Annotated in this window: 40 protein-coding genes, 1 tRNA gene and 2 pseudogenes; 9 read left to right on the top strand and 34 right to left on the bottom strand. The window is 71.5% G+C overall.

Annotated elements, in window-relative coordinates:
• From VFF97_RS03080 to VFF97_RS03115, 8 genes and pseudogenes are all read right to left on the bottom strand, one after another.
• Window positions 1-357: pseudogene (locus tag VFF97_RS03080) on the bottom strand (flavodoxin reductase); the annotation flags it as partial.
• A 62-nt stretch (window positions 358-419) separates the two neighbouring features.
• Complete coding sequence (locus VFF97_RS03085) at window positions 420-974, bottom strand: MOSC domain-containing protein (protein WP_325032028.1); 555 nt, start codon at window positions 972-974, stop codon at window positions 420-422.
• Complete coding sequence (locus tag VFF97_RS03090) at window positions 971-1,846, bottom strand: FAD:protein FMN transferase (RefSeq protein ID WP_325032029.1); 876 nt, start codon at window positions 1,844-1,846, stop codon at window positions 971-973. Before VFF97_RS03090 ends, VFF97_RS03085 begins: the two co-directional genes overlap by 4 nt.
• 11 nt (window positions 1,847-1,857) lie before the next feature.
• Window positions 1,858-2,283, bottom strand: coding sequence for an FMN-binding protein (locus VFF97_RS03095; RefSeq protein WP_325032030.1), 426 nt, complete (start codon window positions 2,281-2,283; stop codon window positions 1,858-1,860).
• Window positions 2,284-2,347: 64 nt separating this feature from the next.
• Complete coding sequence (locus VFF97_RS03100; protein WP_325032031.1) at window positions 2,348-5,110, bottom strand: HAD-IC family P-type ATPase; 2,763 nt, start codon at window positions 5,108-5,110, stop codon at window positions 2,348-2,350.
• Between the two features lie 31 nt (window positions 5,111-5,141).
• Window positions 5,142-6,176, bottom strand: a complete 1,035-nt coding sequence (locus tag VFF97_RS03105; protein WP_325032032.1) for a ribose-phosphate diphosphokinase — start codon at window positions 6,174-6,176, stop codon at window positions 5,142-5,144.
• Window positions 6,151-7,617 (bottom strand): bifunctional UDP-N-acetylglucosamine diphosphorylase/glucosamine-1-phosphate N-acetyltransferase GlmU, encoded by a 1,467-nt coding sequence (glmU, locus tag VFF97_RS03110; protein WP_325032033.1) that lies wholly within the window; start codon window positions 7,615-7,617, stop codon window positions 6,151-6,153. Before glmU ends, VFF97_RS03105 begins: the two co-directional genes overlap by 26 nt.
• Window position 7,618: 1 nt before the next feature.
• Window positions 7,619-7,690: transfer RNA gene (locus tag VFF97_RS03115), tRNA-Gln, on the bottom strand.
• Between the two features lie 172 nt (window positions 7,691-7,862).
• On the opposite strand from VFF97_RS03115, the gene VFF97_RS03120 reads away from it, so the two are divergent.
• Window positions 7,863-8,366: a MarR family winged helix-turn-helix transcriptional regulator gene (locus VFF97_RS03120; protein WP_325032034.1), complete on the top strand. Its 504-nt coding sequence runs from the start codon at window positions 7,863-7,865 to the stop codon at window positions 8,364-8,366.
• A gap of 21 nt (window positions 8,367-8,387) precedes the next feature.
• Here VFF97_RS03120 and VFF97_RS03125 read toward each other — a convergent pair whose 3' ends face one another.
• The 9 genes from VFF97_RS03125 to VFF97_RS03165 form a co-directional block, all read right to left on the bottom strand.
• Window positions 8,388-10,199, bottom strand: a complete 1,812-nt coding sequence (locus VFF97_RS03125) for an ABC-F family ATP-binding cassette domain-containing protein (protein ID WP_325032035.1) — start codon at window positions 10,197-10,199, stop codon at window positions 8,388-8,390.
• Between the two features lie 44 nt (window positions 10,200-10,243).
• Window positions 10,244-11,593 (bottom strand): GNAT family N-acetyltransferase, encoded by a 1,350-nt coding sequence (locus VFF97_RS03130; protein ID WP_325032036.1) that lies wholly within the window; start codon window positions 11,591-11,593, stop codon window positions 10,244-10,246.
• A 110-nt stretch (window positions 11,594-11,703) separates the two neighbouring features.
• Complete coding sequence (locus VFF97_RS03135) at window positions 11,704-12,795, bottom strand: aminotransferase class V-fold PLP-dependent enzyme (protein ID WP_325032037.1); 1,092 nt, start codon at window positions 12,793-12,795, stop codon at window positions 11,704-11,706.
• 1 nt (window position 12,796) lies between these two features.
• Entirely contained in the window at window positions 12,797-13,930 is a 1,134-nt protein-coding gene (locus tag VFF97_RS03140; protein ID WP_325032038.1) for an aminotransferase class V-fold PLP-dependent enzyme, read from the bottom strand.
• Window positions 13,931-13,937: 7 nt separating this feature from the next.
• The gene (locus VFF97_RS03145) at window positions 13,938-14,345 is read right to left on the bottom strand and encodes a RidA family protein (protein WP_325032039.1); all 408 of its coding nucleotides are present in this window, start codon (window positions 14,343-14,345) and stop codon (window positions 13,938-13,940) included.
• A gap of 190 nt (window positions 14,346-14,535) precedes the next feature.
• Window positions 14,536-15,456, bottom strand: a complete 921-nt coding sequence (locus tag VFF97_RS03150) for an ABC transporter substrate-binding protein (protein WP_325032040.1) — start codon at window positions 15,454-15,456, stop codon at window positions 14,536-14,538.
• 35 nt (window positions 15,457-15,491) lie between these two features.
• The gene (locus VFF97_RS03155; protein WP_325032041.1) at window positions 15,492-16,265 is read right to left on the bottom strand and encodes an ABC transporter permease; all 774 of its coding nucleotides are present in this window, start codon (window positions 16,263-16,265) and stop codon (window positions 15,492-15,494) included.
• Window positions 16,262-16,948 carry an ABC transporter permease gene (locus tag VFF97_RS03160; protein ID WP_325032042.1) on the bottom strand — a complete coding sequence of 229 codons (687 nt, stop codon included), beginning with the start codon at window positions 16,946-16,948 and terminating at the stop codon, window positions 16,262-16,264. The genes VFF97_RS03155 and VFF97_RS03160 overlap by 4 nt, the downstream gene beginning before the upstream one ends.
• A complete protein-coding gene (locus VFF97_RS03165; RefSeq protein ID WP_325032043.1) occupies window positions 16,945-17,772 on the bottom strand; it encodes an ABC transporter ATP-binding protein in 828 nt (275 codons plus the stop codon). The genes VFF97_RS03160 and VFF97_RS03165 overlap by 4 nt, the downstream gene beginning before the upstream one ends.
• Window positions 17,773-17,955: 183 nt before the next feature.
• Here VFF97_RS03165 and VFF97_RS03170 point away from each other — a divergent pair, with 183 nt between their 5' ends.
• The 3 genes from VFF97_RS03170 to VFF97_RS03180 are packed head-to-tail and all read left to right on the top strand — an operon-like array spanning window position 17,956 to window position 20,131.
• Window positions 17,956-19,641 carry an FAD-dependent oxidoreductase gene (locus VFF97_RS03170; protein ID WP_325032044.1) on the top strand — a complete coding sequence of 562 codons (1,686 nt, stop codon included), beginning with the start codon at window positions 17,956-17,958 and terminating at the stop codon, window positions 19,639-19,641.
• A complete protein-coding gene (locus VFF97_RS03175) occupies window positions 19,638-19,928 on the top strand; it encodes a metal-sensitive transcriptional regulator (RefSeq protein WP_325032045.1) in 291 nt (96 codons plus the stop codon). Before VFF97_RS03170 ends, VFF97_RS03175 begins: the two co-directional genes overlap by 4 nt.
• A 38-nt stretch (window positions 19,929-19,966) precedes the next feature.
• The gene (locus tag VFF97_RS03180; RefSeq protein ID WP_325032046.1) at window positions 19,967-20,131 is read left to right on the top strand and encodes a hypothetical protein; all 165 of its coding nucleotides are present in this window, start codon (window positions 19,967-19,969) and stop codon (window positions 20,129-20,131) included.
• Between the two features lie 50 nt (window positions 20,132-20,181).
• Here the strand turns inward: VFF97_RS03180 and VFF97_RS03185 are convergent, their stop codons facing one another.
• Both VFF97_RS03185 and VFF97_RS03190 read right to left on the bottom strand, forming a co-directional pair.
• Window positions 20,182-21,108 (bottom strand): 4-(cytidine 5'-diphospho)-2-C-methyl-D-erythritol kinase, encoded by a 927-nt coding sequence (locus VFF97_RS03185; protein WP_325032047.1) that lies wholly within the window; start codon window positions 21,106-21,108, stop codon window positions 20,182-20,184.
• On the bottom strand, window positions 21,105-22,172 hold the full coding sequence (locus tag VFF97_RS03190; protein ID WP_325032048.1) for an aldo/keto reductase: 1,068 nt from the start codon (window positions 22,170-22,172) through the stop codon (window positions 21,105-21,107). The genes VFF97_RS03185 and VFF97_RS03190 overlap by 4 nt, the downstream gene beginning before the upstream one ends.
• Window positions 22,173-22,348: 176 nt before the next feature.
• Between VFF97_RS03190 and VFF97_RS03195 the strand changes: the two genes are divergently transcribed.
• Window positions 22,349-23,935, top strand: coding sequence for a stealth conserved region 3 domain-containing protein (locus VFF97_RS03195; RefSeq protein WP_325032049.1), 1,587 nt, complete (start codon window positions 22,349-22,351; stop codon window positions 23,933-23,935).
• Here VFF97_RS03195 and VFF97_RS03200 read toward each other — a convergent pair.
• Complete coding sequence (locus VFF97_RS03200; protein ID WP_325032050.1) at window positions 23,883-24,812, bottom strand: phosphodiesterase; 930 nt, start codon at window positions 24,810-24,812, stop codon at window positions 23,883-23,885. The genes VFF97_RS03195 and VFF97_RS03200 overlap by 53 nt on opposite strands.
• Window positions 24,813-24,915: 103 nt before the next feature.
• Window positions 24,916-25,770 (bottom strand): 16S rRNA (adenine(1518)-N(6)/adenine(1519)-N(6))-dimethyltransferase RsmA, encoded by an 855-nt coding sequence (rsmA, locus tag VFF97_RS03205; protein WP_325032051.1) that lies wholly within the window; start codon window positions 25,768-25,770, stop codon window positions 24,916-24,918.
• Between the two features lie 81 nt (window positions 25,771-25,851).
• Here rsmA and VFF97_RS03210 point away from each other — a divergent pair, with 81 nt between their 5' ends.
• A complete protein-coding gene (locus VFF97_RS03210) occupies window positions 25,852-27,309 on the top strand; it encodes a sugar porter family MFS transporter (RefSeq protein ID WP_325032052.1) in 1,458 nt (485 codons plus the stop codon).
• 12 nt (window positions 27,310-27,321) lie between these two features.
• Here the strand turns inward: VFF97_RS03210 and VFF97_RS03215 are convergent, their stop codons facing one another.
• On the bottom strand, window positions 27,322-27,696 hold the full coding sequence (locus VFF97_RS03215; RefSeq protein ID WP_325032053.1) for a YciI family protein: 375 nt from the start codon (window positions 27,694-27,696) through the stop codon (window positions 27,322-27,324).
• Window positions 27,697-27,724: 28 nt separating this feature from the next.
• Window positions 27,725-28,969 carry an RNA polymerase sigma factor gene (locus VFF97_RS03220; RefSeq protein WP_325032054.1) on the bottom strand — a complete coding sequence of 415 codons (1,245 nt, stop codon included), beginning with the start codon at window positions 28,967-28,969 and terminating at the stop codon, window positions 27,725-27,727.
• Between the two features lie 191 nt (window positions 28,970-29,160).
• Here VFF97_RS03220 and VFF97_RS03225 point away from each other — a divergent pair, with 191 nt between their 5' ends.
• Window positions 29,161-29,322 (top strand): hypothetical protein, encoded by a 162-nt coding sequence (locus tag VFF97_RS03225; RefSeq protein WP_325032055.1) that lies wholly within the window; start codon window positions 29,161-29,163, stop codon window positions 29,320-29,322.
• 2 nt (window positions 29,323-29,324) lie between these two features.
• Here VFF97_RS03225 and VFF97_RS03230 read toward each other — a convergent pair whose 3' ends face one another.
• The 3 genes from VFF97_RS03230 to rsmI all read right to left on the bottom strand — a co-directional run bounded on the left by VFF97_RS03230 (window position 29,325) and on the right by rsmI (window position 32,711).
• Entirely contained in the window at window positions 29,325-30,227 is a 903-nt protein-coding gene (locus tag VFF97_RS03230; RefSeq protein ID WP_414684216.1) for a TatD family hydrolase, read from the bottom strand.
• A complete protein-coding gene (metG, locus tag VFF97_RS03235; protein ID WP_325032056.1) occupies window positions 30,224-31,795 on the bottom strand; it encodes a methionine--tRNA ligase in 1,572 nt (523 codons plus the stop codon). Before metG ends, VFF97_RS03230 begins: the two co-directional genes overlap by 4 nt.
• 97 nt (window positions 31,796-31,892) lie before the next feature.
• Window positions 31,893-32,711 carry a 16S rRNA (cytidine(1402)-2'-O)-methyltransferase gene (gene rsmI, locus VFF97_RS03240; RefSeq protein ID WP_325032057.1) on the bottom strand — a complete coding sequence of 273 codons (819 nt, stop codon included), beginning with the start codon at window positions 32,709-32,711 and terminating at the stop codon, window positions 31,893-31,895.
• Between the two features lie 65 nt (window positions 32,712-32,776).
• Here rsmI and VFF97_RS03245 point away from each other — a divergent pair, with 65 nt between their 5' ends.
• The gene (locus tag VFF97_RS03245; RefSeq protein WP_325032058.1) at window positions 32,777-34,414 is read left to right on the top strand and encodes a dolichyl-phosphate-mannose--protein mannosyltransferase; all 1,638 of its coding nucleotides are present in this window, start codon (window positions 32,777-32,779) and stop codon (window positions 34,412-34,414) included.
• 192 nt (window positions 34,415-34,606) lie between these two features.
• Here the strand turns inward: VFF97_RS03245 and VFF97_RS03250 are convergent, their stop codons facing one another.
• The 7 genes from VFF97_RS03250 to VFF97_RS03280 all read right to left on the bottom strand — a co-directional run bounded on the left by VFF97_RS03250 (window position 34,607) and on the right by VFF97_RS03280 (window position 41,599).
• Window positions 34,607-35,962, bottom strand: coding sequence for a glutamate-1-semialdehyde 2,1-aminomutase (locus VFF97_RS03250; protein WP_325032059.1), 1,356 nt, complete (start codon window positions 35,960-35,962; stop codon window positions 34,607-34,609).
• Between the two features lie 17 nt (window positions 35,963-35,979).
• Entirely contained in the window at window positions 35,980-36,969 is a 990-nt protein-coding gene (hemB, locus tag VFF97_RS03255; protein ID WP_325032060.1) for a porphobilinogen synthase, read from the bottom strand.
• A 25-nt stretch (window positions 36,970-36,994) separates the two neighbouring features.
• Window positions 36,995-37,903, bottom strand: coding sequence for a hydroxymethylbilane synthase (gene hemC, locus VFF97_RS03260; RefSeq protein ID WP_325032061.1), 909 nt, complete (start codon window positions 37,901-37,903; stop codon window positions 36,995-36,997).
• 100 nt (window positions 37,904-38,003) lie between these two features.
• Window positions 38,004-38,675 carry a hydrogen peroxide-dependent heme synthase gene (gene hemQ, locus VFF97_RS03265; RefSeq protein ID WP_325032062.1) on the bottom strand — a complete coding sequence of 224 codons (672 nt, stop codon included), beginning with the start codon at window positions 38,673-38,675 and terminating at the stop codon, window positions 38,004-38,006.
• A complete protein-coding gene (locus VFF97_RS03270; RefSeq protein WP_325032063.1) occupies window positions 38,672-39,946 on the bottom strand; it encodes a protoporphyrinogen/coproporphyrinogen oxidase in 1,275 nt (424 codons plus the stop codon). Before VFF97_RS03270 ends, hemQ begins: the two co-directional genes overlap by 4 nt.
• A complete protein-coding gene (gene hemE, locus VFF97_RS03275; RefSeq protein WP_325032064.1) occupies window positions 39,939-41,006 on the bottom strand; it encodes a uroporphyrinogen decarboxylase in 1,068 nt (355 codons plus the stop codon). The genes VFF97_RS03270 and hemE overlap by 8 nt, the downstream gene beginning before the upstream one ends.
• Before the next feature lie 44 nt (window positions 41,007-41,050).
• Complete coding sequence (locus VFF97_RS03280) at window positions 41,051-41,599, bottom strand: VOC family protein (RefSeq protein ID WP_325032065.1); 549 nt, start codon at window positions 41,597-41,599, stop codon at window positions 41,051-41,053.
• A 140-nt stretch (window positions 41,600-41,739) separates the two neighbouring features.
• Here VFF97_RS03280 and VFF97_RS03285 point away from each other — a divergent pair, with 140 nt between their 5' ends.
• Window positions 41,740-42,972, top strand: coding sequence for a glutamyl-tRNA reductase (locus VFF97_RS03285; protein ID WP_325032066.1), 1,233 nt, complete (start codon window positions 41,740-41,742; stop codon window positions 42,970-42,972).
• A gap of 76 nt (window positions 42,973-43,048) precedes the next feature.
• On the opposite strand, the pseudogene VFF97_RS03290 reads toward VFF97_RS03285, so the two are convergent.
• Window positions 43,049-43,496 (bottom strand): annotated as a pseudogene (locus VFF97_RS03290) (thioredoxin domain-containing protein); the annotation flags it as partial.

The following is a 43,496-nucleotide window of genomic DNA, read 5'->3' on the forward strand; positions in this document are numbered from 1 at the left end:
CGTGACCACCGTGGCGCCGACCGCCGCGGGGTTGAAGATGTGGCGCCCGCGCCACGCGAGCACGTACTTCGACAGCGACGCGGCGGCGCCGGCGATCGCGATGCCGGCGAGCCCCGCGATCTCGAGCGTCGGCCGCAGCACGAACAGCAGGATCTGGGCGGTCACGAGCGACGACTCGAGGCGCCACGGCAGGCGCAGCACGGCGTGGGCCGCGGCATCCGTCGCCCCGCACACCACGACGAGCACCGCGAGCGTCGCGACCAGCTCACCGGGCCCCGGGCCCACGAGACCGAAGAACGACAGCACGAACGCGATCGCGGCGAGCGCGGCGAGCGCGAGCAGCACGAGCCGGTACATCGACACGCGGCCGAGGAGCGCGAAGACGCGGTTCCACGCCGCGGTGAGCCACGCCGGCACCGTCACACCACCGGGAGCGGCTCGTGCGGCGCGTCGGGAAGGGTGACGCGGATGCCGTCGCCGGGCCGCACCACGCCGCCGCGGATGACGACCGACATGACGCCGGCGAGGCGAACGGTCTCGCCGTCGTCGTCGACGTAGACGAGCTGCTTCATGAGCCCGGCGGAGAGGCCGTTGATCTGCGTGCACGGATTGCGCAGCCCCGTGACCTCGATGACGGCGTCGGCGCCGAGCGTCAGCCGCGTGCCGCGTGGCAGCGACAGCAGATCGATGCCCGCTGTCGTGACGTTCTCGCCCAGTTCGCCCTGTGCTACCTCGTGCCCGCGCTGGGCGACGAAGTCGAAGAGCTCCGAGTGCATCAGGTGCACCTGGCGCAGGTTCGGCGCTTCCGGGTCGCGGCGCACGCGCGAGCGGTGCTTCACGGTCGCGCCGGCGTGGGCGTCTCCTTCGACCCCGATCCCCTCGATGAGGGTGATGCTGTCGCGGGTGGGCTTGCTGAATCGATGGCCGTCATCGCGCGCCACCGCGACGACGGTCCCTGTGAGGCTGTCGGTCACGGTTCAACGCTAGCGGTCGCGCCGAACACCTCGGCTCCGCAGCCCGGCGACCACTCGACGCGCCCGTCGGTGAGCATGCGCACCCACTGCACGCCCCACTCGTGCGCGAGGCGCGCTCCCCCGTCGAAGAAGAGCGCCGTCGCGATCGCATCCGCCCGCATCGCCGTCGGCGCGACCGCCCACGTCGCGGCGACCGCGCGCACCGGCCCGCCCGTGCGCGCATCGAGCACGTGGTGCAGACCGTCGCCCCACGAGCGGCGGTTCGTGGCGGACGCGCACAGCGCGGCATCCGCCACGGTCCACACCCCGATCGCGCGGGTCGGATCGAACGGATGCTCCAGCCCGACCCGCACGGGGCGCCCGCGCACCGCGAGGTCGCCGCTCGCATCGACGACGAGGTCGCCGTCGACGTGCGTTGCCACGAGCGCAGCGACGCGGTCCACAAGCCGCCCCTTGCCGATCGCGCCGACGTCGATGAGCGCGGGTTCGGCGACGGTGAGGTGCCCGTCGTCGAGTCGCACGCGCTCGCGCCAGTCCGCCGGTGCGGGGACGGGAACGGATGCCGCGAACGAGTACGCCGTGTCGTAGCCGAGCCGCTCGAGCGACGCCCCCACGAGCGGGTTCACCGCGCCGTCCGTCGCGTCGGACAGGGCGGCGTACGTCTCGAGGAGGTCGGCGGCGTCACGCGGCGCCGGGACACTGCCCGCGCCTCGGGCGAGCGCCGCCACGAGGGAGTCGTCGCGGAAGCGCGACCATGCGGCGTCGAACGCCGCGAGGAGCTCCTCGACCGCGCTGCGCGCCACCGCGGGCAACGGTGCGGAGGTCTCGATCTCCCACGACGTGCCGATCGCCTCGAAGCGCCACACCGACACGGGATCTCCGTTCAGCCGGCGGCCTCGGACGCCTCGACGCGGATGCGCTCGATCGCCTGGTTGAAGCCGCCGCTCGTGAGCGACGAGCCCGCAACACGGCTCACCACGAGGTCATCGATCGGTCTGCCCACCACCTCGTCGGCGATGCCGCCGATGAACTCGCCCTGGAACTGCTCCGACTCCGGCCGCTGCGGGGATCCTTCGACATCGACGTCGGTGATGAGGCCGTCCGCGAGCGTCACCGTCACGAGGATCGTCTCCACCGTCTCGGGCGTCGAGTACGACCCCTCCGCCGAGTACGTGCCGTCGGCGAACTCCTCGCTGCCACCCGCCGCGCCCGCCGACGACTCGGGCGTGCAGGCGGTGAGGCCGAGGGCTCCCGCGACACCCATGAGGGCGCCGAGGCGGATGACGGAGCGGTGCGGGGCGCGTGTCATGCGACTCCTCGAGGGGACGACTTCGGGCACGGGAACGATCTTGGCGATCGAGGCTATGAGGAGCCTATGAGCGGACGCCGCGGCGCCGGCGTACGAGCTTCAGGAGCTCGATCGCGAGGAACAGGACGGTCGATAGTCCGAGAGGCAGCAGCCACGACCGGAGGGCGAGCGGGCGCGAGTCGAACAGGTCGTTCATGAACGGGGCGTACGTGTAGACGAGCTGCAGCACGATGAGCGCGAGGGCGGACCACCACACGACGCGGTTGCCGCGGAAGACGTCGAACGTGAGACTCGAACGCGTCAGGAATCGGCAGTTGAACAGGTACGCGAGCTGCCCGAGCGCGAGCATCGCGACCGCCTCGGTGCGCGCGTACGGGATGTCTGCGCCGGCGGCGACGACGCTGTAGAACACTCCGAGCGTCGCGCCGCCGATGAGCAGCGACACGACGAGCACGAACCCGAGTTCGCGCAGGTTGATGATCGAGCCGCCGGGCGGACGCGGCGGGCGCCGCATGATTCCCTTCTCGGCCGGCTCGTACGCGAGTGCGAGCGACAGCGTGATCGCGGTGACCATGTTGACCCACAGCACCTGCACGGGCGTGAGCGGCAGCGCGATGCCGAGGACGACGGCGACGAGGATCACGAGCGACTGCGCGCCGTTGGTCGGGAGCAGGAAGACGATCGACTTGCGCAGGTTGTCGTAGATCCGCCGACCCTCGCGGATCGCGCTGCGGATCGTCGCGAAGTTGTCGTCGGCGAGGACGATCTCGGCGGCCTCCTTCGTGGCCTCGGTGCCCTTGATGCCCATCGCGATGCCCACGTTCGCGCGCGTGAGCGCGGGCGCGTCGTTGACGCCGTCGCCGGTCATCGCGACGACCTCCTCGTGCGACTGCAGCGCGCGCACGATGCGGATCTTGTGCTCGGGACTCGTGCGCGCGTAGACGTCGACCTCGCGCACGACCTCCTTGAGCTGCTCCTGCGACAGTGCCTCCAGCTCGGTACCGGTGATCACGTGCACGTCTTCGCCGTCGGGCACGAGCCCCATCTCGCGACTGATCGCGAGCGCCGTTCCGGCGTGGTCGCCCGTGATCATCTTGACCCGGATGCCGGCGGTGTGGCAGTCCGCGATCGCGTCGATCGCCTCGGGCCGCGGCGGATCGAGGATGCCCCACACCCCGAGGAATTCGAGGTCGTGCAGGTCGTCCAGGCTCACGTGGTCGAACATCGGAGCGACGGGACGACGGGCCGCCGCGAGCACGCGCAGCCCTTGTGCGCTGAGCTCGTCGATCACGCTCCCCCACAGCGCCAGATCGAGGGGCTCCGTGCCGGTGCCGCCGCGCTGGCTCGACGACCGCTCGAGCAGGCGGTCGGGCGCCCCCTTGACGAGGATCGCGCGCGAGTGGTCCGCGGACTCGTTGACCGTCGCCATGAGCTTGTTCGCGGAGTCGAACGGCAGCACGCCCACGCGGCGCGTGCCCTCGCTCGTGACGCCGCCCTTCATCGCGACGACCTTGAGCGCCCCTTCGGTCGGCTCGCCCACGAGCGACCAGCGCCCCGCGGACGTGTCGGCGACCTCCTCCGCCGCGGCCGGCGCATCGCGCACGATGTGGGCGTCGTTGCACAGGGTCGCGACGGCGAGAATCGCTGCGAGGTCGGGCGCGGGGCGGGCCGGGGCATCCGTCTCATCGCGTCCGTCGGGTGTGATCGCTCCCCGTGGGTCGTAGCCGAGCCCCGACACGCCGTACGCCTGCACGCGCGTGACGATGCGCCGCACCGTCATCTCGTTCCTCGTGAGGGTGCCCGTCTTGTCGGAGCACACCGTCGTGACCGATCCCAGCGCCTCGACGGCCGGCAGCTTGCGGGTGATCGCGTGGCGCTTCGCCATCTGCTGCACGCCGATCGCGAGCGTGATCGTCACGAGGGCGGGAAGCCCCTCCGGGATCGCCGCGACCGCGAAGCCGACCGTCGCCGAGATCAGGTCGCCGAAGGGCATGCCGTGCAGGAACCGCCCGATCGCGAGCATGACGACCGCCATGCCGAGGATCACGAGCGTCAGCACGCGCCCGAAGTCGGCGAGCTGCTTCGTGAGGGGCGTGTCGAGGGAGCCCGCCTCTCCGACGAGGCTCTGGATCTTGCCGATCTCGGTCGCGGCCCCCGTGCCGGTCACGATGCCGCGGCCTTGCCCTGCCGCGACGATCGTGCCGGAGAACGCCATCGACGCGCGGTCGCCGACCCCGGCATCCGTCGCGACCGGATCGACCGACTTCGACGCGGGCACCGACTCGCCCGTGAGGGCCGCCTCGTCGATGCGCAGCTGGAACGACTGGAACAGCCGGAGGTCGGCGGGCACCTTGTCGCCCGGGGCGAGACGCACGACGTCGCCGGGCACGAGGTCAGCCGCGGCCACGGTGACCCAGCGTCCGTCGCGCCGCGCGCTCGCGTCGGACGAGAGCATGCCGCGGATGCCGGCGAGCGCCTTCTCGGCGCGCCCCTCCTGCACGTAGCCGATGACCGCGTTGATGATCGCGACCGACATGATGACCCAGAAGTCCAGCCAGTCCTGCATGATCGCCTTCACCGCGGCGGCGCCCAGCAGGATGTAGATCAGCGTGTCGTTGAAGTGCGCGAGGAACCGGAGGATCGCGGGCTTGCGCTTCGGCTCGGGGAGCACGTTCGGCCCGTGCGCCTCGAGACGGTCCGCGGCGGCCGCGGACGACAGGCCCTCGAGCCCGGTCCCGAGTGCGTGGGCGACCTCGTCGATCCGCTGCGCGTACGGTCGCTCGGGCGCGATGTCGAGCGTTCCCACGGTGTTGCTCTGCTCTGCCATGGAGGCTCCTCGCGCGAGCGGAACGATGGGGTCAGGCGGCTCCGTCGAACATGCGGGTCACCGAGCCGTCTTCGAAGACCTCCTTGATCGCGCGAGCCAGCAGCGGCGCGATGGGCAGGATCGTAAGGCTCGGGAAGCGCTTGTCGAGCGGGACGGGGATCGTGTCGGTCACGACGACCTCGTCGATCGAGTCGCTCTGCAGACGCTCGGCGGCGGGATCGCTGAAGACCGGATGCGTCGCCGCCACGATCACGCGCTCGGCGCCGTTCGCCTTGAGGGCCTCGGCCGCCTTCACGATCGTGCCGCCCGTGTCGATCATGTCGTCGACGAGGAGGCACACACGCCCCTTCACCCGGCCGACGATCTCGTTGACGGTGACCTGGTTGGCGACGTTCGGGTCACGGCGCTTGTGGATGATCGCGAGGGGTGCGCCCAGGCTGTCGGACCACGTGTCGGCGACGCGCACGCGCCCCGTGTCGGGCGAGACGACCGTGAGCTTCGCGCGGTCGTCCTCGCTCAGGGTGCTGCGGAAGTACTCGAGCAGCACGGGCTTCGCGAACAGGTGGTCGACCGGCCCGTCGAAGAAGCCCTGGATCTGCGCCGCGTGCAGATCGACGCTCATGACGCGGTCGGCGCCCGCGGTCTTCAGCAGATCGGCGATGAGCCGCGCGCTGATGGGCTCGCGGCCGCGGCCCTTCTTGTCCTGCCGGGAGTAGGGGAAGTACGGCGCGACGACGGTGATGCGCTTGGCGGATGCCCGCTTCGCCGCGTCGAGCATGATGAGCAGCTCCATCATCCACTCGTTGACCGGGTGGCCGAACGACTGGACGAGGAACACGTCGCATCCGCGGATCGAGACCTCGAACCTCGTCAGGATCTCACCCGACGCGAACGTGCGGTACTCCGTCGGGACGAGCTCCGTGCCGAGCGCCTTCGCGACCTGGCTCGCCAACTCGGGATGGGAGCGACCGGATGCGACGACGAGACGCTTCTTGGTCTTCGCGACGAGCCCTGGGGCGATGTCGTGCTCTCGATCGAGGTCAACCGTCTTGTTCTTGCGCCCCATCGTCCGCCTTCTGTGCGGTCCGGGCCTTCGCCGCCAGTTCGGCCGCCGCGGTTCCCGGTCTGTTCTTCTCGACCCAGCCCTCGATGTTGCGCTGGGGTGAAACGCTCAAGGCCAGGGCGCCAGCGGGGACATCCTTGCGGATCACGGCCCCCGCCCCGGTCTTCGCGCCGTCTCCGATCCTAACGGGCGCGACGAACACGTTGTGCGACCCGGTGTGCACCTCGTCGCCGATCTCGGTGCGGTGCTTGGTGATGTCGTCGTAGTTCGCGGTGATCGCACCGGCGCCGAGGTTGACTCCCGCGCCGATCGTCGTGTCGCCGATGTACGACAGGTGCGGCACCTTGCTGCGCTCGCCGATCGTCGAGTTCTTCGTCTCGACGAACGTGCCGATCTTGCCCTTGTCGCCGAGGTACGTGCCCGGACGCAGGTACGCGAAGGGCCCGACGTTCGCGCCGGCGCCGATCACGGCGAGCGTCGCGTCCGTGCGGCGCACCGTCGCGTTCTCGCCGACCTCGCAGTCGACGAGCGTCGTGTCGGGGCCGATGACCGCGCCCGTCGCGACGGTCGTCGACCGCAGGATGTGCGTGTTCGGCAGGATCACGGCGTCGGGTGCGAGGGTCGCGGTGACGTCGATCCACGTCGTGGCGGGGTCCTGGATGGTCACGCCTTCGAGCTGCCAGCGCCGGACGATCCGCTGGTTGAGGATGCGTGCGGCCTCGGAGAGCTGGGCGCGGTCGTTCACGCCGAGCGCCGCCGCGGCATCCGGCGCCTGCTGCACCGAGACGACCTCGCCCTCGCCGCGCGCGAGACCCACGACGTCGGTGAGGTAGCGCTCGCCCTGCGCGTTCGCGGAGTCGAGACGCGGCAGGTGCGTGCGCAGCGTGTCGGCGCGGAAGACGTAGACCCCCGCGTTGATCTCGTTGACGGCGATCTCGTCGTCGCTCGCGTCCTTCTGCTCGACGATGCGGCGGACGTCGCCGGAGTCGTCGCGGATGACACGGCCGTAGCCCGTCGGATCGCCGACGACGGCGCTCAGCAGCGTCACCGCGGCGTGGCGCGCTCGGTGCGTGGCGATGAGGTCGGCGAGCGTCGCGGGCTCGAGGAGCGGCACGTCACCGCTCAGCACGAGCACATCGCCGCCGAACCCGTCGAGCACGGGAAGCGCCACCTCGACCGCCCGCCCGGTGCCGGGGATCTCGTCCTGGTCGACGACCACCGCGGCCGGGTCAAGCTCGGCGATCGCGGACGCGACGGCCTCGCGCTCGTGGCGCACCACGACGATGAGGCGCTCGGGCGAGAGCGTGTGCGCCGCGTCGAGCACGTGCGCCACGAGGGGCCGGCCGCCGATGCCGTGCAGCACCTTCGGCGTGCGGGACTTCATACGGGTGCCCTGGCCCGCGGCGAGCACGATCACGGCGAGCGAGGATGCGGTGTTCTCCATGCTCCGCCGCCAGGACTCGAACCTGGACCTCACAGCTCCAAAGGCTGTCGTGCTGCCATTACACCACGGCGGATCGCGGTCATCCGATGCCGGACGAGCGCCCCGACAAGTCTGCCAGACCCCGCCTGCGCGACCCTCCGCGGTCGGGGTCGGCGAGGCGGGTTCGGGGCGGATTCCGTGGGTTGAGGCGCGTTTCTTGCGCCCCAACGTCGGAATTCCGCCCCGAACCCCGGAACAATGGGGGGATGCCGAAGGAGACGGACGAGGTCGACCGGATCGTCAGCGCGTGGACACGCCAGCGTCCCGACCTCGACTTCTCACCGCTCGAGGTGCTCTCGCGCGTCGACCGCCTGTCGCGCCACCTCGACCGCGCGCGGCGCGACGCGTTCCGCCGCAGCGAGCTCGAGCCGTGGGAGTGGGACGTGCTGTCGGCGCTGCGCCGCGCGGGCGAGCCCTTCCAGCTCAGTCCGAAGCAGCTCCTGCAGCAGACGCTCGTCTCGAGCGGCACGATGACGAACCGCATCGACCGGCTCGTGGGCCGTCGGCTCGTACGGCGCGAAGCCGATCCGGACGACGGGCGCAGCATCCTCGTGATCCTCACCGAGGACGGCCGCACGCGGGTCGACGCCGCCATCACGCGCCTCGTCGACGCCGAGGCGCTCCTGCTCGACGCCCTGTCGCGCGCCGACCGCGAGCGCCTCGCGTCGCTTTTGCGCAAGCTCAGCCTGAGCTTCGACACCGCCGACTGAGTCCTCGCTGCGGGTCGGGGCTCAGCCGATCTGCTCGCTCAGCTCGTACCAGCGCGCCTCGAGGTCGTCCCGCTCCGACTCGAGCGCGCCGATCCGCTCCATCTCGGCGCCGAGCGCGACATAGTCGGACTGGTCGCGGTCGGCGAGCGCGACCCGTGCGGCGTCGATCTCCTGCTCGAGCCGCTCGAGCCGACGCTCGAGCGCGGCGAGCTCCTTCTGCGCCGCGCGCAGCTCGGCCCCGGTGAGTCCGGCCGAAGCGGGCGAGGCGGATGCCGCGGCATCCGTCGCCTTCGCCGGCGCAGCCGCGGCACTCGATTTCTCACGCTCGCGCAGACGCAGGTATTCGTCGACGCCGCCGGGCAGGTGGCGCAGGCGGCCGCCCAGGATCGCGTACTGCTGGTCCGTCACCCGCTCGATGAAATAGCGGTCGTGCGAGACGACGATGAGCGTGCCGGCCCACGAGTCGAGGAGGTCCTCGAGCGCGGCGAGCATGTCGGTGTCGAGGTCGTTCGTCGGCTCGTCGAGGATCAGGACGTTCGGCTGCTCGAGCAGGATGAGCAGCAGCTGCAGGCGGCGCTTCTGACCGCCCGACAGGTCCTTCACGGGGGTCGAGAGCTGCGCGCTCGCGAAGCCCATGCGCTCGAGCAGCTGACCCGGCGTGAGCTCCTGCGCCTTCGAGCCCGTGCCGAACGTGTAGGTCGTGCGAAGGCGCGACACGACCACGCGCACCGGGTCGTCGAGGTGGTCTTCGAGCTCGTCGAGGCGCTGAGTGAGCGTCGCGACCTTGACCGTCTTGCCGCGCTTGACGCGACCCGCCGTGGGCTCGACGTCGCCGGAGACGAGTCCGAGCAGCGTCGACTTCCCGGCGCCGTTGACACCGAGGATGCCTGTGCGCTCACCGGGAGCGATGCGCCATTCGACGTCGTGGAGCACCTCGGTGGAGTCGTACGACACCGAGACGTCGAGAATGTCGACGACGTCCTTGCCGAGGCGCGTCACGGCGAGCGACTGCAGTTCCGTCTTGTTGCGGATCTCGGGCACGTCGGCGATGAGCGCGTTCGCGGCTTCGATGCGGAACTTCGGCTTCGATGTGCGCGCCGGAGCCCCGCGGCGCAGCCATGCGAGTTCCTTGCGGGCGAGGTTCTGGCGGCGGGCCTCGATCGCCGCGGCCTGACGGTCGCGCTCGACGCGCTGCAGGATGTAGGCCGCGTACCCGCCCTCGAACGGCTCCACGATGCGGTCGTGCACCTCCCACGTCTTCGTGCACACCTCGTCGAGGAACCAACGATCGTGGGTCACGACGAGCAGACCCCCGACGTTCGCCGCCCACCGACGCTTGAGGTGAGCCGCGAGCCACGCGATCGCCTCGACGTCGAGGTGGTTGGTCGGCTCGTCGAGGAACAGCACGTCGTCGTCGCGCGACAGCAGGGCCGCGAGCGAGACGCGGCGGCGCTGACCGCCCGAGAGGTCGGTGACGGGCCCGTCCCATTCGATGCCCTCGAGCAGCCCCGCGATGACGTCGCGCACCCGGGCGTCGCCCGCCCACTCGTGCTCCGGACGGTCGCCGACGACCGCCTCGCGCACGGTCAGCGAGTCGTCGAGCGTGTCGGACTGGTCGAGAACGCCGACGGTGACTCCCCCGCGCACCGTCACCCGTCCGGAATCGGGCTCGAGGCGGCCCGCGAGCATCGCGAGCAGGCTCGACTTGCCGTCGCCGTTCCGCCCGACGATCCCGATGCGGTCGCCCTCCTCGACGCCGAGCGAGACGCCGTCGAAGACGACCTTCGTGGGGAACTCCAGATGCAGGGCCTCGGCCCCGAGAAGATGTGCCATGTCCGCTCCAGGCTAGGCGACACGGCGGACCGGCTCGCGCCGGGTCAGTACCAGAAGCTCAGGCGCGGCGGCGTATGCCACGAGAACACGCGCGCGGCGGCCACCGGATCGTCGGTGACGACCCGCCCGGCGCGGTGCAGCGTCGCGAGCGAGACTCCGCCGAGATAGACCGCCGAGAGCTCGGTGATGCCGAGGCGCACCACGACCGCGTCATCCGGCGCTGCGTCGCGCTCGACCGGTGTCACCCGCCCGACGCCGTCGGCGTCGACCTCGAGCACGAAAGCGCCGTCCGCGAAGCCGAGCGGGTCGGACACGTCGAGGAGCAGGCGCCCGGCGGCGCCGAACCGCCGCGTCTCGAGCGCCGCGACGAGGTCGAGGATCCGGACGTACTGGTGGTCGCGCATCGTGATGGTCGCGGCGCGCTGGTCGGCGATCATCCACCACAGGGGCTCCTCGACCGACAGCTCGTGCGCGCTCACCTCGGCGACGAGGTCGAGCTCGAGCAGGAAGCGCCACAGCGCCGCGTACGCGTCGTCCGTCTCGGCCAGCACGTAGTGGACCGACACCTTGGCCTTCGTGAAGTCGTCGTGGTTCTCGTGCACCGCGTACACCGCGAGCCCGCGCACCTCGCCCGAGGCATCCGTGTACTGGACCGCGCGCTTCTCGCCCGCCTTCTCGGCGACGGGGCTCGTGCCGGCGAAGTTGTCCCAGTGACCCGGCGGCACGTCGATCTCGCCCGCGAAGCGCCGCCGTGCGCGCTCGTGCAGCGCGGGACCGAGCTCGCGGAAGCGCTGGCGCGGGATGAAGTCGATGCGCCCCTCGGGGACCGGCCCGATCCATCCGGCGCGCCGCGTCTCGATGCGCCACGTGGCGCTGGCCGCCGCGGGCGCGAAACCGTAGCGGCCGTACAGCGTCGACTCGCTCACGGTGAGCATCGCCATCGGGACGCCGGCGGCGTGCGCGGAGCGCAGCTCGCCCTCGAGCATCGCCCGCGCGATCCCCCGGCGGCGGTGCGTCGGGGCGACCGTGACCGCCGTGATGGCGCACGACGGGATGAGGGCGCCGCCCGGCACCGTGAGCTCGCCGATCCATGACGCGATCGTTCCGACGGGCGCCTCCGACACGGGGGCCGCGGGGTCGTAGACGCCCGTCACCCTCCGGTAGGACGAGCGCTCGCGCGCCGACGCGATGTGCTCGTCGCTGCGCTCGGAGTCCTGGAACCCGCGCGCGACGGACTGCAGCCACGGCCCGAACGCGTCGCTGTCGACCGGCACCCGCCGGTACGCGAGGCCGTTCGCCGCGAGTCGCTGCTGAGACTGCTCGTCGACGGGTCCGGCGCGGAACGCGGCGCGATCGTCTTCGGAGGCGACGACGGGGATCTCGGTCGTGCTCATGTGGGGTGTCCTCCTCGCCCAGGCATGGGATGGGTCGGGCGGGCCCGGCGTCGAAGGTGGGCGCCCGATGTCCGCCGCGTGCCCTCGACAAGGGTACGCGGAGCCGCGAGTCAGCCGCTCGTCTCGACGAGGGCCGCGCCCAAGGCGGCGTCGAAGCGACTGATGTCGTCCGGCGTGTTGTAGAAATGCGGCGAGACGCGCACGAGTCCGCCCTTCGACACGACGTCCACTCCGTCGGCGCGGAGCCGCTCGACGACGGCATCCGCATCCCGGTGCGCGAAGGATACGATCCCGCCCCGCTGCGGCGGTGTCACGATGACGAGCCCGTGTCGACGGACGGAAGCATCGACCATGGCCGTCAGCTCCTTCACACGCCGGTGGACCGTGTCCCAGCCCACGTCCTCGAGATACGCCAGGGTGGCATCCAGCACCGCGAGCCCGGGGAAGTTCGGCTCGGAATACTCGAATCGCCGACTCGGCGGTGGGTTGCGATAGCCGCGGCACGCCGGTGTCAGCACCGCACGAGCGCGCTCGCGGAAGACCCCGATCGCGGTCCCGAAGCCCGACAGCAGCCACTTGAACACACCCGCGCCGTACACGTCCACGGGGCCGAAGTCGACGGGGATGGATCCGAGCGCCTCGATGCCGTCGACGACTAGGAGCGCCCCCACGTCGCGGCAGGCCGCACCCAGGCGATCGAGATCGACGCGTGTGCCGGTCGTGGCGTTGACGTGCGTGACGGCGACGACGCGCGTGCGAGAGGTGACGGCCGCCAAGAGCAGGTCCGTGCGGCGGGCTTCGTCGTCGATCGGAACGGAGACGAGGTGTGCGCCCGCGGCCCGCGCGCCCTGCCACGCCAGCACCACCGTCGGGAAGTCGTCGGCGGGGAAGACGACCTCGTCTCCGGCCTTCCACGCCATGCTCGCCGCGGCGAGGCTCATCACTTCGGTCGTGCTGTGCAGGAACGCGATGTCGGCGTGCGGGAGCCGCAGCATCCGCGATACACGCTCTCGAGCCGACTCCTCCACCTCCAGCCATCCGGATCGCGCCTCCGCGCCCCGTCGCGCGATGTCGGCGAAATGAGCGGCCGCGGCGCGCTGCGCGCCCACCCACGGCAGACCTGCTCCGGCCGAGTTCAGGTAGACGCGGCCGGTGCGGTAGGGGAAGTCGCGCCGAAGGCGCCGGTCGAGGTCGTGCGGCATCTCACATCGTCGCGAGGACGTCGTCGAGCGCGTCGATGAAACGGTCGATGTCGCGCGTGGAGTTGTAGAAATGGGGTGAGACGAGGGTCCGGCCCGCACGATCGGAGACCGAGACGCGACGCTCCCGCAGCGCGTCCGCGACGCGGGCGGAATCAGGGGTCTCGATCGCGACGATGCCTGCGCGCAGCTCCATCGGCGTGACGACGGGAATCCCTCTGCTCTCGAGGCCGGAGATCACGCTTCCCGCGAGATCGCGGACTCGTGCGTGGATCCACGGCCACCCGACTTGCTCCAGGTAATCGAGCGTCGCATTCAGCACGTACAGGCCCGGGAAATTCGGCGCCGCGTAGCTGAAGGAGGCACTGGGAGCGGGGTTGCCGTAACTGCGGAAGATCGGCGTCAGCGCCTCTCGCGCCCGCTCCCGGAACACTCCGATCGCGGTGCCGAACCCGGACAGGAGCCACTTGAAGACGCCCGCGCCGTACACGTCGACGAGGGTGAGATCCACGGGGATGGCGCCGAGCGCCTGGATCCCGTCGACGAACAGCAGAGCGTCCACGTCGCGACACGCGGCACCGATCCGGGTGAGGTCGAGCGCGACACCGGTCCACGGGTGGACGTGCGAGACGCACACGACACGCGTGCGGGGCGTGATCGCGTCGAGAAGATCGTCCTCGCGAGTCGCCGGGTCGCGCGGGCGCACCCGCACGATGGTGGCGCCGCGCTGCTCAGCACTCGTCCACGCGAGGACGTTGCACGGATAATCGTCCGCGAACACCACAACCTCGTCGCCCGGGGACCACACCACACTGTTCGCGGCGAGGTTGATCACCTCGCTCGTGTTGCGGAAGAAGCCGACCTCGTCCGCGGGGACGCTCAGCAGGCGGGCCGATCTCTCCTTCGCGCCATCGGCTTCCGCCCGCCACCTCTGCTGCGCGTCGCAGCCGAGGGCGGCCACATCGCGGAAGTACCGACCCGCCGCGTCGGCGGCCCCGGGAAAGGCGAGTCCGGCGCCGGCGGACTGGAGGTAGACCCACCCGTCGCGAACGGCGAAGTCCTTCTCGACCTCGGCGAACACATCGTCCGCGCCGTCCCTCTCGACCCGACGCGGAGTCGCGAGACCCGATCGTCGCATCAGCGTCTCACTTGACCGCCGTCGCCTCGAACTCGCAGAGCACGTCGGGGTGCGCGAGACTCGCGACCGCAAGAAACACGCCCGCCGCCTTGCATCCGGCGTCCGCGAGGAATCGGCCCACCGCGTCGTTCCCGACCGCCCAGAACTCGTCCAGATGACTGGCCTTCACATACCAGTTCAGCCGGACGACGTCCGACCATTCGTAACCGGCTTCGCGCAGCGACTCGCCGGTCTTCTCGAGGGCGAGGACGGCCTGGGCCGCGATGTCGCCGACATGCTGCGCCTGGCGCTCGCGCGTCGCGGTCGTGCCGGACAGCCAGAGGATCTTGCCCCCCGTCGTCTCGATGCCTCCTTGCAGGTAGGCGATCTGGTCATCGCCGGGCCACGGCGCGATCACTCGGCGGCTGCTGGTCATCGGTATCGTCCTCCTTCGCGAAGCGATTCCCGTGATCATCGGCCACGCCGGTCGCGAAAGGAAGGACGTTCCCGCGCGGCGGAAGCGGCGATGCGGGTGTCGTCGGAACGGCGTCGAACAGCGCACGACGAGTGACGCCCCCGCCCGCGGTCTCCGCGCGGGCGGGGGCGTCCTTCGAGAGCGACTCGCGTCAGACGAGCCCGTTCTCCTCCAGCCACTGCGACGCGATGTCCTCCGCCGAGAGCTGGTCCTGCGTGCTCTGGACGTTCAGCGCCACGAGACCCTCGGGCGTGAGCGCCGCGCTGACGGCGTTGATGACGTCGGCGATCTCGTCGGCGATCTCGGCGTTCGCGACCGGCACGACGTTGGACGCGAGGAACAGGCCCTCGGGGTCGTCCAGCACGACGAGGTCCTCGGTCTGGATGCGCGGGTCGGCGGTGAAGACGTTCGCGACGTTGACGGTGCCGGCGACGAGGTCCTCGACCGTCGTGTCACCGGTCGGCGTGAACTCGACCTCGATGCCGTACGTGTCGAGCAGGCCGGTCGGACCGTACGGGCGCTCCGCGAGCTCGGGCGGGCCGCCGAGCTTGAGCGGCTCGGTGACGTTCGCCAGGTCGGGGATCGTCGCCAGCTCGTACTGCTCGGCGAACGCGGCCGTCACGGTGTACGAGTCCTGGTCGCTGGCCGTCGACTGGTCGAGCACGACGAGCCCGTCGGGGAGCGCGTCGGGAAGGGCTGCGTACACGTCCTCCGAGGTGCGGGCGGTCGTCTCCGGGTCGAAGAACTGCAGCAGGTTGCCGCTGTACTCGGGGAACAGATCGACCTCGCCGTTCTCGAGCGCCGGGATGTACGCGTCGCGCTGACCGATGTTGAACTGGCGCTCGACCTCGAAGCCGGCGTTCTCGAGCGCCTGGGCGTAGATCTCGGCGATGATCTCGTTCGAGTAGTACGCCTGCGAGCCGACGACGATCGTGTCGCTCGGGGCATCCGTGTCGCCGCCGTCGGTGCCGGGGTCGAGCGGATCGCTCGACGAGCAGCCCGCGAGCACCAGGGCCGCGACCGTGCCCGCCAGGAGTGCGCCGGCGATCCGGGACTTCTTGCGTGTGAACATGGGGGATCTCCTTCTGGTGGGGACTTCGGGACTTCTCACGTGAGAACGGGGCTGCGACCGGGTCGGCCCACGGCATCGGCCTCGGATGCCGCGACCGCCGCACCGCCGGACGAACCGGGCGCGCCGGGGCCCGCCGCGCGCGTCGCGCGCACGCCGCGCGGCACGACGGCGCGCTGCGTGAGCGCGAAGAGCCCGTCGAGCACGAGTGCGAGCGCGGCGACGAGGAGCGCGCCGCCGAGGACCATGTCGTAGCGGCGCAGCGGAATGCCGGCGATGATGTACTGCCCGAGCCCGCCGAGGCCGACGTACGCCCCGATCGTGACCGTCGCCACGACCTGCAGCGTCGCCGCCCGCAGGCCCGCCACGAGCAGCGGGAGGCCGAGCGGCACCTCGACGCGCCACAGCACCTGCCACGGCGTCATTCCGATCGCGCGTGAGGCGCCGATGACGTCGCGGTCGATCGCCTCGAACCCGGAGTACGCGCCGGCGAGGATCGACGGGATCGCGAGCAGCACGTAGCTGATGACGGCCGCCTCGGGTTTGTGAAGGACTCCGATGAGCATCACCAGCAACACGAGAAGTCCGAACGACGGGATCGCTCGCGCCGCGCCCGAGACCGCGACCGCGACGTCGCGACCGCGGCCCGTGTGCCCGATGAGCCACCCGAGCGGAACGGCGACCGCTGCCGCGATGAGCACCGAGATCGCGGTGTAGGCGAGGTGCTCCGCGAGCGCGACCGGAATCGACGTCGGCCCTTCGAGCCGCTCGGGCGAGAAGAGCCACGCGAACGCGTCGAGGAAGAGGTTCACGTCGTCGCCTCCGCCCCGAGGCCGATCCGGATGCCGCGCCGCCGGGTCGCCATCGCGCGCAGCCACGGCATGAGCACGCGCCCGAGCAGCACGAGGGCGAGATCGACGACGAGCGCGATGAGCGCCACGGCGACCATGCCGGCGAACACCTCGGCGACGATGCGGCGCTGCAGTCCGTTCGTGAAGAGGTACCCGAGGTTCGTGACGCCCACGAGCACGCCCACGGTGGCGAGGGCGATCGTGCTCGCGGCGGTGACGCGGAGTCCCGCGAGCAGCACGGGACCTGCGAGTGGCAGGTCGACCGTGAAGAAGCGCCGGGGGCCGCCGAAGCCCATCGCGGCGGCGGCGAGGCGCACATCCGCGTCGACCGAGTCGAACCCGTCGACGACCGAGCGCACGAGCAGCGCGACGGCGTAGATCGTGAGCGCGAGGATGAGGTTCACCTCGGAGAACGCGGGCACGCCGATGACTCCGGGGAGGATCGCGAGGAGCGCGAGCGACGGGATCGTGTAGAGCAGGCCGGTCACGATGACGATCGGGCTGCGAAGCAGACGGAACCGCCACGCGATCCACCCGATCGGCACCGAGATCACGAAGCCGAGCACGATCGGGATGAGGCTCTGCCGCAGGTGGACGAGCGTCAGCGACCAGATGAGGTCGAGGTTGTCGAGCACCCAGCTCACGGAGCATCCGCCTCGGCGACCAGCGCACCCTGCGTGCGCCCCTCGGTGTCGACGACAACCGTGCCGCGCGCCGTCTGCTTGAGCCGCAGAGCCCGGCGACCGCGGTCGGCGCCGATGAACGACACGACGAAGTCGGATGCCGGGTCTTCGATGATCTCGCTCGGGCTGCCCACCTGCGCGATCTGCGCCCCCGTCTCGAGAATCACCACCTGGTCGCCCAGGAGGAAGGCCTCGTCGATGTCGTGCGTCACGAACACGACCGTCTTGTGGAGCTCGCGCTGGAGGCGGATGACCTCCTGCTGGAGCTCGGCGCGCACGATCGGGTCGACGGCCCCGAAGGGCTCGTCCATCAGGAGGATGTTCGGGTCGGCCGCGAGCCCCCGCGCGACGCCGACCCGCTGCTGCTGCCCGCCCGAGAGCTGGCTCGGATACCGGTCGGCCATGCCCTCGTCGAGGCCCACCGTCTGCATGAGCTCGAGCGCGCGGCGGCGGGCATCGCGCCGTGAGGCGCCCTCGAGCACGGGAACCGTGGCGATGTTCTCGGCCACCGTGAAGTGCGGCATGAGGCCGGAGTTCTGCATGACGTAGCCGATGCTGCGCCGCAGGCGCACGGGGTCGCGCCCCGCGACGTCTTCGCCGTCGATCGAGACGGTGCCGGAGGTGGGATCGACCATGCGGTTGATCATTCGCAGCAGCGTGGTCTTGCCGCTTCCGGACGACCCGACCAGCACTGTCGTGCGCCGCGCGGGCATCACGATGCTGAACCCTTCGACGGCGACCGTGCCGTCGGGGAACCGCTTCGTGACATCGGCGAATTCGATCACGCGTTCGTCGCCTTCGGGTCGGTGTCAGGGTGTCCCCACGGTACCGGACCCCTACGACACAGAGGGTCGGATGGCGGGATTCGATGCGCCCCCGAGCCGGATCCCGATTTGCGTTCCTATACCCCTGGGGGTATCTTGATCTCCAAGACCACGGATACCCCTAGGGGTATAGAGGAGAGACAGATGCGCATCGTGATCGTCGGCGGAGTCGCAGCCGGCATGAGCACCGCCGCCCGCGCGCGGCGGCACGACGAGTCGGCCGAGATCATCGTGCTCGAGCGCGGGCCCGAGGTGTCGTTCGCGAACTGCGGCCTGCCCTACTACGTGGGCGGCGAGATCGAGGACGCATCCGCCCTCCTGCTGCACACGCCCGAGACGCTGCGAGCCTCGCTCAACCTGGACGTGCGCACCGGCCACGAGGTCGTCGCGATCGACACGACCACGCGCACGGTGACCGCGAGCTCACCCGAGGGCCCTGTCACGATCGCGTACGACGCGCTGGTGCTCGCCCCCGGTGCGGCGCCCGTGCGTCCGCCGCTGGCGGGACTCGACTCCCCGCGCGTGCACACGCTGCGCACGGTCGGCGACGCGGTCGCCCTGCGCGACGGCGTCGAGTCCGGCGCCCGGCGCGCCGTGGTGCTCGGCGCCGGCTTCATCGGCCTCGAGGCCGCCGAGTCGCTGCGCGCCGCGGGACTGGCCGTCGACGTCGTCGAGCTCGCCCCGCACGTCCTGCCCCCTCTCGAGCGGGAGCTCGCCACGCTCGTGCGCGACGAGCTGGTCCGCCTCGGCATCGGCGTGCACGACGGTGTCGCCGCCGACCGGATCGATGACCGGCCGGATGCGGCATCCGTCGTCCTCTCGGACGGAACCGCGATCGACACCGACCTCGTCGTGCTCTCCGTCGGCGTACGCCCCGACACGGCCTTCGCCGAGTCGGCCGGCATCCAGACGGTGCGCGGCGCGATCGTCGTCGACGCGCGCGGCCGCACGTCGGCGGAGCGCGTGTGGGCCGCGGGTGACGCGACGCTGTCGACGGATGCCGTCACCGGCGTCTCCCGCCCGGTCGCGCTCGCCGGGCCCGCGAACCGCGCGGGCCGCCTCATCGCCGACGACATCTTCGGCATGACCGGCGCGCGGCCCATCCCGTCCGCCGCAGGCACCGCCATCATCCGGGTCGGCGAGCTGACCGCCGCGATGACCGGCGCCAACCGCGCGTCGCTCGATGCCGCCGGGATCGAGTACCGGACCCTGCACCTGCACCCGAACCAGCACGCGGGCTACTTCCCCGGCGCCGCGCCGATGCACCTCGTCGTGCACATCGCCGCGTCCGACGGGCGCCTCCTGGGCGCTCAGGCGGTCGGGGTCGAGGGCGTCGACAAGCGCATCGACGTGCTCGCCACCGCGCTGCGCGCCGGCCTCGCCGCTCCCGACCTCATCGACCTCGACCTCGCGTACTCGCCGATCTACGGCCAGGCGAAGGACGCCGTCAACCTCGTCGGCATGGTCGCCGAGAACGTCCTCAACGGGCGTCTCCGCCTGTGGTACGCCGACGAGGTCGAGCAGGTCGCCGCTGACGCGCTCGTGCTCGACGTGCGAACGCGCGCCGAGTTCGCGACCGGGCACATCCCGGGTGCGCTCAACATCCCGCACACCGAGCTGCGGGGCCGCCTCGACGAGGTGACGGATGCCGCGTCCGGCCGTCCCGTCCGCGTGCTGTGCGCGGCCGGTGTGCGCGCCAACATCGCGCACCGCGTGCTCGTGGGCGCCGGGTTCGACTCGGCCTCGCTCTCGGGCGGTATCCAGACCCTGCGCCAGTGGCACGGCGCCGACATCGACCACATCCTCCAGACCGAGGGAGTCTTCGCATGATGATCACCGGAACACCCGAAGAGCAGGCGGCCACGCGCAAGCGCATCTCCCACCGCCTGCGGCGCGCTCAGGGCCAGCTCGCCGCCGTGATCGGCGCGATCGAGTCGGGCGCATCCTGCCGCGACATCGTCACGCAGCTCTCGGCGGTGTCGAGCGCGCTCGACCGCGCGGGCTTCGCCATCGTCTCGGCAGCGATGCGGGACTGCGTGCTCGACCCGGATGCCGCGGCCGACGCCGAAGGCCTCACCGTCGAGGAGCTCGAGAAGCTCTTCATGGCGCTCGCCTGACCCGAACCACCCCCCTGACCGAACCACGGAGACCCATCATGTGCCAGAGGATCACCTGCACCACGTGCGGCAAGGCCACCTGGACCGGCTGCGGACAGCACGTCGAGTCGGCCCTCGCCGGCGTGCCCGCATCCGCTCGCTGCCAAGGTCACGACGCACCCGCCGAGCGCAGAGGCCTGTTCGCGTCGCTCTTCGGCCGCTGATCCGCTGACCCCCTCCCGGGGGGTGCCCGGTCGGCCATGGCCGCGGTCGCTCACCCGACGACGCGCGCCCCCGGTACCGGGCCGTGCACGTGGAGGGCGTTGTAGCCCGCCGCGGTGAGCGAGACCTGCAGGTCGAGCGCCGCTTCGGCGCCGAGCGTGAGGAACGCGACCGTCGGTCCCGAGCCGGAGACCATTCCGGCCAGCGCTCCGGCGCTCTCGCCGAGCTCGAGCGTCTCGCGCAGCTCGGGCTGCAGCGAGAGCGCGGCCGGCTGCAGGTCGTTGCGCACGCACTGCGCGAGTGCGACGGGATCCCCCGCGCGCAGCGCATGGAGCACGGCGGGGTCGACCGACGGACCGCGCAGCGGCGGTGCGATGTCGGGCCCCTCGCGCAGCGAGTCGAGGTGCCGATACACCTCGGGCGTCGAGAGGCCCCCGTCGAACGGGACGATCACCCAGTCGAAGCGACCCTGCGCGAGGGCCGGGTTCAAGCGGTCTCCGCGTCCGGTGCCGATCGCCGTGCCGCCCATGAGCGCGAACGGCACGTCCGCGCCGAGCTTCGCGCCGAGCCGCTGCAGGTGCGCGGAGCCGAGCTCGGCGCCCCACAGCGCGTCGCATGCGACGAGCGCCGCCGCGGCATCCGCCGACCCCCCGCCCATGCCACCGGCGACCGGCACGCGCTTGACGATCTCGAGGTGCACGCCGCCCTCGTGCCCGAGCTCCTTCGCGACGAGGCGCGCCGCGCGCAGCGCGAGATTGCGGTCGTCGGCGGGCACGCCCGACACGTCGACCGTGCCGCTCACCGACACGGTGAACTCGGGCGACGGCTCCGCCCACACCTCCTCGTACAGCGACACCGCCTGATAGGCGGACGCGACGTCGTGATAGCCGTCGTCCTGCACGGCGCCGACCTCGAAGAAGAGGTTCAGCTTGCCCGGCGCCCTCGCGTGGACGCGCTCGGTCGCGAGCGCTTCGCTCACAGCTCGGTCGACTCCGCCCAGAGGTCCACGTCGATGCTGTCGGCCGCCGCGTCGATCTGCTCGAGCTCCTCCGTCGTGAACGCCGGACCGTCGAGCGCGGCGAGGTTCTCGTCGAGCTGGTCGGTCCTCGACGCGCCGATGAGGGCGGATGCCACGACCGGGTCGCGCAGCACCCACTGGATCGCCATCTGGGCGAGCGTCTGGCCGCGCTCCTTCGCCACGACGTCGAGGCTTCGCAGAGCGGCCAGCGCCTTCTCGCTCAGCTTCCCGCCGGGCAGCGACGACCGCTGCTGGGCGCGCTGCGCCGTGCCGTCCTCGAGGTAGCGGCTCGTCAGCAGCCCCTGGGCGAGCGGCGTGAACGCGATCGCGCCGATGCCCTCCTGCTTGAGCACACCGGTCAGGCCGTCCTCGATCCAGCGGTTGAGGATCGAGTACGCGGGCTGGTGGATCACGAGCGGCGTCCCCATCGACCGCGCGCATGCCGCCGCCGCCGCGGTGCGCTTCTCGCTGTACGAGGAGATGCCCACGTACAGCGCCTTGCCCTGCCGCACGAGAGTGTCGAGGGCGCCGATCGTCTCCTCGATCGGCGTGACCGGGTCGGCCCGGTGCGAGTAGAAGATGTCGACGTAGTCGAGCCCCATGCGCGTCAGCGACTGGTCGGCGCTCGCGAGGATGTACTTGCGCGACGCGAAGTCTCCGTACGGCCCGGGCCACATGTCCCAGCCGGCCTTCGACGAGATGATCAGCTCATCGCGATACGGCCGGAAGTCCTCCGCGAAGATCCGGCCGAAGTTCTTCTCGGCGGAGCCGTAGGGCGGGCCGTAGTTGTTCGCGAGGTCGAAGTGCGTGATCCCCTTGTCGAACGCATGCCGGAGCAGGGCCCGCTGGTTGTCGAGCGGGATGTTGTCGCCGAAGTTCCACCACAGCCCGAGCGAAATTGGGGGAAGATAGAGACCAGACGCCCCCACCTGGCGATAGTCGGTGACCGAGTACCGGTCTCCGGCTGCGGTATAGGGACGGTGGATGTCGAGGACGTCGGGCCGGAAGCGCGGTGCGTCGGTCATCCTTTCAGGCTAGCGCCCGCGACCCCCCGCGGCGACGGGGTCGAACGACGTCTCGAGACGGTACACGCTGGTCCTCGACCACGACCGGAAACGCCGGCGAAACACCGGCTGGCTAGGGTGTCCTTCCGTCGACCCCGGCGGGAGGCATCCGTCTTGATCGAAAGGAGGAAGCCGCGATGGTGAGATTGTCCGCGCTCCCCGCGCGCCGCGAACCCGCAGACGCCCTGCTCACGAGGCCGGACGTCGTGCTCGACCGCGGGATCCTGCACCTCGTGCATGACGACGTCCCCGGCTGGCAGGCGCGCATCGACGATCTGCTCGCCGTCGCGGACGCGTTCGACGCCGCCGACGTGCCGATGCTGCTCATCCGCCGCGACCGCTCGACGCCCGCGATCGTGGTCGACCTCGACCGCCGTGACGACGCGTTCGCGGCACTGCGGTCGCTCGCGCACGACCCCTTCTACGTCAAGGGCAAGCGCCGGCCGCCGATGCTGGCGACGGATGCCGCGCCCCTGAGCTCCGAGCCTTTCGCGGTGCGCGTGTACCGGCCGAGGATCACCCCGCGGCGCACGCTCCGCTACGGCGCGTCGCTCGCCGCACGCGTCGAGTTCTGGCGCTTCGGCGACACCCTCATCGAGGCGCCCGACGAGAACCTGCTCCTGCGGCGCGCGACGCCTGCCGAGGACGTGCGCTACACGACGGTGGAGCAGCACGGCCGCGTGTGGCGCACGATCGACGGCATGTTCGACCCGCTCCCCGACGAGTTCCGCAGCGACGTCGACATCGTCTTCTCGTGGGTGGACGGCTCGTCGAGCGAGTTCCAGCGGCAGCGCGCCGCGCAGCTCGCCGAGTACGTCGTGGGCGAGGGCGACGACTCCCCCGCGCGGTACCGGCACGTCGACGAGCTGCGCTACGCGCTGCGCAGCGTCTACATGTACGCCCCGTGGGTGCGGCGCATCTACATCGCGACCGACTCGCCGGTCCCGGCATGGCTCGTGGAGCATCCGCGTGTGCGCATCGTGCGCAGCGAGGAGTTCTTCGCAGACCCGTCAACGCTGCCGACCCACAACTCGCACGCCGTCGAGGCGCAGCTGCACCGGATCCCGGGCATCGCCGAGCACTTCCTCTACTCCAACGACGACATGTTCTTCGGACGGCCCGTCGAGCCCGAGCTGTTCTTCACACCCGCGGGCGTGACGAAGTTCGTCGAGTCCGGTGTGCGCATCGGCACGGGCGAGCCCGCCGCTCACCGCAGCGGTCACGACAACGCGCTGCGGGTCAACCGCGCGCTCCTGCGCGAGCGCTTCGGGCGCACGATCACGCGCGATCTCGAGCATTGCGCGGCGCCGCTGCGCCGCAGCGTCATGGCCGAGCTGGAGCGCGAGTTCGCGGAGGACTTCGCCCGCACCGCGGGCACGCGGTTCCGGTCGGCGACCGACATCTCGGTCACGAACAGCCTGTACCACTACTACGCGCTCATGACCGGCCGCGCGGTGACCACGACGCGGCCGCGCGTGCAGTACGTGCAGACCACGACGATGAGTCAGCTGCGCACGATGGAGCGCCTCGCCGAGAGGCGCGACATCGACATGTTCTGCCTCAACGACGGCGGCACCGATCAGGACGTGCCGGAGGAGCTGCGCGTGCGAGCGCTGCGGTCGGTGCTCGAGCGCTTGTTCCCGGTGCGCGCGCCGTGGGAGCGGGCAGACATCACCGCAGAACGGGAATCGGCTCGGTCGGCGCATCCCTCCGTGCGCGGCTGACGTCGGCGATGCCGGCGCTGCGCAGGCGGCGCTGAGCCTCGACGGCGTCGATGTGCTCGAGCGGCTTCGGCGCGTCGAGCGGCACGACCGAGTGCACGACCGTGTCGTCGTACACGTGCACGAGATTGAACGCCTGCGCGCCGTCCTGCGGCCGCGTGCCCCCGACGGGGACGGTGAGGTCCTGCGCGTAGCACGTCGACGACGCGACCGACACGGGAATCCCCGCGAACGTCGCGAACGTCGAGTAGTGCAGGTGCCCCGCGATGATCGCGCGCACGTCGGTGCCGCGCAGCACGCGTGCCAGGCGCGACTGGTCGCGCAGCTCGACGCTCGCGGCGAGCGCGAGCACGCTCGGGATCGGCGGGTGGTGCATCGCGAGGATCGTGCCGAGAGGCGCCGGCGTCGCGAGCTCGGATGCGAGCCACTCGAGCTGCTCGTCGGTCACCTCGCCGTGGTGGTGGCCCGGAACGGTCGTGTCGAGCGTGATGACCCGCAGGCCGTCGAGTTCGTCGACGCGATCGAACGGCCGCAGCAGGTCGCCCGCGCTCTCGTCGTCGCCGAAGAGACCTCGACGGAACGCGGCGCGTTCGTCGTGGTTGCCCATGACCCACAGCACGCGCGCGCCGATCCGCTCGGCGAACGGCTCGACGAGGCTGCGCAGGTCGCGGTAGACGCCGGGCTCACCGAGGTCGGCGAGGTCGCCTGTGAAGACGATCGCGTCGGGCGCGACACCCGACGCCTCGATCACGTCGAGTGCACGGGCCAGGTTCGCCGCTCCGTCGACGCTGTCGAAGAGGCGCGGTCCGGGACCGCGAAGATGGGTGTCGCTGATGTGCAGAAGCGTGCGTTCGGGCGCCGCATGCTCGGCGGTGCGCATCGATCTCTCCCCGCCCCGTGGTCGTCCGGGGCTGCGTCGATTTTAGGTCCGCCGAATCACAGTGGTCCGGAAAGACGCGGTGAATCCCCGCTGAATCCTTGGATCACATTGAGCGATCCGCGGCCTGCGCGATGCGCTGGAAGTCCTCGATCGACAGCTCCTCGCCGCGGGCGGTCGGGGCGACATCCGCTTCCTCGAGGACGACGGATGCCTCGGCGGCCGTCCCTCCCAGCACCCCCGCGAGCGCCTGGCGGAGCATCTTGCGCCGCTGCTGGAACGCCGCGTCGACGATGCGGAACGTGCGGCGGCGCTCGTCCTCGTCTCCGCGCGGCTCGGGGTCGCGCCGGAACGCGACGAGCACGCTGTCGACGTTCGGCACGGGCCAGAACACCTGCCGCGAGATGTTCCCCGCCAGTCGCCACGGTCCGTACCAGGCGGCCTTGGCGCTCGGGGCGCCGTACACCTTCGACCCCGGCTGCGCGGCGAGCCGCTCGCCCACCTCGGCCTGCACCATCACGACGCCGCGCTCGATCGCGGGGAACGTCTCGAGGAAGTGCAGCAGCACGGGCACCGACACGTTGTAGGGCAGGTTCGCCACGAGCACGGTCGGGTCGCCGGACAGCTCGGTCACGCGCAGCGCGTCGGCGTCGACGACCGTGAGCGCGCCGTCGTCCACGCCGTGGGCGGCGGCCGTCTCGGGCAGCCTCTCCGCCAGACGATGGTCGATCTCGACGGCGGTGACGGATGCCCCGGCCTCGAGGATCGCGAGCGTGAGAGACCCGAGTCCGGGCCCCACCTCGACCACGCGCTCCCCCGGCTCGACGCCCGCCACGTGCACGATCCGGCGAACGGTGTTCGCATCGACGACGAAGTTCTGCCCGAGCTTCTTGGTGGGGGTGAGGTCGAGCTCGGCCGCGAGGACGCGGATCTCGGAGGCGCCGAGAAGCTGAACCGACATGCGTCTCACCGTAGCAACCGGGAGTCCGCCGCTTCCGCAAGGCCCCTGCCGTGCGATCGACTCCGCCGATATCGTGACCCCATGACGAGCGAGTCCATCCCCACAGGCGCATTCTCGCTGAAGAGCCCGTACGGGAAGAGGGCCATCGGACTCGCCGTCGCCGCCGCCGTGGGCGGCTTCCTTTTCGGCTTCGACTCGTCGGTCATCAACGGCGCTGTCGACTCCATCGGGTCGGACTTCGACCTCAACGACTTCGTCACGGGGTTCGTCGTCGCGATCGCGCTCCTCGGCTGCGCCGTCGGAGCCATGAGCGCCGGTGCGCTCGCCGACAAGTGGGGGCGCCTGCGGGTCATGTTCATCGGCGCGATCATGTTCTTCGTCAGCTCGCTGGGCTCGGGCCTCGCGTTCTCGGTGTGGGACCTCGGGCTGTGGCGGGTCGTCGGAGGACTGGGCATCGGCATCGCATCCGTCGTCGCCCCCGCCTACATCGCCGAGATCGCGCCGCGCCAGATCCGCGGCGGACTGGCATCGCTGCAGCAGCTCGCGATCACGCTCGGCATCTTCGTCGCCCTGCTCAGCGACGCGCTTCTCGCGACGAGCGCGGGCGGCGCGGATGAGGCGCTCTGGTTCGGCCTGGACGCGTGGCGCTGGATGTTCATCGTCGGCGTCGTCCCGGCCGCCGTGTACGGCATCCTCTCGTTCACCGTGCCCGAGTCGCCGCGCTTCCTCATCGCGACGGGGCGCTCCGACGAGGCACGCGACATCTTCGCGCGCCTCGTGCCACCGGCCGACCTCGACAAGACCATGAACGAGATCCGTACGGCGATCGAGGCCGACCGCAAGAACGCGGGCGTGTCGATCCGCGGCAAGGCGTTCGGGCTTCAGCCGATCGTGTGGATCGGCATCATCCTGTCGATCTTCCAGCAGTTCGTCGGCATCAACGTGATCTTCTACTACTCGACCACGCTGTGGCGCGCGGTCGGGTTCGGCGAGGGCAGCGCGCTGCTCACGAGCGTCATCACATCGGTCACGAACGTGCTCGTGACGCTCATCGCGATCTTCCTCGTCGACCGTGTCGGGCGGAAGCCGATCCTCCTCACCGGCTCGGTGCTCATGACCCTGTCTCTCGGCCTGATGGCCGTCTCGTTCTCGTTCGCGGAGGGATCCGGATCCGACGTCACCCTGCCCAGCCCGTGGGGCCCGATCGCCCTCGTCGCCGCGAACCTCTTCGTGGTCGGGTTCGGCGCATCGTGGGGTCCGCTCGTGTGGGTGCTCCTCGGGGAGATCTTCCCGAGCCGCATCCGCGGGAAGGCCCTCGGCGTCGCCGCCGGCGCCCAATGGATCGCGAACTTCGCCATCACGATGACGTTCCCCGCCCTGTCGGCGTGGTCCCTGCCGCTCACGTACGGCATGTACGCCCTGTTCGCAGCGCTGTCGTTCGTGTTCGTCGCGTGGAAGATCCCCGAGACCAAGGGCATGGAGCTCGAGCAGACCGAGACGCTCTTCGTGGTCAAAGGCGCGAAGGCGGATGCGGCCTGAGTCGGATGCCGCTCACGAGGCCGCCGCTTCGTCCTCGCTCTCCCACGGCAGCATGACGACGGGCAGGATCAGCACCTTCCCGGCGACGGCGGTCGGATGCTTCGCCATGTACGCAGCGGCCTCGTCGATCGATTCGGCCTCGAGGAGGTCGTAGCCGGCGAACCACTCCTTGAACTCGGGGAACGGTCCGTCCGTGACGATCACCTTGCCGTCGCGCACCGCGACCGACTTCGCCTCCTCAGGACCGGCGACGGGCGCGCCGGGACCGAGGCGGCCGGCGTCCTCGCCCTCCTTCGCCCAGGACTCGAGCATGCGCCGGTCCTCGTCCTGTGCGAGGGCGGAACCGGACGAGTCGGTCATGTGGATGACGAGGTACTGCTGGGCCATGATGGCCCCCTTTCCTTATCGGGATCGTTCACGGGGTCGTCGGGAGCTGGGCGCGGCGGCGGCGCAGGTGAGCCACTTCGGCGGTGTTGCCGGCGAGCTCGATCGCGCGATCGTACGCGGCGAGGGCGTCGGAGGCGCGGCCCACACGACGCAGCAGCTCGGCGCGCGTCGCGTGGAAGGCGTGGTGACCGTCGAGGGCATCGCCCAGGCCGTCGACGAGGGCGAGGGCGACTTCGGGCGAGTCGTACTCCGAGACGGCGATCGCCCGGTTGAGCGTCACGATCGGATTCGGATCGAGCTGCTCGAGGCGTCCGTACAGCGCGACGATCCGCGACCAGTCCGTGTCGCGCGCGTGCGGCGCCGAGGCGTGCACGGCGTTGATCGCCGCGAGGAGCTGGTAGCGCCCCGCGAAGGTCTCCGCCGGCTCGTCGACGAGCGCGAGACCCTCGTCGACGAGAGCTCGGTTCCACGACCCCCGGTCCTGCTCGTCGAGCCGCACGAGCTCCCCCTTCGCCGACACACGGGCGTCCGCCCGGGCCTCCGTGAGGAGCATGAGCGCGAGCAGACCGGTCGCCTCGGCGCGTTCGGCGGATGCCTCGGGCAGCAGGTCGCGCACGAGGCGCGTGAGCCGGATCGCCTCGCCCGTGAGGTCGCGGCGGATGGGGTCCGCCCCCTCCCCGGTGGCGAGATAGCCCTCGTTGAAGATCAGGTAGAGCACCGTGAGCACGCCGTCGAGACGGCTCGGAAGGTCTTCGCGCTCCGGCACGCGGTACGGAATCCGAGCGGCCTTGATCCGCGCCTTCGCCCGACTGATGCGCTGGCCCATCGTCGTCTCCTGCACGAGGAATGCGCGCGCGATCTCGGCCACCGTGAGTCCGCCGACGATCCGCAGCGTGAGTGCGACGCGTGCCTCCATCGAGAGCGCCGGGTGGCAGCATGTGAACACGAGCCGCAGCCGGTCGTCATCGATCGCGCCCGTGAACTCGGCCGGTGAGTCGTCCTGGAGCATGAGCGCCTCCTGATGCAGCTCGCTGCGGCGCGCTTCGCGGCGGAGCCGGTCGATCGCCACACGGTGCGCGGTCGTCGTGATCCACCCGCCGGGGTTGGGCGGCACGCCCTCCGCCGGCCACCGCTCGACGGCCCTGGCGAAAGCCTCGGCGGCGGTCTCTTCGGCGAGGTCGAGATCGCCGTACCGTCGCATGAGCCCCGCGACGATCCGCGCCCACTCCTCTCGGTGTGCGCGGACGACCGCTTCGTCGACGGCCGACGTCACGAGCACTCCGCCATCTCGATCGCGCTCCCTCTCCACATCAGGTCTACGAACGGGATCCTGTCGATTCGACACCCTTCGCGAAAGAAGTTCGACGGTCGAATCGATTCGGAATGTCGAAGACGCTTCGCGCCGTTCGTAGAAGACGTGAGGGCGGCCCGAGAACCGACCGCCCGAGACGAAGGGTGAACGACATGCACCGTGATGGAACGCCCACGATCGCCGGGCGTCGGCCGGAGCCGCACGAGGCGGAGGAGCCTCCCCTCGAGCGCACGCGGCGGCGCTCGTTCTGGGCACGCCTGGCCGACGACCTGACCTCGCTGCCCGCGAGCGCCACGATCCGCCTCAACGGCTGAGGTCAGTCGCCGAACGCGCCGTACACGTCGACGGTGTTCGCTGCGAGCTGCGCGCACAGCTCGTCGAGCTCGACCCCGAGCTCGGCCGCGATGAACCGCACCGTCACCGGGATGAGGTACGGCGCGTTCGGGCGGCCGCGGTGCGGCGTGGGGGTGAGGAACGGCGCATCCGTCTCGACCAGGATCCGCTCGCGCGGCGTGACCTTGAGCGCGTCGCGCAGGTTCTGCGCATTCTTGAACGTGACGTTGCCCGCGAAGCTCAGGTAGTACCCGCGCTCCGCCGCGATGGTCGCCATGTCGGCGTCGCCCGAGAAGCAGTGGAAGACCGTGCGGTCGGGGGCGCCCACGCGCTCGAGGGTCTCGAGCACCGCGCCGTGCGCGTCGCGGTCGTGGATCTGCATCGCGATCCCGTGCTTCTTCGCGAGCCCGATATGCGCCTCGAAGCTCTCGAACTGCGCATCGCGGCCCGACTCGTCGGTGCGGAAGAAATCGAGCCCCGTCTCGCCGATCGCGCGCACGCGCGGCTGCGTCGCGAGCTCGTCCATCGCCTCGATCGCCATGTCGAGCCGCCCCGCGGCCGCGTACGCGGGCGCTTCGTTGGGGTGGATCGCGACGGCTGCGAGGACACGCGGGTCGGATGCCGCGGCATCCGCCGACCACACACTCGACTCGATGTCGCCGCCCGCCTGCACGACGCCGATCACGCCGACCGACTCCGCGAGGTCGAGCTGCTCCTGGAGCGTTCGGGGCTCGTCTCCGTCGGAGATCTCGAGGTGCGCGTGGTTGTCGTACACCGGCACGGTGAGCGGCGCGGGCGGCTCGGGCCACCGGACGTCGCGCGAGCCGTCGTTATGGCGCGCGCGGATGTATCCGGAGACGTCGGCCCCGGGCTTCTGATCGCTCACTGGCTCTGCTCTACTCGCGGGAACAGCGGTGCGAGGGCGTTGACCGACGCGCCGGCCGGCAGGGCGCCCCACGACCCCGCCTCCCGGATCGGCTGCTCGACGAGGCGGCCGAGCGCCTGGTCGGCGCCGAGCGCGACCCACAGCTTCTCGGTGGCCTTCGGCATGACGGGCGACAGCAGGACGGCGAGCGCACGGAGTCCTTCGGCGGCCGTGTACAGCACGGTGCCCAGGCGCGCGCGCTTCGACTCGTCCTTCGCGAGCGCCCACGGCTCGTTCTCGGTGATGTAGAGGTTCAGCGCGTCGACGATCGTCCAGATCGCGGCGATGGCCTCGTCGATGCGGAACCGCTCGATCGCCGAGTCGGCGGCCGCCGCCGCATCCGCCACGGTCTTCTGGATGTGCAGATCGCCCTCTTCGTACGCGTCGGCAGGCGGCACGACGCCCTCGAAGTACCGCCCGATCATCGCGGTGACGCGCGACGCGAGGTTGCCGAAGCCGTTCGCGAGCTCGGCCTGGTAGCGGGCGGAGAGGTCCTCCCACGAGAACGAGCCGTCGTGGCCGAACGGGATCGCCGACAGGAAGTAGTAGCGGTACGCATCCGACCCGAACACGCTCGTGATCTCGGTCGGCGCGATGCCGGTGAGCTTCGACTTCGACATCTTCTCGCCGCCCACGAGCAGCCAGCCGTGCGCGAACACCCCCTTGGGCACGTCGACGCCCGCCGCCATGAGCATCGCGGGCCAGATCACCGCGTGGAAGCGCAGGATGTCCTTGCCGACGACGTGGTACGCCGGCCAGCGGCGCGCGAACTGCTCGGGATCGGAGCCGTAGCCGACGGCCGTCGCATAGTTGAGGAGCGCGTCGACCCATACGTAGATGACGTGCGACTCGTCCCAGGGCACCTTGATGCCCCAGTCGAACGTCGACCGCGAGATCGACAGGTCCTTCAGGCCCTGCTTCACGAACGACACGACCTCGTTGCGGGCCGTCTCGGGCCGGATGAAGTCCGTCTTGTAGAGCTCGAGCAGGCGGTCCTGGAACTCGCTCAGCTTGAAGAAGTAGTTCTTCTCCTGCAGCAGCTCGAGCGGCTTCGAGTGGATCACGCACACCTTCAGACCTTCGAACGGCCCCGTGCCGTCGACGATCTCGGACTCCGGCTTGAACTCCTCGCAGCCGACGCAGTACAGCGCCTCGTACTCGCCCGCGTAGATGTACCCACGGTCGTACAGCGCCTGGAAGAACACCTGCACGTTGCGCTCATGCCGCTCCTGCGTCGTGCGGATGAAGTCGTCGTTCGCGACGTCGAGCTCCTCCAGCAGCGGGAACCACGACTCCGCCACGAGCTTGTCGACCCACTGCTGCGGCGTCACGCCGTTGGCGGATGCCGCGCGCAGCATCTTCTGGCCGTGCTCGTCGGTTCCCGTGAGCATCCACGTGTCGTCACCCGCCTGGCGGTGCCAGCGCGCGAGCGTGTCGACGGCCACGGTCGTGTAGCCGTGTCCGATGTGCGGCACGTCGCTCGGGTAGTAGATCGGCGTCGTGATGTAGAAGGATCGGCCGGAAGTCACCAGAAGATTCTAGATTGGCCGGATGCCGCGACCGGCAGTGTGACGACCGCCGGCCCGGTGGACGGGGTTCTGCGGTGCGCGTCGCGAGCGCCGCGGGCTACCCGCGGACGGCGAGCGCCGCCTGGTAGAGCTCGCGCGAGGAGTGGCCGGTGTGCGCCGCAACCTCGCCGGCGGCGTCCTTGAGCCGGGTGCCCGATCGCACGAGCTCGAGCACCTGCGTGACGGCGTCGGGGAAAGGGACCGCACGCACCTCCGCCCCGGCGACGACGAGCACGACCTCGCCCCGCACCCCGCCGTGCGCCCACTCCGCGAGCTCGGCGAGCGTTCCGCGCACGACCTCCTCGTGCAGCTTCGTGAGCTCGCGGCACACGGCGGCGCGGCGCTCCGCGCCGAACTCCGCGGCCATGTCGGCGAGCGTCGCCGCGACGCGCGTCGGCGCCTCGAAGAACACCATCGTCCGTCGCTCCCCGGCGAGGGCGCGCAGCGTGGACGAGCGCTCCCCCGGTTTGCGCGGCAGGAATCCCTCGAACGTGAAGCGGTCGGTGGGCAAGCCGGACACCGCCAGCGCAGTGAGCACGGCACTCGGCCCGGGGATCGCGGTCACGGTCACCCCCGCGTCCGCTGCGGCCGCGACGATGCCGAAGCCCGGGTCGCTCACGGTCGGCATGCCGGCATCGCTCAGCACGAGGAGGTCCTCGTCACGCGCGAGCTCGACGAGCTCGGCCGCCTTCGCCTTCTCGTTGTGGTCGTGGAAGGCGATGAGGCGCGGACGGTTCTCGATGCCGAGCGCCGCGAGCAGTCGCTGCGTCGTCCGCGTGTCTTCGGCCGCGATGACGGTCGCCACCTCGAGCGCCTCGACGAGGCGGGTCGAGGCGTCGCCGAGGTTGCCGATCGGAGTCGCGGCGAGGATGATCACGCGGCCAGCCTATGTTCTCCACAGCGCGGCGCGTCGCCCGCATCCGACGCCCTAGGCTGGTCGCCGTGTCGACCGTCGCCGAGCCGCAGCTGCTGCCCGCCGCCCGCCCGACGCTGTACGACCGCTGGTCCGCCCGGTCCGCCGCCGATCCCCGCATCGCGGCCCGCTGGGCATGGATCGCTCCCCTGCTCGTCACGCTCGTGGCCGGCGTCCTGCGCTTCGCGAACTTCTCGAACCCGCACGCGCTCGTGTTCGACGAGACGTATTACGTCAAGGACTCGTGGAGCCAGTGGGTGCTCGGGTTCCCGTCGACGTGGCCCGAGGGCGCCGATGCACGCTTCCTGAACGGCGAGACCGACATCTTCACGGGCCAGGGCAGCTTCGTGGTGCATCCGCCGCTCGGCAAGTACCTGATCGGCGCCGGCATGGCGCTCTTCGGCGCCGAGTCGACGTTCGGCTGGCGGTTCGCCGTCGCCCTCTTCGGCACCGCGACGGTGCTCGTGCTGTACTTCCTCGCGCACGCGCTCACACGGTCGGTCGCGTTCGCGACGATCGCCTCGGGGCTCATGGCGGTCGACGGCCTCGCGATCGCGATGAGCCGTGTCGCGATCCTCGACATCTTCGTGGCGTTCTTCGTCGTGCTCGCGTTCTTGTTCGTCGCCCTCGACAGACGGCGCCTCGACGAGCGTCTCGCGGAGGCGATGCTCGCGCGCTCACCGCACAACGGGAATGAGCCCGCGACCGTGAGCCTGCGATGGGGCGCGGTGATGTGGAACCGCCCCTGGATCGTGGCCGCGGGCGTCGCGGCGGGGGCCGCTGCATCCGTCAAGTGGTCCGGCGTGTACGTGCTCGCCGGGCTCGGCGTCTACCTCGTCGTGGCGGATGCCCTCGCGCGCCGGCGCCTCGGCGTGGAGCTGTGGCCGTTCGACGCGGTGCGGCAGGGCGTCGTGACATTCGTGCTCTTCGTGCCGGTCGCGTTCGTCGTGTACCTGCTGTCGTGGACGGGCTGGTTCGTGACCGACGGCGGGTACGACCGGCACTCGGCCGACGCCGAGCCCGCGACGGGCATCTGGTCGTGGGTGCCCCCCGCGCTGCAGAGCCTGTGGCGCTATCACCAGGCGATCTACGGATTCCACGTCGGCCTCACGACCGACCACGGCTACGAGAGCCCCGCGTGGCAGTGGCCGCTGCTGATCCGCCCGACGTCGATGTACTTCCACCAGGACCCGCTCGGCGATGCCGGATGCGGCTGGGCGAGCGGCTGCGTTCAGAACATCTACAGCATGCCGAACCCGCTCGTGTGGTTCGCGGCCGTCGCCGCCGTGCTGTACGCCGTGTACCGGTTCGTGCTCGCACGCGATTGGCGTCTCGCGCTCGTGCTCGTGGGCATCGGCGTGACGTACGTGCCCTGGCTGCTGTACCCCGAGCGCACGACGTTCCAGTTCTACACCGTCGTGGTGCTGCCCTTCCTGCTGCTCGCGCTCACGTTCGCACTGCGCGACATCGCTCGAGGCGGCGTGGCCGCATCCGCGGTGCCGGGATCGCCCGAGGCGTCGTACCGCCGCGCGACCGGGCAGCGGCTCGTGATCGTGTTCCTCATCGTCGCACTGCTCGTCGCCGCGTTCTGGTACCCGGTCGTGAACGGCATCTCGGTGCCGTACGAGTTCTACCGCCTGCACAACTGGGTGCCCACCTGGATCTGACCGGCTCGGCGCTCGCCGCCGCTCGGCTGTCGCCCTCGCCCACTCTCCCGAATCAGGACATCTGGCGGAGGCAGGATGATTCGCCGCAGAATCCCCTGCGTGAGCCAGATGTCCTGATCTCGGCGAGGAGTGTTCCGCGGGGGATCAGGAGGGAGAAGCGGATCACTCGGCGAGTAGTGTTCCGCAAGGGGATCAGGAGGGCGAAGCGGATGCCGCGGCCCGCGCCGCACCCGGGAGGGCCGCGGTGATGCGCTCGATCGCCGCGTCGTCGTGCGCGGCGGTGAGGAACCACGCCTCGAACACGCTCGGCGGGAGGGAGACCCCCGCCTCGAGCATCGCGTGGAAGAACGCCCGGTAGCGGAACGCCTCCTGGTCGCGGGCGTCGTCGTAGTTCCGCACGGACCCGGGGCGGAAGGCGATCGAGAAGAGGTTCCCCGCCCGTGAGACGACGTGTGCGACGCCTTCTGCGTCGAGCGCCTCGTGCGCCGCGGTCGCGACGGCATCCGCCGCCGCGTCGACCCGGCGATACACGTCCTCGTCGGCGAGCGTCAGCGTGGCGATGCCCGCGGCAACCGCGAGCGGGTTCCCGCTCAGCGTGCCGGCCTGGTACACGGGGCCGAGCGGGGCGAGCAGCTCCATATACTCGGCGCGCCCGCCGATCGCGGCGAGCGGCATCCCGCCGCCGATGACCTTGCCGAACGTCGCGAGGTCGGGCGTCCAGTCCTCGCCGGATGCCTGCTCGAGCCCCCACCAGCCGGCGGGACCCACGCGGAAGCCCGTGAGCACCTCGTCGAGGATGAACAGCGCCCCGTGCTCGTGCGCCGTCTCGATGAGGAAGCGGTTGAACCCCGGATCAGGCGTGAGCACGCCGGCGTTGGCGCCCGCCGCCTCGGCGATGATCGCGGCGATGCGGCCGGGGTGCGCCTCGAACGCGGCGCGCACGGCGTCGCGGTCGTTGTACGGCAGCACGAGCGTGAGCGCCGCGATGTCGGCGGGGACGCCCGCGGATCCGGGAAGGCCGAGCGTCGCGACGCCCGAGCCCGACTCGGCGAGGAGACCGTCGGAGTGTCCGTGGTAGTGGCCGGCGAACTTGACGATGACGTCGCGCCCGGTGGCCCCGCGCGCGATGCGGATCGCGGTCATCGTCGCCTCGGTGCCGGTCGAGACGAGGCGGAGGCGCTCGATCGCGCGCTTCGTCTCGCGTCCGGGTCGCTCGGCGTCCGGGAGCGGATGCGCGAGGCGCTCGATGACGAGCTCGGCGAGCTCCGTCTCGCCCGGGGTCGACGCGCCGAACGAAAGGCCGCGGGTCGCGGCATCCGTCACAGCCTTCACGACGTCGGGGTGTGCATGGCCCAGCAGCGCGGGACCCCACGACGCGACGAGGTCGACATACTCGCGTCCCGACACGTCGCGCACGCAAGGACCCGACGCCGACACGATCGACAACGGGGTTCCTCCGACCGAGCCGAAGGCGCGCACGGGCGAGTTGACGCCACCGGGGATCACCGCGCGGGCGCGGGCTGCGGCATCCGCATTGGTCAGGGTCATGCGTCTCGTCTCCTCGATCATCGACGGCCGAGGCGTTCGGCCGCCTCGATCGCCCAGTACGTCAGGACGGCGTCGGCGCCCGCCCGCACGATGCTCGTGAGCGACTCGTCGACGGCTCGCTCGCGGTCGATCCAGCCGTGCGCGGCGGCGGCCTCGATCATCGAGTACTCGCCGCTCACCTGGTACGCCCACACGGGCACCGGCGACGACGCCGCAGTGTCGGCGAGCACGTCCAGGTACGACATCGCGGGCTTGACCATGACGATGTCGGCGCCCTCGGCGAGGTCGAGCGCGACCTCGCGGGCGCCCTCGCGGCGGTTCGCGGGATCCATCTGGTAGGTGCGCCGGTCGCCCTGCAGAGACGACTGCACCGCGTCGCGGAACGGTCCGTAGAACGCCGACGCGTACTTCGCGGCGTACGCGAGGATCGCGACGTCGGCGTACCCGGCGCCGTCGAGCGCCGAGCGCACAGCCGCGACCTGGCCGTCCATCATGCCGCTGAGCCCGAGCAGCTGCGATCCCGCCTCGGCCTGCGCGATCGCCATGTCGCGGTATCGCTCGAGCGTCGCGTCGTTGTCGACCGCGCCGTTCGCGTCGAGCACACCGCAGTGCCCGTGGTCGGTGAACTCGTCGAGGCACAGGTCGGTCTGCACGACGAGCGCGTCGCCCGCCTCCTCGGCCGCGACGCGGGTCGCGACGTTGAGGATCCCGTCAGGATCGGTCGCACCCGAGCCCTCCGCATCCTTGTGCTCGGGCACGCCGAACAGCATGACGCCGCCGATGCCGGCCCCGGCGGCGCGCGCGATCTCGCGGCGCAGCGAGTCGAGGCTGTGCTGCACGACGCCCGGCATCGACGCGATCGGCAGTGGCTCGTCGGCGCCCTCGCGCACGAACAGCGGCAGCACGAGCTGCTCGGGGTGCACGCGCGCCTCGCGGGCGAGGCGGCGCCACGCGGGTGTCGCACGCAGGCGGCGCGGACGGACGGAGGGGAAGCTCGGTTCGGTCATGGGTCGTCTTTCGTGGGGCGGCGTGTCAGTCGCCGAGGGGCGCGAGGTCGGCGGCGCCCTGCTGGAGGAGTTCGTCGGTCACGTGACGGGCGACGGATGCCGCGGCATCCGCGCCGTCGCCCTCGAGGGCGGCCGCGTGCGAGCTCGAGAGCTGCGCGGTGCCGTCCGGGCGGTACACGACCGCCGTGAGGAACAGCAGCCCGTCCTCGACGAACGCGTGCGCGCCGATCGGGGCCGCGCACCCGGCGCCCAGGAGCGCGAGCACACCGCGCTCCGCGTCGGCCGCGAGACGCGTCGGCCGGTGGTCGATCGCCGCGGCGAGGTGCTCGTCGCCTACGCGTGTCTCGACCGCGAGTGCCGCCTGCGCCGGCGCGGTGGGCCACTCCTCGAGCGGGAGGTACTGGGTCACGGCGTCGAGGCGGCCCAGGCGCCCGAGCCCCGCGGCGGCGAGCATCACGGCGTCGAGCGCGCGCTCCGGATCGGCGGAGGCCACACGGCCGAGGCGCGTGTCGACGTTGCCGCGCAGGTCGACGAGCTCGAGATCGGGGCGCCGCGCGGCGAGCTGCGCGCGACGGCGCGGCGAGCCGGTTCCGACGCGCGCGCCCTCGGGAAGCGTTTCGAGAGTGAGACCGTCACGCGCGCACAGCGCGTCGCGCGCGTCCGCCCGCTCGGGGACGGCCGCGATCGCGAGCCCTTCGACGGGGGTCGTCGGGAGGTCCTTGTACGAATGCACGAGCACGTCGACCTCGCCGGCGAGCAGCGCATCGCGCAGCGCGTTGGCGAAGACGCCGCGTCCGCCGAGGGTCGACAGCGATGCGGTCGAGGTGTCTCCCTCGGACACGATCGGCACGAGCTCACCGCCGAGCTGCTCGGCGATCGTGCCCGACTGCGCCATCGCGAGGGCGCTGGCGCGGGTTCCGATGCGGAGCGTCATGCGTCAGCCGACCCCTGTCGAGATCGCGCGAATGACGGTCCGCGCCGCCCGGCGGCGGTCGTTCGCGCAATCTCGGCGGCGGATGCGAAGCGCAGCGAAGTCACTCGATCACCTCGCGCACCTCGGACGGCGCGATGCGGCGCCCGGTGAAGAACGGCACCTCTTCGCGCACGTGCAGGCGGGCATCCGTCGCGCGCAGGTGGCGCATGAGGTCGACGAGCTCGGTCGGGTCGTCGGCCTCGAGAGCGAGGAGCCACTCGTAGTCGCCGAGCGCGAAGCTCGCGACGGTGTTGCTCTGCACCTGCGGGAACTCGCGGCCCTTGCGGCCGTGGTCGCCCAGCATCCGCCCCCGCTCCTCGGGCGGCAGGAGGTACCACTCGTAACTGCGCACGAACGGATACACCGTGAGCCAGTCCTTCGGCGCGAGGCCGCGCGAGAACGCCGGTGCGTGGTCGCGACTGAACTCGGCGTCGCGGTGGACGCCCATCGCGTTCCAGGTCGGCAGGAGCGACGCGAGCTCGCGACTGCGGCGCAGCGTGCGCAGGCGGCTCTGCAACTCGTCGGCCGAGTGACCCGTCAGCCACAGGAGCACGTCCGCGTCGGCGCGAAGCCCCGACACGTCGTACACGCCGCGCAACGAGTCGCCGACCTCGGCCGATGCGTCCTCGATCGGAGGGGCGCCGAGCGGGGCGTCCGCAGGGTGCGGGTCGCGGCGGAGGACGGCGAACAGCGTGTAGTACTGGGGTTCGACGGCGGGGGCTGTGTCGGTCACCCTTCCATCCTCCCCCCGGACGCGGGTTCCGGCGAATCCGCGCTGAGTCGCCCGGCGACCCGCTCCGCGTGCGCGACGACGGACGCGAGCCCGGTGCCGGCGGGGCCCTCGCCGACGGCGGGCTCGGGCGTGTCGGCCCATGCGCCACCCGGTCGCCGCTGCCACACGGCAGACGTCGCGTCGACGACGCGATCGATGCGCGCGCCCGTGAGCGTCGCGGCATCCGCGGTCGCCCGCTCGATCGCATCGGGGACGTCCCCGTCGTACGAGAGCCGCAGCGCATGGAGCCCGGGGAGGCGCTCGCCCACCCACGCCCACTTCGCCGAGACGTGCGTCAGGGCGCGGGCCGAGACCCCGGGAGCGCCGGCCGCCACGAGGACGCCCGTTCCGCGAGGAGCCGGGTCGAGACCGGATGCCTCGACCACGAGCGTCGCGAGCGTGATGCGCCGGCCGGCTGGGGCATCGACGGGGGTCGCCGCACGGACGACCTCGCCCGTGACGCGCCGCCCGTTCACGGTGACACTCTCGGAGGTGATGTCGGCGGCCTCGGCGCCCGTCTCGAGCCGGACGCCCAGCCGCTCGCAGTCCGCCACCAGCGCGTCCACGAGCCGGAACATGCCGCCGCGGATGCCGGCGACCTGTGATCCCGCGGGCGCCGTCGCACGGATCCGCTGCACCGCGGCCGCGAGGGATCCCGTCGCGTGCAGCTCGTCGCGCAGACGCGGCGAGGCGGTCTCGACCGGGAGGGAGTGAGGGTCGCTCGAGTGCACCCCGCGCACGACCGGAGCGACGAGGCCGTCGACGACTCCCCTGCCCATGCGTCGGCGGACGAGCTCGCCGAGGGACGAGGCATCCGCCCCCACGCGTGCCGGCAGGAGCGCGTCGATTCTCGCGCGCAGTGCGGCGCGGCGGCCGATCGCGTGCACCACGTCGGGCGCCGACGGGTCGCCCGGGATGCCGAGCACTCCCGTCGCCGGCAGCGGTACGGCAGACCCGTCGGCCCGATGCAGCCACGCGGGCGTGGAGAGGGGCGTCTCGATGTCCTCCGCCATGCCGAGTTCGGTCAGGAGCCTCGCGACCGTGCCGCCCCGCATCGCGAACGATTCCGCGGCCGCGTCGAGGTCCACGCCCGCGACCGTCTGCCGTGCGACCTGGCCGCCGAAGCGGTCGGAGCGCTCGAACACGACGACGGGTCTGCCGGCGAGGGCGAGCCGCCGCGCGAGCACGAGCCCGCCGACTCCCCCGCCGACGACGAGGACGCCATCAGGCATGCACGAACTCCACGATGCGCGTGAGCACCGTCGGGTCGGTCTCGGGCGGCACGCCGTGTCCGAGGTTCACGATGTGCGCGGGGGCGGCTGCGCCGCGGTCGACGACGTCCTCGATGTGCGCCGCGAGCACGTGCCACGGCGCCTGCAGCAGCGCCGGGTCGATGTTCCCCTGGAGCGGGACGCGGCCGCCGAGGCGCTCGTTCGCGACGTCGAGCGGCAGGCGCCAGTCGATGCCGACGACGTCCGCGCCGATGCCCGGAAGCAGGTCGAGCATCTCGCCCATCCCGAGGCCGAAGTGGATGCGCGGCACGTCGAGCCCGCGGAGGGCGTCGAACGCGCGGCGCGAGTGCGGCGACACGCGGCGCTGGTAGTCGCTGCGCGACAGCGACCCGGCCCACGAGTCGAACAGCTGCACGACGCTCGCCCCCGCCTCGACCTGGGCGCGCAGGAACGCGCCGGTCACGTCGGCGCACCAGTTGAGCAGCGTCGCCCAGGTGTGCGGGTCCGTGCGCATGAGGGCGCGCGTGCGCAGCTGCTCCTTCGACGGCCCGCCTTCGACGAGGTAGCTCGCGAGCGTGTACGGCGCGCCGCCGAAGCCGACGAGCGGCGTGCTGCCGAGCTCTGCGACGACGATGCGCACCGCCTCGCGGATCGGGTCGAGCGCGGCGGGGTCGATCGGACGCAGCTTCAAGACATCGGATGCCGTGCGCACCGGCTCGTCGAGCACGGGGCCGCGCCCCGGGACGATCTTCACGCCGACTCCCGCGAGAAGGACCGGCACCACGATGTCGCTGAAGAACACCGCGGCGTCGACGCCGTGGCGGCGCACGGGCTGCAGGGTGATCTCCGCCGCGAGCGCCGGGTCGAGGCACGCGTCGAGCATCTCGGTGCCCGCGCGGCTTTCCCGGTACTCGGGCAGCGAGCGACCCGCCTGCCGCATGAACCACACGGGCGGAATCGCCGGACGGTCGCCGCGCGCCGCGCGCACGAGCGGGGATCGGGCGGTTCGTCCGTCGGTGAGCGGGTGGTCTGCGGGGAGGGCGGCGGTCGCGAACGTCACCCGTCCAGGCTAGTTCGCATGTCTGGGAGCGCCCGGCGTGCGGTTCAGGGCCCGGACTGCACAGGCGCGCTGCTCCAGCCCGCTTCGCCGCCCCGCAGCGCCGTGTCGAGGGACTCCTGCGCGAACCGCATGTTCTCCGCGTATTCCGGCTCCTGGAGCCGCTGCCACATCACCTCTTCGGGGACGTCCTCCACATGCGCGGTCACCCACCAGATGTTGCCGAACGGGTCTCGCACGCGCCCGCCGCGCTGCCCGAATGCGTTCGTCCCCACGTCCGTGACGACCTCGGCGCCGCGTTCGACGGCTCGCGCGACCGCGGCATCCGCATCCGCCACCCACACGCGCAGAAGGCTCGGCATCACCGGCCAGTCCGGGCGACGATCGAACGCGAGCACCACGGTGTCGCCCACGCGGATCTCGCCGTGGCCGATCGAGCCGTCCTCGGTGCGCACGCGCGCGAGCTCTTCGCCGTCGAAGGCGTACGCGATGAACTCGAGCAGCGCGTCGGTGTCGTCGGTGACGACCCATGGTGCGACCGCGGTGTACCCGGAGGGCACCTGGGCTCGAGCGGACGAGGAAGAGGTGATGGCCATGAGGGCTCCTTTCGCACGGCTCACGGTACGACGGGTCCACGACATCGCCTGTCCTCATCGTGTGCGGAGAAGTCGCGGCGGGTACAGCGACCCGTCGCGCGGATTCCGCCCGCCCTCGACGGGGCGGGTAAACTCGCGGCGTGCTTTTCTGCCTCACGGCGAATCACCGGAACACCGACTTCGAGGTCCTCGAGCGGATCTCGCAGGCGGCGGATGCTGCCGGGCCCGACCTCCTCGCCGCGCACGACTTCGTGCGCGGCGCCGTCGTGCTCTCCACGTGCAACCGGTTCGAGGCGTATCTCGAGGTCGATGAGCCCGTCACGGGCGCCGCGGCGCTCGCGCACGAGGCGGTGCTGGAGTTTCTCGAGGAGCGCGTCGGCGCGGATGCCGAGGTGCTGCGCCGTTCCGCGGTGACCCTCAGCGGCGACGACGTCGTGCGTCACCTCTTCGCGGTGAGCTCGGGTCTCGAGTCGATGGTCCTCGGCGAGGAGGAGATCAGCGGACAGGTGCAGCGCGCGCTGCGATCGGCCCGCGAGGCCGGGGTCACGAGCCCGCTGCTCGAGCAGGCGTTCCAGCGTGCCGCCCACGCATCGCGCGAAGTGCGCGCGCGGGCGAACCTCGTCGGCGAGGGCCGCTCGCTCGCGCGCCTCGCGCTCGATCTCGTCGCGTCGCGCATCACGGACTGGAGTGACACCGCGGTGCTGCTCGTCGGCACCGGGAGCTACGCCGCGACGACGATCGCGGCGCTCCAGGCGCGCGGGGCGACCGACGTGCGCGTGTACTCGGCGACCGGCCGCGCGCAGAAGTTCGCCGCGAAGTACGGCGTGCGCGCCGAGCGCGACCTGCGACGCGGCATCCGCGAAGCCGACGTGGTGATCACGTGCACGGCGCGCTACACCGTGACCGTCGACGACGTCCCGTCGGACCGCGACCGCATCATCGTCGACCTCGGCCTGCCGCGGAACGTCGACTCGGCCGTGGCGGACATCGACGGCGTCACCCTCGTCGACCTCGAGCTGCTCGGCAAGCACGCGTCGGTGCCCGAGCTCGGCCACGGGGCGCATGAGGTCGTCGGCTCGGCTGCGGCGTCGTTCACGGCGCAGCGCGACGCGGCCGCCGCGATCGTCGCCGTGCGATCGCACATCCAGGCGGCGCTCGGGGCGGAGATCGACCGACTTCGCGGCGACGACGACAGACGCACCGAGGCCGCCCTGCGGCACCTCGCCGGCGTGCTCTCGCACACACCGTCGGTGCGGGCGCGCGAGGCCGCGGCCGAAGGCCGGCTCGACGAGTTCGAGCGAGCGATCGAACTGGTGTTCGGCATCCGCGTCGAGCGCGAGGAGCGCGGCGGCGGCTTGCGCGCGATCGGCTGACGTCGAGCCCCGGGCGTTGAGCGAGGGCGCGGAGCGCCCGAGACGGAATGCGCACGTTCGTCGCGCTTCGGCTCGCTCAGCGACCGGGAGCTGAAGACGCGAGCTCCGCGGCATCCGTCACCGGGAGGCGGCACGCGAAGTCCTCGCAGTCGTACGCCGTCGCCCTGCCGTCGAGCACGGCCTTGTCCTCGAAGAGCTCGAACCCGGCGCTCGCGAACGCCTCCGACTGCGCCGGGCTCACCACCGCGAAGACGTCGGCGCGGATGCCGCGCCCCGCATCCGCGAGCGGATCGTCGGTGCTCTCCGCGACGATGACCAGCTGCCGCGGCGCCTCGACGAGCCCTGAGGCGGCTCGCAGCAGGGCTCCGTGCGCGAGCGGCTGCGCCAGCGCCCTCGGCGCGTGCGCGGCGACGATCCGCTCCGCGACCCTGCGCCACCGCTCCCCCGCACCGAGCCGCCACAGGTCGAGCGCTGCGAGCGCGATCGACGCCGGGCCCGACGGCTCGTCGCCGTCGCTCGCCTCG

The sequence above is a fragment of the Microbacterium sp. genome (assembly GCF_035687345.1).
GTDB lineage: Bacteria > Actinomycetota > Actinomycetes > Actinomycetales > Microbacteriaceae > Microbacterium.

Excerpts from the sequence above, each read along its gene's own strand:
- VFF97_RS03095 (WP_325032030.1), bottom strand. The coding sequence starts at position 2,283 with ATGACACGCGCCCCGCACCGCTCCGTCATCCGCCTCGGCGCCCTCATG.
- VFF97_RS03100 (WP_325032031.1), bottom strand. The coding sequence starts at position 5,110 with ATGGCAGAGCAGAGCAACACCGTGGGAACGCTCGACATCGCGCCCGAG.
- VFF97_RS03105 (WP_325032032.1), bottom strand. The coding sequence starts at position 6,176 with ATGGGGCGCAAGAACAAGACGGTTGACCTCGATCGAGAGCACGACATC.
- glmU (WP_325032033.1), bottom strand. The coding sequence starts at position 7,617 with ATGGAGAACACCGCATCCTCGCTCGCCGTGATCGTGCTCGCCGCGGGC.
- VFF97_RS03120 (WP_325032034.1), top strand. The coding sequence starts at position 7,863 with ATGCCGAAGGAGACGGACGAGGTCGACCGGATCGTCAGCGCGTGGACA.
- VFF97_RS03125 (WP_325032035.1), bottom strand. The coding sequence starts at position 10,199 with ATGGCACATCTTCTCGGGGCCGAGGCCCTGCATCTGGAGTTCCCCACG.
- VFF97_RS03130 (WP_325032036.1), bottom strand. The coding sequence starts at position 11,593 with ATGAGCACGACCGAGATCCCCGTCGTCGCCTCCGAAGACGATCGCGCC.
- VFF97_RS03135 (WP_325032037.1), bottom strand. The coding sequence starts at position 12,795 with ATGCCGCACGACCTCGACCGGCGCCTTCGGCGCGACTTCCCCTACCGC.
- VFF97_RS03140 (WP_325032038.1), bottom strand. The coding sequence starts at position 13,930 with ATGCGACGATCGGGTCTCGCGACTCCGCGTCGGGTCGAGAGGGACGGC.
- VFF97_RS03145 (WP_325032039.1), bottom strand. The coding sequence starts at position 14,345 with ATGACCAGCAGCCGCCGAGTGATCGCGCCGTGGCCCGGCGATGACCAG.
- VFF97_RS03150 (WP_325032040.1), bottom strand. The coding sequence starts at position 15,456 with ATGTTCACACGCAAGAAGTCCCGGATCGCCGGCGCACTCCTGGCGGGC.
- VFF97_RS03170 (WP_325032044.1), top strand. The coding sequence starts at position 17,956 with ATGCGCATCGTGATCGTCGGCGGAGTCGCAGCCGGCATGAGCACCGCC.
- VFF97_RS03175 (WP_325032045.1), top strand. The coding sequence starts at position 19,638 with ATGATGATCACCGGAACACCCGAAGAGCAGGCGGCCACGCGCAAGCGC.
- VFF97_RS03180 (WP_325032046.1), top strand. The coding sequence starts at position 19,967 with ATGTGCCAGAGGATCACCTGCACCACGTGCGGCAAGGCCACCTGGACC.
- VFF97_RS03190 (WP_325032048.1), bottom strand. The coding sequence starts at position 22,172 with ATGACCGACGCACCGCGCTTCCGGCCCGACGTCCTCGACATCCACCGT.
- VFF97_RS03195 (WP_325032049.1), top strand. The coding sequence starts at position 22,349 with ATGGTGAGATTGTCCGCGCTCCCCGCGCGCCGCGAACCCGCAGACGCC.
- VFF97_RS03200 (WP_325032050.1), bottom strand. The coding sequence starts at position 24,812 with ATGCGCACCGCCGAGCATGCGGCGCCCGAACGCACGCTTCTGCACATC.
- rsmA (WP_325032051.1), bottom strand. The coding sequence starts at position 25,770 with ATGTCGGTTCAGCTTCTCGGCGCCTCCGAGATCCGCGTCCTCGCGGCC.
- VFF97_RS03210 (WP_325032052.1), top strand. The coding sequence starts at position 25,852 with ATGACGAGCGAGTCCATCCCCACAGGCGCATTCTCGCTGAAGAGCCCG.
- VFF97_RS03215 (WP_325032053.1), bottom strand. The coding sequence starts at position 27,696 with ATGGCCCAGCAGTACCTCGTCATCCACATGACCGACTCGTCCGGTTCC.
- VFF97_RS03225 (WP_325032055.1), top strand. The coding sequence starts at position 29,161 with ATGCACCGTGATGGAACGCCCACGATCGCCGGGCGTCGGCCGGAGCCG.
- VFF97_RS03250 (WP_325032059.1), bottom strand. The coding sequence starts at position 35,962 with ATGACCCTGACCAATGCGGATGCCGCAGCCCGCGCCCGCGCGGTGATC.
- hemB (WP_325032060.1), bottom strand. The coding sequence starts at position 36,969 with ATGACCGAACCGAGCTTCCCCTCCGTCCGTCCGCGCCGCCTGCGTGCG.
- hemC (WP_325032061.1), bottom strand. The coding sequence starts at position 37,903 with ATGACGCTCCGCATCGGAACCCGCGCCAGCGCCCTCGCGATGGCGCAG.
- VFF97_RS03270 (WP_325032063.1), bottom strand. The coding sequence starts at position 39,946 with ATGCCTGATGGCGTCCTCGTCGTCGGCGGGGGAGTCGGCGGGCTCGTG.
- VFF97_RS03280 (WP_325032065.1), bottom strand. The coding sequence starts at position 41,599 with ATGGCCATCACCTCTTCCTCGTCCGCTCGAGCCCAGGTGCCCTCCGGG.